Origin of the sequence: Brevibacterium zhoupengii (genome assembly GCF_021117425.1) — a bacterium.
In the GTDB taxonomy this organism is placed as follows: Bacteria; Actinomycetota; Actinomycetes; order Actinomycetales; family Brevibacteriaceae; genus Brevibacterium; species Brevibacterium zhoupengii.
The window spans coordinates 920,778-978,448 of record NZ_CP088298.1; the positions used below are offsets into that span (position 1 = coordinate 920,778).

Sequence of the window (57,671 nt, forward strand, 5' to 3'; positions counted from 1 at the left end):
GATTTTGGGCGAGCGTTCAGAAGAAGTCGACGAGGCCCACGACTATTTTGGCCAACGAGGAATTCGAACCCTATTTATCGGCGGTCACGGCCTTCAAGATTCGCTGCTGGCGTGGAGTGTGCTACTTGGCTGGTCTGCCGTCGAGACGACGACTGGTCGGTACACTGACGCTGAGGGACGCTGAAGAAGTGCCTTTGCGTCTCGCCGTGGCGAATCGATTTGTGCAAAGCTACATTAGCGAAGGTGGTCGTGTCGAAAATGAAACGTAAAAGCGCGACCATCAAGGATGTAGCGCAAGCGGCAGGAGTGTCGCGCGCCTCGGCCGCTAGAGTACTGGGGGGCTACGGATACACGAGCGGTTCAGTTCGGGACGTAGTCATGAAAGCCGCTGCGGATTTAAACTACGCTCCAAGCCGCATGGCCAAAGCAATGCGAAATGGCCGCTCGCAACTTATCGGATTCGTCTGCGCAGACATCACTGATGGTTTGTTCTCGGAAGCACTCGGTGGAATCTGCAGAGTTGCAGATCCTGCAGGTTACCAGGTTGTCGTGTTTAACAGCACTGACTGTTTGAGTAACGAAATTGAGGGAATTGCAACCCTCTTGTCACATGGCGTTGAGGGCTTGATCGTGTCCCCCGTGATCGTCTCTCACTCAGACCATCTCAACGAGGCTGTCCAGTCGGTGCCAACAGTCTGCTTAGATCGAGTTCCCGCTGGAATTTCTGGTGTTGTGTCCGACAATGAAGAAGCAGGAAGGCAGGCCGCGGCACGGCTTTTGCAGAAGGGTCATCAACAGATCGGCCTCGTGGCTTCGGTACAGTCGGAAGAGCCGATCGAATTTTCGACCGAGGATGCGAGGATTGAAGTTCTTGGAGCAAACCGTCCTTCAGTCCTCCGCGTGCGCGGTTTTGTGGAATACATGCAGGAGTTCGGGCAGGACATTGACCTCAATCAAATCTGTCTGAATCCACATCGAGCTGAAAATACATTGGAACTTGTTACCAGCTGGCTGGATGAACATTCCGAATTCACCGCGATACTTGCAGCGGACTCGTACCAAGCGAGACACGTCTATAGGGCGCTGCTAGAAAGAAACAAGAAGATTCCCGATGAAGTGTCTGTCTTGGTATTCAGCGATGACGAGTGGACTGAATTCGTCGCTCCTGAAATCGACACAGTCAGTCTTGATGGATCAGAAATGGGAGTACGAGCGGCCGAGATGCTTCTCGAAAGTATCGCGGGGCACAGTGGTAGTGCGCGGCAAGAAACGATTCCGACAACTTATCGGAAGGGTGCCAGCATTGCATCTTTGGTACGACCCACGGTGAAATGAATGCAACCGAAGGAGTTCCGGTCCCGGCGTGTACCGGCCGTCGTTCAACTGTAGATGAGTCGATTGTTATGCGGCGTCTCGTTCGCCCTCGCAGCCCGTCATTATTAAGCAAAAATTTCGACGTATCAACGGATCGACCGTCGGAAGAGGAATCTAAGTTGTACCTGATTTTGGAAGGTGAGAGCAGGGGCGTTCTAGGTAGCGTTGCCTAATCGAATTCGCGGGCATACGGTCAGCATATGACCGTCAAACCCAGGGTCGCTCCAGCGCCGGAGGCACCCACAGCACTCGCCGCTTCGGCGGTGCTCGCGGGTGCGCTGTGCCTGTCGATCTCAGCGATCCTGGTCAAGCTCGCGGGCGTGGATGCGGCGACGACCGCCGTGCTGAGGTGCGCGATCGCCGTCATCGCACTCATCCCGTTGGCGCTTCTTGAACGTCGGCGTCACGGCGGTCTTTCGCGATCGGGCATCCTCTGGGCGATTGCGGCCGGCGTTGCGCTGGGCATCGACTACATTGCGTGGACGGCGTCGATCTACCTCGTGGGTGCCGGCGTTGCGACCGTGCTCGTCAACGTCCAGGTCATCGTGCTCCCGCTGCTGGCTCTCATCATCGACCGTGAGCGTGTGAGTGTTCGGTTCCTCATCTCCCTGCCGCTGATGCTCATCGGCGTCGGCCTGGTGGGCGGGATCGTGACCCTGGCCGAGGTGGGGGACAACGCCGTACTCGGCACAGTTCTCGCCCTCATCGCCGGGATCGGATACGGCGTGTACATGTTCCTCACCAGACGAGGGACGAGGCGCAAGGCCGAGGGAACGATTCAGCCGCTAGCCTGGGCGACAGCCTCGGCGGCGGTGACATCGGCGGTCATCGCCCAGTTCACCGGCGGCATCCATCTCACCGGGATCGGCCCAAGCGCGTGGATGTACCTCATCGCTCTGGCACTGCTGGGGCAGGTGGTGGCCTGGCTGCTCATCAACCGGGGAAGCGTCCGGCTGGTGCCGTCGATGACGGCGAGCCTGCTGCTCATCCAACCCGTGCTCGCCCTCGTCCTCGCGGCACTGATCCTCGGCGAGCAGCTCACCGTGGGCCAGGCACTTGGTGCCAGCCTCGTCGTCGTGGCGGTCGCTGTGGCCAATGGTGTGTGGCGGAGGCATTCGCGCCGCCGACGGCAGATCCTCAGGGAGCCAGGCTCGGGGCCTCGGTGATGCCGAACTGCGTCTTCAGCGCTCGCTGAGCCGCGAACCAGCCGTTCATTCCGTGCACGCCGGGTGCCGGTGGGGTCGCGGCCGAACACAGGTAGGCACCGGGTACGCCGAGGCTGTAGTTGTCCCAGCTGGTGCGCGGGCGGGCCATCATCCGGTAGAAGGAGACAAGCCCGGTGGCGATGTCCCCGCCGATGTAGTTCTGGTTATGCCCGGCCATCTCTGATGCGGGGATCGAGTTGTAGGTGACGATGGTGTCGCGGAAGCCGGGGGCGAAGCGTTCCATCTGCCTGATGATGTACTCGGCCGGATCGAGGGGGCAGTCGAAGGGGACATGAGCATAAGTCCACAACGGGCGCAGGCCGTCCACCTCACGCGACGGGTCGAACACGGTCGGGTCGGAGACCAAGCAGACCGGGTGGGTCGGCATGCGCCCGGCGATCACATCCGCCTCGGCGGCGGCCATCTGCGCTCGGGCTCCGCCGACGTGGATGGTGCCGGCTCGCGCGGTCTCCGGATCGGCCCAGGGCACAGGCCCGTTGAGCACGAAGTCGACCTTGGCCGCGGCATTGCCCTGCTTGAAGCTGCGCAGTGATTTGTCGACACGGGCGGGGAGGAAGCCGGAGAAGATCTGAGCCGCATTCAGCGCCGAAGTGTCGAGGAGGTACGCGCGAGCCGCCGGCATATCGGTGACGTGATCGATGCGCGCGTTTGTCGCCACCGAACCGCCATGGGCTTCGAGGTCGGCGACCATGGCATCGATGATCGCCTGCGAACCGCCGACGGGGGAGGGCCAGCCACCGGCGTGGGCAATGGTCGAGAGCATGGTGGCCGTAGCGGCCGTGCCCATGGCAGGCAGCCCACCGATGGCGTGCGAGGCAACGCCGGTGAACAGGGACTGAGTGGATTCGTGGGAAAGCGGAATGTTCCAGGCCGGGCTGGCCTGGGACAGCAGCCGCAGCCCGAACTTCACCACATTGGCGATGCCGGGAACATCGCGCAGCGTCTCCGGGATGGAGCGCTTATCGCCCAGCGACAGCCAGATCGCATCATCGACGCGTTCGAGCAGCGGGGCGAAGAATCGCCGCCATTCGGGTCCGGCCGCGCCGAGGTGGTCGACCGTTGTCTCGAGATCGTGAAAGGCCAGCGCGGTCGGCTGATTGTCGAGAGGCTGAGCGTAGGAGACTTCCGGGGTGGTGAACTCGAGGCCTCGGGAACGCAGGTCGAAGTCAACGAAGAACGGACTCGAGATCGCCAAGGGGTGCACGGCCGAGCAGATGTCATGGGTGATGCCCGGAGCCAGGCCCAGGTCGAGGGTGCGGGCGCCGCCGCCGATGGTCGACTGGGCCTCATAGACCTGCACGGACAGGCCCGCCCGAGCCATAGTGACCGCAGCGGCCATGCCATTGGGTCCGGAACCGACGACAACGGCATCTACCTCAGCATTGCTCATGAGCTCAGTCTAGGGGAGAGGACTGACACGCTCGGGGCGGAGTGCGCCGTCGTTCGTTCATCGAACATGCCCGTGGCCCTCATGGCACCCCAAGCTTTCAGGCGTAGCCTCAGAGCACATCGCAGATGGCGCAGACAGCGTCGACAATGATCGGGATCGAAGGTGATCGGCGATGAACACATTGAGCGAGCGTGACCGTCGGGGGACACTGCCGGTGCGCCTGGTGAAGACAGCCGGTTTCTTTTTCCTCGTCAGCATGGTGGCATTCGCAGCGGTGAACATCCTGGCGAACATGTTCCAACATACATTCATCATGATCGTCGAAACAGTCATTGTCGGAGTGCCGTTCCTCATTGCGGTCGGCTGCGCAGTCGGTGCCGTCGTCGCAGCGATCGTGAGGCACAATCGACATGCACCTGTGTGAGATCGGGCTGTGACAGCGGCAGTCTCCTAGCCCTCAGTGGCGGGGCTCCCTGCTGAACCCTCAGTGAGACGCCGCAGGGTGGGGTGCTCCAGATCTTCATTGTCGAAGATCCATGTCGCCGACCTCCACGGCGAGCATTCTGCGAAATAGAGGCGCTGGCCGCCGACATAACGATGGTTGGACTGCGCCTCGGGATCAGAATCGAACTGCCCAGAGCAGCGTTCGTTTCCCCGAGGGACCGAGACCTCAAACGGAACCTACACCCACACACTCGCATCCCACACAACGCGAAGTTCTGGCCGATGGAGAAAGATACCGTCCACAAGGAGGACACAGTCCTGCGGCAGGTCGCGCTGTGCCGGTAAAACGGATGCATCGGCATCAACATCCCAGACCGCGGGGACGATGGGCAGCCCATGTCTGAACGGAGTGACGACGGACCGGAAGAAGGCCTCGTAGTCATAGGAATCCCGGTAGAAGGAATCGGGGCCTTGGCCGTTGCCATACCGAATCGAGCGAGGATGATGGAACCCGTCGATGCTCAGTGACGCAACGGGGCGCAAGCCGTCCTGGTTCGCCAGCTCAACGAGCTCCTGGACTAAGACGGTTTTGCCCGCACCGTCGAGCCCATCAACAGCAACAAGAGCTCGCCCACCGATGTCGACTTCGCGCAGCAGTGAAAGCAGTTGGCGGAGGACTAAGCGGCGGGCAAGCATCAAGCGTGGGGCACCGGCGACGCGGCAACCCCAGCAGAGATGTACTCACCGGCAATGAACTCAGCGATCCGGTCCGCGGCAGCTGTACGCCCAGCCGTGCGCTCGCCGTCTTCGACGTTCGGGTTGTAGTTCGTGTTGGTGTTGATGTCGTAGACGACCTGGCGACCATCGGCGGTCTCGATGAACTCAATGCCTGCGATGTCGATGCGCAGTTCGCTCAGAAGCGCCTCCAACCGGCCGATGAGGGGCGTCTGCGCGGTGATGTCCTCACGCAGGGCGAACGGGTCGACCGGTGCGGCAGAAGCGCCAGGGATCTCGCACGCTTCGGCGGGGCACAATTCGAAGGACCCATCGGAGACGTCGACTCGAACCGCATAGTGGAACCGGCCGCCGATGAACTCGGCACGAGTGACAAACGGCTGCGCCGGCTGCACATACTCCTGGACCAGTGTGATCCCGTCGATCGGCTCGTTCGCACCACCGGGAGCGAAGTCGCTCGCAGCCTCGTCAAGCTCGGCATGGGACTGAAAAAGGCGCACGCCGAGACCCTTGCCGCCCTGGTTGTGTTTGGTGATGAAGGGCGGGTTGAAGTCGCGTGCAGCAGTGGACAATGCTGCGCTGCCGAAGACCGCAGAGGTGCGGGGCGTGTCGAAGCCGCGAGCGGCAAGCTCACGGTGCTGGCGAATTTTGCTCACCTCAAGCTCGTAGACGTCGGCGCCGTTGATGACGGTGCGCCCAGCGACCTGGAGCCAAGCGAGCACCGCACGTCCGTAGTCCTTGACATGCGGATCCGTGCGAGTGTGCGCCGAGGCAGACAGCCGCGACCAGAACAGGCCCTGCGGCGGCTCCGTCGTGAGATCGATCGAGACATCAGGCAGCAGCCACTCAACGAAATTGACACCTGATCGCTCGAGGGCCTGGGCAAAGGGAGCGATCCATTCCGGATTGTCATGGATGATGTAGACTGCCGGATCGTCCGTTACGGGAAGCAGCTGTGTGCTCATCTGTATTACCTCGCATCCTCCAGCGACGGCGAAGGGTGACTGGATGCACCCGCACACCTGTTCTGCTCAACAATCCTAATCCGAGCGACCTCGTTTATGCGAGGGACGCAGAATGTGAACCGAGCGCTCCAGCTTCACCGGGTTTCGTTCTTAGCGTACGCCTCGTCGAAGAAGGCCAGTTCGAGGTCGACCGCACGGTGCCAGATGTGAGCCAGTCGGCATCGCGCCGCGCTGGATTCTGTGTCCTCGCCAGTTGGGAAGACTCGCTCGAGTTCGTCGATGAGGAACTGCACCCAGGCCCGGAAATCCTCACCACGGTGCAGGTCGATCCACCCGGAATGCACCCGGCGTGGAGGCATAGGATCCGAGCGCTCGCCCCAATCGAGGTAGAGCCATTCGGCGATGACGAGCACGACCAGCAGTTCTGCGTAGGAGGCCGAGTCGACGGCTTCGTCCATGAGGTCACGGAAGCCCTCAGTCGGCTCAGCCAGCTGGGGGTCAGCGTAGTCGGTCGCAGGGACACCCACCTCGGTGAAGGCCATGAGGAAGTACGAATCCTCGTCGGCTTCAAGGAACCCGAGCTGTTTGGCGAACCGCAGCTTCGGCCCTACGGCATCGCCGTGAGCGACACATGCGCCGAGCATCGAGAGAAATGATTCGAAGAACTGGTAGTCCTGGATCAGGTACTTTCTCATCACGGAATCGTCGACCGTGCCGGCAATCAGTTCGGTGATGAATCTGTGCCCGACTGCAGCCTCCCAAGCGGAAGACGCCTCCGCTCTCAGCGCCGCAACCGGCCCTCCTGGGGTCAGCCGAATGCTGCTGATCGTGTGTTTCGTGTCGATATCGCTCATCGGTGTCACACCTCACTTCCTCCGCCGGTGTTTACCGGATCAGGTTCGAAGGGTCTGCTTGCGCACTCTCAGCGCCTGTCTCCTGGCGCTCCCCTGTGGTGTTTCGAGCCTAGCATCGGTGTGTCTGCGGGCACTTCGGACCGGGCGTAGCGAACAGCAAGCCTTCCTGCCTGCTCTATTCACCGTGTCACCGGCGACGCGTAGACTTCGACCATGGCTATCGCAAAGCAGCCCGTCATCGTCATCGATGCTCCCGACGCCGGTGAACTCGCGGAATTCTATGGAAAACTCCTCGACTGGCAGGTCAGAGTCGATGACGACGGCACCTGGGCAGAGATCACATCCGAATCCTGGCCCCCGATCTGCTTCCAACAGGTCGAGGATTATCACGCACCCAGCTGGCCGGGGCAGTCCCACCCGCAGCAGATGCACATCGACGTCGTCGTCGATGACCTTGATGTCTCCGAGACCGCCGTGGTCGAACTCGGTGCAGGGAAGGCTGTCGACCAGCCGGGTGAGACCTTCCGCGTCTTCCTCGATCCAGCAGGTCACCCGTTCTGCCTCGTCCTGAACTGACGTTCTCACCAGCAGCCACGAGCTGAGTCGAGACTAGAGTGATCACATGCGCGTGATCACCTCTTTCGACGACCTCGATCCGGTTCCGTGGGCCAATGGGGCAGGGGAGACGACTGAGCTCGTCTCACTCATCAAGTCCCAGAAACTGACCCCGGATCTTCGACGCTGGCGCCTGAGCATCGCGCGACTGGACCGTGAGGCCGAGTTCTCGCCGCTGCCGGGCTTGGCGCGCACCTTCCTTCCCATAGGCGCCGAGGTGACCCTTGAAATAGACGGACAGATGCACTCGGTGACGCCGGCAGCACCGGTGAGATTCCGTGGGGCGCAGAACGTCTCCCTCGTCGGATTGGACGAGCCGTGCTTCGCGCTCAATCTCATGGTCGAGACAGTTGGCCGAGCCGGCTCGGAACAAAATGCCCTACAGGTGTCGACGCAATTCACCGGTTCAGGGCTATTCGCAGTCACCTTGGAACCGGGCCCCGGATACCCGAGATTCCAGCTGCTGGAACTCGAGACGATGGACGTGTTTCCGGACCACCTCGGCGTGGCCATTCTGCACTGAGAAATAAGGTGTCGCAGACACCGATTCCGGACCTGCGAATATCCTGCAAAGCGCCTGTCCCGTGCGTCACACAGGTCGGTATCATCGCAGGTCAGCGACCATAGAGTTGCCGTCTTCTCACAGTGTTGTCCCAGCCTTCGTAGGGAAGGGTCAGGAACCCCGAAAACAGCCAGCCGATACTGGACTCAGAGGCCAGTCATCGGAGGTAATTTGGTGTCGAATCAGCATGAGTCAGGCAGACCGAATGAGCAAGAAGGCACAGCAGCCGCGCAGGCGTCTCAGACCCTGCCTCTGATCACCGAAGAACTCGCCGCCGCACACGCCAGAAGCACCCAGTCGTCACCGACGGCGCCCTCACAGGTGACCACGCCCGTGATGCCGCCGAATCCGATCCGACGCGAAGAAGCGCCGGTGTCGGCAGCGTCAACGGGGTCGCCTACGTCAGCAGAGTTGCCGGCGTCGGCGACTCGGATGATGCAGGAGAGCACCACAGCCGTCGACGAACCGCCTGCCAAGGACGAGGTCCTTGAGAAGAAGGAGAAGAGCGAGAACAGGGTCTCCGCGACTCAGCTCCTCGCCGGCGCTGCCGCCGCGGCCACCTCCTCGGTGATCGGCGGACAGCTGGGTGTCGCCGGAACGGTCGTCGGCGCAGGCGTTGCCAGTATCATCACCGGCCTCGCGGTGACTCTCTATACGAGCAGCCTCGACAAGGGCAAAGAGAAGATCAAAGAAGTCGGCACGAAGTTCGCTCCTGCCGTCAAAGCAAAGTCACACGGCACCAAGACGCAGCGAGCGACCGCGGTCGCAGAGACCCAGGCGGGCCCATCACCGAATGCCACCAGCACGTTCGGGAACCTGAGTGACCCGGAAGCCGGAGATGCGAGCGCCGACACCAAAGACGAGGAACCGAAATCGTGGTGGCAGAAGCTGCGCCGCAAACGAGTGCTCTACCCGGTGACCATCGGGGTGGCGACCTTCGGAATCGGACTGGGGGCCGTGGTCATGGCCGAATCATTCACCGAGGCCGACATCTCGCCCGGAACCTCACAGATCTCACGGTCCGTATCCGGAGACTCCAATACCGGGGACGAAACCGGCACCTCACAGGACAGCGGAGCCGACTCCGAATCCGGTGCAGACGGGGCGGCGAGCCAGCCCCATCAGAATTCGAACCCGGGCAGCACCAACGACGGTTCGACCACGAGCCAGGGACAGTCCACCTCGGCGAACGAGGGCAGCTCCACCACCTCCTCGGCGTCCGATCAGGCCTCCGATCAGACAGGGACCGACCAGGGCACCGAATCCACCTCCTCCACGGCCACCGGCGACGAGAGCAGCGGAGCAGGAAGCGATTCGAGCTCATCCAACACCGGGGCAGATACCTCCGGCGGCTCGGCAGGCTCCTCTGACTCAGGCGCCAGCTCCGGTTCCCAGGATGGAGCGGGAAGCTCCGGATCCGGCAGCGCAGGATCGAGTGGTTCTGGATCGAGCGGTGCGGGAAGTGGGTCCGCATCGGGCTCGGCCGGAAGTGGAAGCGGCGCGACGGCCGAAGGCTGAGGACCAGGAATACTTCCAGGGGCCGTCTTGGTTGAACCAGAGAGGGAACCTGGATAGTGTGAAAATTGGCTGCGACAGTCTTCTGCACGTTGCCAGGAACTCGATATCAGGGGAGTCACGGTTGACCCTTCGCTTCAGCACATGTTGAGGCGTTCTGCTCGTCCTATGATGGATGTAGTGGGCCGGGAAGATGGCTCCCTGTCGCTCAATCGGTTGAAGGAGAAGCTATGACAAAACACGCTGATCATGAACATCCAGGATTCGATGGCACGAAGCCCTCGACGACCGAATCGGGTGCCACTCGAGAGTCCGACGCGCATTCGCTGAGCGTCGGAGCCGATGGTCCTCTCCTTCTCCACGACGTCGCACTCGTCGAGAAACTGGCGCGGTTCGACCGCGAACGCGTTCCCGAGCGCAGCCCCCATGCGAAGGGCTCCGGTGCCTTCGGTGAACTCGAGATCACCGCAGACGTCTCCAAGTACACTCGGGCGAAGTTCCTGCAGCAGGGCACGAAGACCCCGATGCTGGCACGGTTCTCCACGGTCGCCGGTGAGCTCGGTTCGCCCGACTCCTGGCGCGATGTGCGTGGATTCGCACTCAAGTTCTACACCGAAGACGGCAACTTCGACATGGTGGGAAACAACACCCCTGTCTTCTTCGTCCGCGATCCGATGAAGTTCCCCGACTTCATCCACTCCCAGAAGCGCACACCCGATTCGGGACTGCGCAGCAACAACATGCAGTGGGACTTCTGGTCGCTCTCGCCTGAATCGGCACACCAGGTCACCTACCTCATGGGACCGCGTGGTCTGCCCAAGACCTGGCGGAACATGAACGGCTACTCCTCGCACACCTACATGTGGGCCAACGAAGCCGGAGAACGGTTCTGGGTTCAGTACCACTTCCACACCGACCAAGGCGTGGAGAACATGAGCAACGAAGAAGCCGGCAAGCTCGCCGGTGAGGACGCGGACATCCATCGCCGCGATCTGTTCGATGCGATCGAGCGCGGCGACTACCCGTCCTGGACCGTCAGCGTCCAGATCATGCCCTACGAAGAGGCCAAGACCTACCGCTTCAACCCCTTCGACCTCACCAAGACCTGGTCGAAGAAGGACTACCCGCTCATGGAGATCGGCAAGTTCACGCTCAACAAGAACCCGTCGAACCACTTCGCCCAGATCGAGCAGGCTGCATTCAGCCCCTCGAACACCGTGCCGGGCACCGGAATCTCGCCCGACAAGATGCTCATGGGCCGTGTCTTCTCCTACCCGGACGCGCAGCGCAACCGCATCGGCACGAACTTCAACCAGCTGCCGGTCAACGCTCCCGTCACGAAGAACAATTCCTATGACAAGGAAGGTCAGATGGAGTACCACCATTCAGGTGATGCTCCCGTCTACGCCCCCAACTCCTACGGCCGGTCATACCAGGCCGAGGAGACCCAGGTCGAAGCGCGGTGGGAATCCGATGGTGAGCTGGTCCGCAGCGCCGCCACTCTGCACGCAGAGGACGACGACTTCGGTCAGGCACACACACTGATCCGCGAGGTCTACTCCGAAGAGGAGCGTCAGGGTCTCATCGAGACCGTCGTCGGTGCACTCAAGGACGGCGTGGAAGAGCCCGTGCTCTCCAACGTCTTCCAGTACTGGCGCAATATCGATGAAGAGGTCGGCCGCGCTATCGAGGACAAATACAAGTCCGAGACTGCGTGAGTCGGTAGGCGGGGTGAACTCCGCCGTCTGAGCACACAGCAACCCTCCGGGAGCTGAGCCACTTCGCTACACGTGGCTCAGCTCCCGGAGGGTTGCTGGCGTCTGTGCGAGCTCAGTCGTCGATCTCGTCGAGCAGCTTCTTCTCGTCGATGGCCAGCTGCTCCTTGTCGAGGTGCTGCATGAAGTGCTTCTTCCCCCTGGCGTACCAGAGCACCACGCTGATGATGAGCACCGCAAGAACCGCGATAGGGGAGTAGTTGAACGTCGAGATTGTGATCGGCAACGTGGGCGGCAGGACGAACAGGATGCAGATCAGGATCACCCAGACGACAGCGACCCACCCGATGATCGCGCTCCAGTGGCCCAGATTCCACGGACCCGGCTTGAACGAGTCGCCCTTGAGCCTGCGCAGCAGCACGGGGGCAACATAGGCGATGTAGAGCCCGATCACCGCCACACTCGTCACCGCCAGGTAAGCGGTCTCATTGAACAGCGCAGGCACCGTCAGCACCGAGGACAGCACGATGCACAGCCAGATCGAGTTCGTGGGAGTACCCGTGCGTGGGTTGACCTTCTTCCAGTACTTGGACCCGGGAATCGCATCATCGCGGGAGAACGCGTAGCTCATCCGCGAGTTCGCCGTCACCGATGCCATGCCGCAGAAGAACTGTGCGCCGCAGACGATGAAGAGCAGGAACTTCGCCATCGTCGGATTGTTCAGGGCATCGAGGAACACCTGCGCCGGCGGCAGTCCCGTCGCCGTGGCATTGAGGGCGGTCAGCCCTGCCTCCGAACCGTCCTGGATGGCGGCAGTGATCGAATACAGCAGGATCCAACCGCCGATGATTGAGATCAGCACGCTCATGACGATGCCCTTAGGTGCTGCGATCGAGGCGTTCTTCGTCTCCTCGGCCACGTGCGCCGAAGCGTCATAGCCGGTGTACGTGTACTGAGCCATCAGCAGGCCCATGAGGAAGACGAAGGGCATGAACGTGAACCCGGTTTCGTTGTGCCAGGCTGTCATGGTCCAACTGAACGACTGGTGCTTCGTGGGCATGATCCACAGGGCAGCGACGATGATGAGCACACCGACGATATGCCACCAGGCAGAGACGCCCGAGAGCAGATTGACCAGGTTGACCCCGAAGGTGTTGAGCAGGCCGTGCAGGGTGATGATGACGAGGAACAGGATGAAGGTGTTGAGTGCTGTGGGCACGACACCGAAGGTCAGCGCCGCGAAGGCCATCATGGTCGTGGCTGCTCCGTAGTCGATGGCCGCAGTCACGGCCACCTCGCCGAGGAAGTTGAACCATCCGACGTACCAGGCCCAATGCCGTTTGTTGCGTTTGGCGAGGCGACCGGCCCAGAAGTACAGCCCACCGGCCGTTGGGTACTTCGAACACACCTCGGCCATGGCCAACGCCACGCAGAGGACGAAGACGCCGACCAGGGGCCAGCCGATCGTGATCGCAGCCGGTCCGCCCGACCCCAGCGCGATGCTGTAGGAGGTGATGCAGCCGGCGAGGATCGAGATGATGGAGAAGGAGACGGCGAAATTGCCGAAGCCCGACATTCCACGTTTGAGTTCCTGTTTGTACCCGAGCTCGGCAAGGCTGGCCTCATCGGCGCTGAGTGCCGGGCCTGGTGTCGGGTCGTCGGGTGGTGCGGCTTCATTGCTCATGGAGAACACCGTTCTTCTCGAAATGATTGCTTCCAGAGGGCTCGGTCCACGGTCCCGAAGCGGTCGTCGCTGACCGATCGGCATCGTCGGGATCAGGCCCCTCGTCGGGCGCAGGCCCCGAGACCGGCGCATGCGGAAGGCACGAAAATAGTGCGTGACGCAGTTCACAACTCTGTTCTGTCGTTGAGCTTCTCACCGCGGAAATGGTTTGTCAATAGGTGTTTGTGTAGACCTCAAAGCCGCATTGTCCCCAATTTCATGTGGACTGTTGCGCATCAATGGTTCGGTGACATACCTTAAATATGAGAGTCTTCCTGAACCCCTGCAAGCCACCGATGTCTCAGACAACCGACTTCCCACGCCACCACTGCAGCGAAGCGTGATCACCGCAGGAATGCAGACCGTCGCAAAGATGCGCACGCGTCACCTGGGCGTGCTACCGAAAAGAGGAACCATGAGCGTGACTTCATCAGACCTGACCCTGGAGCAGCTGCAGGCAGAGATCGCCGCCGGCCGCGTCGATACCGTGCTCGTCGCCGCCACAGACATGCAGGGCAGGCTCCAGGGCAAAAGGATCACCGGACGGTTCTTCATCGACGAGGTGATGGACAACGGCACCGAAGGCTGCAACTACCTCATGGCCGCCGACGTGGAGATGAACACCGTCGACGGCTACGAACTCACCTCCTGGGAACGCGGCTACGGCGACCTCATGTTCGTCCCCGACTACTCGACCCTGCGCCGCATCCCCTGGCACCCGGCGACCGTGATGGTCCAATGCGACCTGGCCTTCCTCGACGGATCACCGCTGAGCGTGTCACCACGACAGGTGCTCAAGGCTCAGCTGGAGCGCCTCTCGACGCTCGGCTACGCACCCATCGGCGCCACGGAACTCGAATTCGCCCTCTACAACACCGGCTACCGCGAGGCGATGGGCAATGACTATCGGAACCTCGAAGCCGCCAGCACCTACAACATCGACTACTCGCTCTTCGGCACCGGCCAGGTCGAAGGCTACCTGCGACGCCTGCGCAATGAGATGGACGGCGCCGGCCTCTACACCGAAAGCGCGAAGGGCGAATGCAACCTCGGTCAGCTCGAGGTCGGCTTCCGATACACCGACATGCTCACCACGTGCGACAACCACGTCGTCTACAAACTCGGTGCCAAGGAGATCGCAGACCAGGAGGGTAAGTCGGTGACCTTCATGGCCAAGCCCAACGACCGCGAAGGCAGCTCCTGCCACATCCACATGAGCCTCAGCGACACCAACGGAACACCGGTCTTCCCTGCAGGCCACGGCACTGAGATGTCCGAGACGATGAAGCACTTCGTTGCCGGCGTCGTCTCCACTCAGCACGACTTCACCTATCTCTACGCCCCGAACATCAACTCCTACAAACGCTTCGCCGACGGCTCCTTCGCCCCCACCGCCGTCGGCTGGGGATGGGACAACCGAACCTGTGCCGTGCGCATCGTTGGCCACGGCCCGGCACTGCGCTTCGAACAGCGGGTCCCCGGCGCCGACGCCAACCCCTACATCGCGACCGCGGCTCTCATCGCCGCCGGAATCCACGGAATCGAGAACAAACTCGAACTGCCCGAGGCCCTTGAGGGCAATGCCTACACACAGGACGTGCGGAGCATTCCGCGACGCCTCCACGACTCCGTGGCCGCCTTCGGATCCTCCGACATCGCCCGCAGCGCCTTCGGCGACGAGGTCGTGGACCATTACACCCACGCGGGCAAAGTGGAGGTGGCGGCCTTCGACGCAGCGGTCACCGATTGGGAGGTCCGGCGTGGCTTCGAACGACTCTGACCAGAACCCAGCCGCTGACCCAGGAACCAGCCGACCGCTCATCGGCCTGCCCACCTACTACGGTCGCGGCCGATTCGGAGTCTGGGACCGTGATGCCGCGTTCCTGCCCAGCGTCTACGTCACCGCCGTCACGCGCGCCGGTGGCCGCGTCGTCCTCCTGCCACCGGAAGATCCGTGGACGCTTGCCGAGGTGGCTGAACTCGACGGCATCATCCTCACCGGCGGCGATGACGTCGACCCCGCCCTCTACGATGCTAAGGCCCATCCCCGCACCCAGGCGCCCAATGTGCGTCGCGATTCCTTCGAGACCACCCTGTACCGTCATGCCCGCACCGCGAATGTGCCGGTGTTCGCGATCTGCCGCGGCGCCCAGATCGTCAACACCGTCCACGGCGGAACCCTGCACCAGCACGTGCCCGACCTTGCGGGCTACGGCGCTCACGAGGCAGAGAAGAAGGACGAATTCGCCGAGGTGGCCGTGACGACTGCGCCCGACACCGCCGTAGCCAGCCTGCTCGGAACCGGTGCCACAGTCAGGTGCCATCATCACCAGGCCATCGACCGCCTCGGCGATGGCCTGATCGTCAGCGCACACGCCGCCGACGGGTGCATCGAGGCACTGGAAACCCCGGACGGGTCGATGCTCGCGGTGCAGTGGCACCCTGAGGAGACGCTCGAGGATCTGCGCCTGTTCACCGGACTCGTAGAGGCTGCCGCCCGGCGCGCAAAGAAGACGAAACCCGCACCACCACTGAACACCACGACACCACAGACGAAAGCGGAGGCCCACCGATGACCGAAGTGATCAACCCCGCGACCGAGGAGCTCATCACCTCGGTCGAATCGCACAGCGCCGAGGCGACGAAGGACGCGATCGGTCGGGCCGCCGACGCCTTCACCCGGTGGCGGACCACGGCACCAGCCGAGCGAGCCGAACTGCTGCGCGCCTTCGCCCGCGCCGTCGACGCCGATATCGACAACCTCGCACAGCTCGAAGTCGCCGAGGCCGGACACACCATCGGCAACGCCCGGGGCGAGGCCGGAAACGTCCGCGACGTCCTCAACTACTTCGCCGGGGGAGTCGAGCGCCACCTCGGCGATCAGATACCAGTGGCCGGGGGAGTCAACGTCACCTTCAACGAACCACTCGGAGTCGTCGGCATCATCGTGCCGTGGAACTTCCCGATGCCGATCGCCGGCTGGGGCTTCGCGCCGGCACTCGCCGCGGGCAACACCGTGGTCCTCAAACCCGCCGAGCTGACCCCGCTGACGGCGATCCGCCTCGGCGAACTGGCCCTGCAGGCCGGGATCCCCGACGGAGTCTTCCAGGTCATCCCCGGCAAGGGCTCGGTCGTCGGACAGACGTTCACCGATGATTCCAGGGTCGCGAAGATCGTGTTCACCGGATCGAGCGCGGTGGGCGAGAAGATCATGGCCGACGCGGCCAAGACGATGAAGCGCACGACACTGGAACTCGGCGGCAAGTCCGCGAACATCGTCTTCGACGACGCCGACCTCGAACTCGCCGCAGCCACTGCACCCTACGGAGTCTTCGACAACGCCGGCCAGGACTGCTGCGCGCGCTCGCGCATCCTCGTCCACGACTCCGTCTTCGACCGTTTCATGGAACTCCTCGAACCCGCAGTCTCCGGAGTCGTCGTCACCGACCCCAGCAGCGAAGAGGCAGAGATGGGTCCACTCATTTCCGCCGGCCACCACGAGAGCGTGGCCAGCTTCCTCGACGGCGTCGACATCGCCTTCACCGGCAGCGCCCCCAGTGGCGCCGGCTATTGGATGGCACCGACGGTCGTGCTTCCGAAGTCACCGCTCGATCGCATCGTCACCGAGGAGGTGTTCGGTCCCGTCGTCACCGTCCAGCGCTTTCGTGACGAAGCCGAGGCGATCACCATGGCCAACGATTCGCCCTACGGCCTCTCGGGCTCGATCTGGACCCGCGATGTGGGCCGCGGACTGCGGGTCGCCCGGGGCGTCGACTCCGGAGCCCTGTCACTGAACTCCCATTCCGCGGTGCGCTACTCGACCCCGTTCGGCGGGTTCAAACGCTCCGGCATCGGCCGCGAACTCGGCCCCCACGCGATGGACTCATTCACGGAGACGAAGAACCTCTTCATCGCCACCGACTGAGCAGCCTCAACCTCCCCACGAACACCACCACCAGGCAAAGGACACACCATGAACGACACAGCAGTCGGGGACAACCAGATCATCTGCCAGCGCCTTCCGGGACGCACAGCCGTCGTCACCGGAGGCGCCAGCGGCATCGGGCTGGCCACCGCGAAACGCCTCGCCTCTGAAGGCGCGAACATCGTCATCGCCGACACCAACGCAGACTCAGGAACAGCCGCCGCCGAGGCGGTCGGGGGCCTCTTCGTGCCCACCGACGTCACCGACGCGGACCAGGTGGAGAACCTGTTCCAGACGGCCTTCGACACCTACGGCAGCGTGGACGTCGCCTTCAACAATGCGGGAGTCTCCCCACCGGCGGACGCCTCGATCACGGAGACAGACCTCGACGTGTGGCGCAAGGTCCAGGACATCAACCTCACCTCGGTCTACCTGTGCTCGAAGGCAGCGCTCAAACACATGCGCAGACAGGGCCGCGGATCGATCATCAACACGGCCTCGTTCGTCGCACTCATGGGCTCGGCGACCTCCCAGATCTCCTACACCGCGTCGAAGGGCGGGGTGCTGGCCATGTCACGGGAACTCGGCGTGGAGTTCGCGAAGGAAGGCATCCGCGTCAACGCACTGTGCCCGGGACCGGTGAACACCGAGCTGCTGCGCGAACTCTTCGCCAAGGACCCGGAGATGGCGGCCAGACGTCTGGTGCATGTGCCGATGGGACGCTTCGCCGAGGCGTCCGAGATGGCCGCCGCCGTGGCCTTCCTGGCCAGCGACGATGCCTCATTCGTCACCGCCCAGTCGTTCACCGTCGACGGAGGGCTGACCAACGCCTACACGACCCCGCTGTGAGCAGGGATAGCATGATGTCGAGTGACACAGCATTGACATGAGACGACGGGAACGCGAGTGACTCAGGCAGATGAAGCGCAGGCCTCCGGCAGCCAGGTGACGGCGCTGCGTGCCATCGCCCCTGCCCGCTCGGGCAACATCTTCGAGGAGACGATCGAGTGTCTGCTCCAGATCATCCGCCTCGGGATCATCCCGCCGGGTCAGCGCTTCCCACCCGAACGCGAACTCGCCGAGCAGCTGAGGGTCTCCCGCGCGACCCTGCGTGAGGCGATCTCGGAGCTGCAGACCGCCGGCTGGGTCAATGTTCGTCGAGGTCGTGGCGGCGGAACGTTCGTCTCCAGCACTCCCGCAGGCGGCTGGGCTCCTGCCTCTGGCTCCGATGCGGGTGCACACCTCGGTGCCGAATTCTCCGCGGTGGAGGTCGAGGACACCCTGACCTGGCGTCGTGTCATCGAGATGGGCGTCGCCGAGGTGGCCGCGGGGCAGGATCTCACCGCACCCCAACGGGGCCAGCTGGCTGCCGCCATGGACGCGAGCCGGCAGTCGAGTCTGGCCGAATACCGTCGCTTGGACTCTCAGCTGCATCTGACTTGGGCACAGGTCACCGGGTCGCCGAGCCTGGTGCGCTCCATGGTCGAGAGCAGGACCCGGGCGAACAAACTGCTTGAGCGGATCCCGATGATCGAACCCAACCTCGTCCATTCCCACGACCAGCATCAGCGCATCCACAATGCGATCCTCGGCGGAGACGCAGCCGCGGCCCGCGCAGCCATGGCCGAGCATCTTGACGGCACCGCCGCACTGCTGCGCGGCTTCCTCGTAGAACCCTGACCACGAGAGGGCCCCTGACCACGGGCAGCCTCGAGGCGAGCTCAGCTCTTCCGGTCTGCCTCCTGTTGGGCACGCTGGGCGATGCGACCTCCGGCCAGGACCATGTCGACCTGCCGGGGTGAGAGCGTATGGCGGAATTCGAACGACCGTCCACCCACCTCGGCGCTGATCGTCTTCCCGGCGCCGAGCTGATCGCGCAGGCCACGGAACTCCAGGACATCACCCTGGGACAGAGCCTCGTAGTCGTCCTCGCTCGCGAATTCGAGTGCCAGGACACCGAAGTTCGCGAGGTTCTGCCAGTGGATACGCGCCAGAGATTTGGCGACGACGATGCGCAGCCCCAGGTAGCGCGGGGCGATCACGGCGTGCTCACGAGAGGATCCCTGGCCGTAGTTCTCCCCGCCGACGATCGCATGGCCGCCGGCATGACCCGCGGCCCGTTCGGCGTAGCTGGGATCGACCTGGATGTAGACGAACTCGGAGATCTTGGGAATGTTGCTGCGATAGGGCAGTACCCGGGAGCCGGCGGGCATGATCTCATCGGTGGAGACGTTGTCGCCGACCTTGAGCAGGATCTCGAGATCGATGTCCTCGGGCAGCGGTTCGAAGTCCGGCAGGGAGGAGATGTTCGAGCCCTTGACCAGCTCGACCTCGCGGGCCTCCTCCACGGGAAGCGGCGGCACCAGCATGGACCGGTTGGCGGAGAATTTCTCCGGCAGCCGCACCTGCGGGTAGTCCATGTCGAGGTCCCGGGGGTCGGTGATGCGCCCGGTCAGAGCCGCAGCCGCCGCTGTCTCCGGCGAGCACAGCCAGACCGCGTCCTCGTCGGTGCCGGAGCGTCCGGGGAAGTTCCGGGGCATGGTCCGCAGACTGTTGCGGCCCACAGCCGGGGCCTGGCCCATGCCGATGCAGCCCATGCAGCCGGACTGGTGGATGCGCGCACCCGAACCGACGAGAGACGTCAGCCAGCCGCCGGCGATGAGATCGGCGAGGATCTCCCGCGAGGTCGGGTTGACGTCGAGGGACACCTGCCCGTGGACTTGGCGGCCCTCGAGGATCTGGGAGACGACGGCGAAGTCACGCAGTCCCGGATTCGCCGAGGAGCCGATGACGACCTGGAAGACCTCCTCATCGGTGCACTCGCGCACGGGACGGACATTGCCCGGCGAGGACGGTGCTGCGATGAGGGGTTCGAGCGCTGAGAGGTCGATCGAGTCGGTGAGATCGTATTCGGCGCCCTCATCGGCGACGATGCGGGTGAAGTCCTCACCTCGATCGCTGGCTTCGAGGAACTCCATGACCGCGTCATCGGCAGGAAAGACGGTTGCGGTGGCGCCGAGTTCGGCACCCATATTGGCGATGACATGGCGGTCCATGGCACTCAGACCCCGCAGCCCCTCGCCGTGGTATTCGATGATCTTGCCGGCCCCGCCCTTGACCCCATGGCGGCGCAGCATCTCCAAGATCACGTCCTTGGCCGAGACCCAGGGTGGAAGCTCGCCGGTGAGTTCGACGCCCATGACCTGCGGTGCCGCGATATAGAGAGGATCGCCGGCCATGGCCATGGCGACTTCGAGCCCGCCGACGCCGATGGCGAGCATCCCCAAGGCACCGGCGGCGCAGGTATGGGAGTCGGAGCCGATGAGAGTGGCACCCGGTTTGCCGAACCGTGACTGGTGCACGGGGTGGGAGACGCCGTTGCCGGCAGGGGAGAACCAGAGGCCGAAGCGCTGCGCGGCAGAGCGGAGGAACATGTGGTCCTCCGGGTTCTTCTCATCGGTCTGCAGCAGGTTGTGATCGACGTACTGCACAGAGGTGTCCGTGCGGATCCGGTCCAGCCCCAGGGCTTCGAGCTCGAGAGCGACAAGAGTTCCCGTCGCGTCCTGTGTCAGCGTCTGATCGATACGGACTCCGATCTCGTTTCCAGGCGTCATCGTCCCGGATTCCAGATGCGAACTGATGAGCTTCTGGGCGACATTTTCAGCCATCGTCAACCTCCTTGCGGTGGTGGCAGTGCACGCACTCACGTGGTCTGTCCACGTTAGCCCCCGGACTGCGGCCCGACAAGAGTAGTGTGCCGCCGGTGCCAAGAAGCGCATACTGGTCCTATGCCGGAACTGCCCGAGGTCGACGCACTGGTGACATTTCTGCGCCCACGCGTCGTCGGTGACTTCGTCACCCGAACCGACATCGGTGAGCTCAGCATCCTCAAGACCGCAGATCCGCCGCTCGAGGCCCTCAACGGTCTCGAGATCACCGGAGTCTCCAGGGTCGGCGAGTCCCTCATCGTCGCCTTCGACGGGCTCGAGCTGGTGTGCCGCTTCGCCCGTGCCGGGTGGCTGGTCTGGCATGAAATGGTGCCCACGGGCCCGGTGAGGATGGGCAAGGGGCCCTTGGCTCTGCGCCTCCACCTGGCTTCCGGTGCCGGGTTCGACATCACCGAAGCGGGCACGAAGAAAAACGCCGCGGCCTCCCTCGTGGTCGATCGCAGCGAGGTGCCGGCCATCGCGAACGCGGGACCCGATGCGCTGTCCATCGACGCCGCTGAGTTCACAGCGACGCTGGCCGGATCGACTGCACGGATCAAGACCGTGCTCGAAGACCAGTCGCTCATCTCAGGCATCGGCAATGCCTACTCCGACGAGATCCTCCACACCGCCCAGCTCTCGCCCTTCGCCACGGCCAACAGCGTCGATGCGCCGAGCCTTCTCGACACGATCCGCGAGGTACTCGGCCACGCCCGCGAGGCTCTCATCGATCTGCCGCCGGCGAAGGTCAAAGCGGCGAAGAAGCGCGGCTTCCGCGTTCATGGACGCACAGGGAAGACCTGCCCGGTGTGCGGTTCGACCATCGCCGAGGTCTCCTATGCCGATAAGTCGCTGCAGTACTGCCCCGGCTGTCAGACCGGCGGAAGGAAGCTCAGCGATCGCCGCATGGACCGGCTCCTCAAATAGCCAGTTCCGTGCTTGACCGAGTGTGCTGACAAGGGAATTTATGCGCCCGGGGCCGTCGTTGCACGAGGTGAGTGAGAACGCGCGGTACAGCGCGTGAATTGCCCACCGACACCTCGAGGACACAGGAGCATCATGACGCAGCAGATTCAGATCCCGGGCACAGACCTGAGCATCTTCCCCATCAACCTGGGCACCAACACCTTCGGCTGGACCGCCGACGAGGCCACATCCCATGCCGTCCTCGATGCGTTCGTCGCCGCTGGCGGCAACTTCCTCGATACCGCCGAGTCCTACCCGGCGTGGGTGCCCGGCAACACCGGCCGCGAATCAGAGACGATCATCGGCACCTGGCTCGCTGCCCGCGGCAACCGCGACAAGGTCGTGATCGCCACAAAGGTCGGCGACCACCCCGAGCACCAGACGCAGGACCCCGCCTATATCCGCTCCGCCATCGACGCCTCCCTGCAGCGTCTCCAGACCGACTACGTCGACCTCTACTATGCCCACCGCGATGATGAGGTGACCCCCATCGCCGAGGTGGCCCGGGTCTTCGATGAGATCGTGCGTGCCGGTAAGGCCAAGCACATCGCCGTGTCCAACTATTCGAAGGACCGTCTGGCCGAGTGGTTGGCTGTGGCAGAGGCGGAGAACCTGGCCAAGCCGGTGGCGATCCAGCCCCAGTACAGCCTCGTCTTCCGTTGTGACTACGAGACGGAACTGGCTCCGCTGGCACGCGAGCACAACCTCGGCGTCTTCACCTACTTCAGCCTTGCCGCAGGATTCCTCACCGGAAAGTACCGCACCGAGGCCGATCTTGAGGGGGCCAGCCGTGGAGGTATGGTGCAGGGCTACTTCAACGCCGATGGGCTCGCGGTCGTCGACGAGGTGGTCTCCATCGCCGAAGCCCACGACGTGGCACCGGCGACTGTGGCGCTCGCCTGGCTGCTGGCCAAGGGAATGACCGCTCCGATCGTCTCTGCCCGCAGTCCTGAACAGCTCGATGACCTGATGGCAGCCCCGAAGCTGAGCCTCAGTGAGGACGAGGTCACTCGTCTGGATCGGTCCTCGGCGCCCTTCGCCTGATCAGCAGCGGCCGCATCGCGATCAGACCGAGGACCGGCCCCGGCAACAGCAGCCATACGGCGCTCACTCCGATCGCTGCGATGAGGCTCTGCAGAATGACGATGCTGATGACACTGACGGCGAAACCGAGGGAATTCATCACCGTCAGCCCCGTTCCCGTCAGTTCTGCGGGAGCATGGCGGGCGGCGAGGTCCGAGAATTGGGGAGAGTCGGCGATGACGAGCAGCCCCCAGAGCGCGAGAGCCGCGATGAGGAGCGGGCCGACCTCGGGCAGCAGCGGGTAGATCAGACACATCAGTCCGGATCCGGCGAGTGCTGTTGCGGCGACCTTGGCACTGCCGGTTCGGCGACTGATGATTCCACCGGCCACACATCCGAGGACGCCGGAGGCGATGACGAAGAAGCTCGTCGTCGCCAGGGCGGTGGGGCTGCCCGGGTGAGTCAGGGCCGTGATGACAAGTGTGGGCACAACTGCCCAGAAGGCGTAGAGCTCCCACATGTGGCCCACGTATCCGAAGACGGCGGCGCGAAACATCCGGTCCCTGAACAGTCGGCGCAGAGCCGGGTCTTCGGTGACAGCTGGCTGGCTTTCGATGACATCTGGCGGCGCAGTCGCGTCCGCTGGCTTCTCCTCGCGACCCGAGATCGCTGTTCCGCGTTGAGAGATCACTGCGATGAGTCCGGCTCCCAGGACGGCCAGAGCAGATGAACCCCACATGATCGACTGCCAGGGGAGGGCTGCGCCGGCTGCCGACAGGAACTGCGGCATCGCGGTGCCCAGGGTGAGCATGGCCACGAGCCAGGCCAGTGCCTGCGCGGATTTCGCCTGGGCCCGCTTGACGATCATCTTCATCCCCATCGGATAGATGCCTGCGAGGCTCATTCCGACGGCGAAGCGGGAGATCCAGACGAGAACGAGGTCCGAGGGGCCGAGCGTCCACACGAAGTTCAGTGCAGCACCGACGAGGCTGGAGACGATGAAGATGCGTTCGGGCGGGAAGCGGTCGGCGATCCCGGTCGCCGCGCTCAGCAGCGTTCCGGCGATGAATCCGATCTGAGTTGCCGCGATCAGCCACCCGAACTGTGCCGGTGTCGAACCGAGCCAGGCAGAGAGGCCGTCGACGGCACCACTGGGGCTGAACCACAGGGACGTTCCGAACCACTGTGCCACGACGATGGCCAGGACGGCAGCTCCTGTGCCCCGCCCCGCCCACGACTGTCCGACAGCCATTGTCTCTCCTGCGCGACTCTGTGTCTCCAGTTCGCTGACGAGCGAAATTCGCGCGTCAGCTCATGATCCGATCACAGGCCAATCGTGTCATGCGCCAGCGTTGGGGGACACCCCATGGGCGCGCATGGCCACCTTGGCGATGCCGGTGAGGAAGTCATCAGTCGACGAACGCTGAGTGACCGGGGTGTGCACGCGCTGGACCAGGGCCTCGGTGATCCCGCCGACGATGATGAGACTGGTCAGACCGCCGTCGTCCGGTCGCAGCGAGGATGTGGATCCGGGCAGGTCGAAGACGGACAGTACGCTTTCGAATGCCGAGTCGACCGCTGCGGCGAGCATGCGCATCGTCGCTCTGCGTCTGGCTTCGAGGGACTCACTGACTCCGACGGCCTCAACCTCGAGGACACGGGCCTTGCGCTCGTCGCTGAGCATCGGCATCAGGGCGGTGGAGACGATGTGGAACGTAGCCTCGAGCAGGCTGGCCCCGGAAGGAATCGTCAGCGTCGTCAGGGCCTGCCCGATCTCCTCGTTGAGGATGATGTAGAGCTCTTCGAGCAGCGATTCCTGCGCCGTGAGCGTCTCCTGTCCGGCATCCGATCTGTGGGCGGGGAAGAGGTCGTAGAAGGAACGGCTCGAGACCCCTGATTCCTGACACAGTGCCTGGATCGACGTCGCACGGAAGCCGCGCGTTCCATACAGTTCGAGGGCTGCGGCGAGGAGCCTATCGCGACGGGCCCCATCACGGTCCGTCTGGGACGTCCCACGCCACAATCCCGCCGAGTCGGTGTCGGAGGAATTGTCGGGAGCAGGAATATTCATTCCCTCAGTATAGTGAAAATTTTGATTTTCAATGGCAGTATTGTGACATGCCTTACAACGTCAGACAGAAACATCGAGCCCCAGCGATCACCGAGGAGATCCGACCAGACCCCGCACTGCCGCGGGTCTGCGTCATCGGCGCCGGAGCCTCGGGCCTCGCCGCCGCCAAAGCCCTCTACATTGCCGGTGTCCCCTTCGACTGCTTCGAAAAGGGCACCGAATTCGGCGGCAACTGGCTCTACGACAACCCCAACGGCGTCAGCGCCTGCTACGAGACCCTGCAGATCAACACCTCGTGCCCCCGTATGGCCTTCTCCGATTTCCCGATGCCCGCGGACTATCCGCACTACGCCAGCCATGATCAGGTCTATGCCTACTTCCGGGACTACGTCGACCACTTCGGCTTCGGCCACACGATCACCTTCAACACCGAAGTCACCCAGGTTCGCCGAGCTGAGCGCGACGGTTGGGATGTCGATATCCGTTCTACCACCGGCTCGTCCCACGATCAGGCTGGGCGCCAGACAGCAGCGACCGAGACTCGCCATTACGACGCCGTGATGGTCGCCAACGGCCACCACTGGGATGCGCGCTGGCCCGACCCCGGCTACCCGGGCCACTTCGACGGCGAGCAGATCCACGCCCACGACTATCGCAGCGGGGACCAGCTTGAGGGCCGCGACGTTGTGGTCGTCGGTGCCGGCAACTCCGCGATGGACATCGCCGTCGAGGGCTCTCATCGGGCACGCAGCGTCAACCTCTCGATCCGTCGGGGCCAATGGGTGCTGAAGAAGACTCTGTTCGGACTGGCCGCCGATCAGATCGCCTTGCCCAGCTGGGCGCCCTGGTGGGCGACGGCGGCACGGCTGCGCATCGCCGCGATGCTCTCCGGGGGCCTGCGAAAATACGGCCTGCCCACTCCGCCCCATACACCCGGTCAATCGCATCCGGTGCAGTCGGACGCAATCAGGGACCGCCTCGGCGCCGGTGCGATCACGGTGAAGCCGGGCATCGAACGACTCGACGGTGATCGGGTGGTGTTCGCCGATGGGAGTCAGGCTCCGGCCGATCTCATCGTCTGGGCCACCGGCTATCGGGTGACGTTTCCGTTCTTCGATGCGGACCTGATCTCTGCCGAGGGCAACGATCTGCCGCTGTTCAAGCGCATGGTCCACCCCGACCGTCCCGGCCTGTTCTTCATCGGGCTCCTGCAGCCCGTCGGAGCAGTGATGCCGTTGGCCGAAGCCCAATCTAGGCTGGCCGTCAAGTCGCTCACCGGGGAATACGCGCTGCCGGGCCGGCAGGAGATGGTGCGGCGGATGCATGAGGATGATCGTCGCAACAAGCGACAGTTCTACGATTCGCCCCGGCACACGATGCAGGTCGACTTCGACCACTATCTGCGAGAACTTGATCGTGAGACGCGATCGGGGCAGCAACGCGCCCCTCGCAAGGGAAAGGTGGCGGCATGAGTGAGAAGCGTTCCCTGAACGGACAGGTTGTAGCCATCACCGGCGGTGCCCGAGGCATCGGTCGGGAGATCGCCGCTGAATTCACGGCCGCCGGAGCAAAGGTGGCCATCGGCGACATCCACCTCGACGCAGCCCAGGAGACTGCTGCTGAACTGGGCGTGAGCGCCTACCGGCTCGACGTCTCGGACCCGGAATGCCTCAACGCGTTCCTCACCGAGGTGGCCCACGAGCTCGGGCCCATTGACATCTTCATCGGCAATGCAGGCCTGATGTGGGTCGGCCCCTTCGCCGAGGAACCGGACTCCGCAGCCCGGGCACAGATCGAGGTCAACCTGCTCGGCGTGATCAATGGGATCAAGTCCGCAGCACCGGCCATGGTCGCCCGCGGTCGTGGCCACCTCATCACCGTGGCCTCGGCGGGATCCATCCTGCCCACCCCGGGCGAGGCGACCTATGCTGCCACGAAGCACGGCGTGCTCGGCTACCTCAAGGCCATCCGCGCGGAACTGCGCGGCACCGGTGTTGTGGTCACCACGATCATGCCCGGAGTCGTCGATACGGCGCTGGCGGCAGGCACCTCGAGTGGTGCGGCGAAACTGCTCACCCCCGCCGAGGTGGCCCGCAGCGTGGTCAAGTCCGCACTCAGACCCCGGTTCGAGATTACTGTGCCCGGCTTCATCGGCCCGGCCGTCAAGGTGGCCAATCTGCTGCCGCTGGCGATCCGCGACCGACTCTTCGGGGCGATGGTGCCCAACCAGCTGTTGGCGCGCAAGAATCAGCGGCAGGACTATGAGGCTTCGTTCACCGCCTCTCAGCGGTGAGGCGTCTCAGGCGACGATCTCGTCCTTGGGTTCGACGGTGTGGGCGACGGCTGCGCCGATGACCGTGCCGATGGCGATCGAGAAGAACGTTGCGCCCGCGGCGAGCATGCTGCCAGCGACTCCGCTGCCGTCGCCGAACTCGAGCTGAGAGGCGTTGAGCAGGCCGAATGAACCGGGGGCGACGATGAGGAAGGCGGGGACGTAGCTGATGCGCCAGATCGGTCCGCGCGGCAGGCGGGAGAGGATGACGGCCACGAGCGAGGCGGCCAGTGCTCCGGCGAGACCGCCCACGGCGGCGCCGAACTCGGCGCCGATTCCCAGTTGCGCCGTTGCGGCGGCCGCGATGGTGACGAGGATCGGCACCGTGTGCTCGAGCGGGGTGTAGAGGTAGAGCATCAGCCCGATCGTGGCGCAGAGGACTCCGAGGGCCGAAAGTTGCCAGACCGAGTCGGCGAGCTGGGAGTTCTGCAGCGCCTCGGCGCCGGTGCCGGTGATCGCGGCCGCACCGGCGACTCCGGCGATGAACATCGCCAGCTGCACCGAGGCGGAGACGAGCCGTGAGCTGCCTGCCGAGAGCGCTCCTGCGGAGATCTCCGTCAGCCCGGTGACCACGGCGCTGCCCGGAAGCAGCAGCGCCAGTGTCGCGACGATCGTGCGCAGGGGACTGTCGAGCCAGTCGAGCCGGTAGCCGACGAGCACGATGACGGAGACGATGAACGCCGAGCTCACCGGCAGCAGCGGATTGAGGTTGGGCCAGCGGCCGTTGATGGCGAGGACGCCGGCGACGATGAGTGATCCGAAGGCCGCGAAGGCCAGGTTGACCAGGCCGGGTTCGAGCAGCAGGCACAGTCCGATGCCGATTGGGACGGCGCCGAGGTGGGAGAGCCATCCGGGCCAGCGCGGCGGTGCCGCGTGGACCTCGGTTTCGATCTTTAGTGTGGCGGTTTCGATCGTGAGTCGCCGGGCTCGCAGCGCGTCGACGATGTCGAGCAGCTTCGCGGTCTGGTCGAAGCGCAGGTCGGGGCCGATGCGTTCGAACTTCGTCGAGTCCCCGGACCCGGAGGTGAGGAACAGGCCGCGGGGGAGGGCGGCGACGCGGAGTTTTCTGATGCCCATCGTGCGGGCGAGACCGGTCAGGGCGTCCTCGACGTCGATGGAGGAGATCCCACCTGCGAGCAGTCCGGCCCCGATGGTGACCAGCAGCTCCTGGGCGGCGGCAGGTGAATCGGTGTTCTCGGTCACTGACACACCCTTCTCGTTCGCAGTCTGGCCGACGAGATCGAAGACTACCAGCAGGCGGCCCAGTGGTGAGCTGGCGTCACTGTCCCGGAGGGGTGATCCCCTCGACCATGGACCCGACGAGCGCTGCTGCCGCGCGTTCGGCGATCATGATCGTCGGCGCATTCGTGTTGCCCGTGGGCACCTGCGGCATGATCGAGGCGTCAGCGATGCGCAGGCCCTCCAATCCGTGGACCTTGAACGACTGCGGGTCGACGACTGCGGTGTCATCCTGTCCCATCCGGCAGGTGCCGACCTGGTGGTGATAGGTCACGACAGATCCCCGGACATAGTCCTCGAGATCCTCGTCGGCCACCTCGGCGCCGGGGAAGATCTCCGTGGGCTGCCACGATGCCAGAGCATCGGCGCGACCGATCTCCCGGCACTGCTTCACCGAGGCCACGAGAGCGTCGACATCGGCCTGTTCGGACAGGACGTTCGGGTTGACCAGCGTCGGATCCTGCGGATTCGGTCCGCTGAGAGTGACCTCGCCACGGGACTCGGGACGCACGATTCCGCCTTGGAGGGTGAAGCCGTTGTCGGGCCCCGTCTGCACGTTCGGTGCGGAGTCCTGGGCGTACATCGGCACGGAGAAGAACAGGGGTTGGGTGTCGGGCACGGGAAGGTCGGGGTTCGATTTCCAAAACAGATGCACCTCGGCAGGCGCCACCTCACCCATCGGCACAGGCTTGGATCCGGTGGTGAAGATGACGGGGGAGAGCCAATGATCTTGGAGGTTCTTGCCCACCCCGGGCAGGTCGTGGATGGGATCGACTTCGACCTCGCGCAGCTCCTCTGCGGGTCCGATGCCCGAACGCAGGAGCAGCTCCGGTGAGGCCAGCGCACCCGTGGTGAGGATGACCTCGTCGGCGGTGACCGTACCCACGCGACCGCGGAAGTCCACTTCAAGACCGGTGACGGTCTTGTCCTCGATGAGGAGGCGACGAGCATGCGTCGAGGTGAGGATCGTGAGATTCCCATCGCCGAGGCGGGGCTTGAGGTAGGCGCGCCAGGTGTTCAATCGTTTGCCGTCGCGGACATTGAGTTGGATCCGGGAGATGCCTTCGACGTTGCCGGAGTTGTAGTCCGAGTTGTAGTCCAAGCCGGTCTGCTGCCCGGCGGCGACCATGTCCTCCTGGATGGGGTTGCGTGGATAGTCGATACGCACGTCCATGGGGCCGCCGCTTCCGCGGGTCTCGGTGCTCTCGCCGTCATAGTTCTCGATGGCCTTGAACACGGGCAGCACCTCGTCCCAGGACCAGCCGGGGCAGCCGGATTCGACCCACTGCTCGTAGTCCCAGGCATCGCCGCGAACCCAGATCACGGCGTTGAGTGCGTTCGAGCCGCCGAGGACCTTGCCACGGGGCAGGTGGATCTTGCGGTTCATCGCGCCCGGCTGTGGAGTCGTGTAGTAATCCCAGTCCTGCTTCGAATGCCAGATCAGGCCAAGGGTGTTGAGATGATCGATGTTCGGGTTCGTCTCGTCCCCGCCGGCCTCGATAAGGCACACCTTCTTACCTGCGTCGATGAGCCTGCGGGTGATCACACACCCGGCAGATCCGGCTCCGACGACGACATAGTCGAAGTGTTCATCGGGAAGGTCGGTCGGGCTGACTGCGCTGTCTGCGGTGGTGGCGTTCATGACGCTAGATTAGTGACCGGCTTCAGGCGGCAACAGGGGAAGAGCGGAACTCTGCACGAACAGACAATTTTGGACACTGCCGGTGCGTGGAGTGTCAATGATGAGTAGTCGCATACAAAGTTGAATGGCTCTCCCATTGAGATCAAGGCCGAAGGGTGCTTCTATGCAGGTTCTCTGCCGCCTGCCGGGCCAATTGCGCGAAAGAAGTCAACAGAAGAGGCGGCGTCGCGGTGGTTCCCAGCGTGGAAGTTCGCCACGCGACGCCAAGCCCGATTGTGACCTGTTCAGTCAGAGCGCGAACTGCAATGGTGTCATGCAGAGGCAACGCTGCCGAAGCTGGGGCCAGTGCCACTCCGAGGCCAGCGCCAGCCATGGCGATCAGTGTCGACGTTTCAGTAGCCTCCTGGACAATACGCGGTCGGAATCCAGCCTGTCGACACAGTTCCCAGACCGCTGAAGCGACCGAGGAAGTGCGGGGATAACTGACTAAATCAACACCCGCCAGTGAGGTTATTGGCAGCGACTCGTCTGGGTTCGTGCTCAATGCCAGGCGATGGTTGAGCGGAAGGACAACGGCGAGTGGAGTCTGTTCGATCTCGTCGATTGCAACTTCTGTCGACTGCACAGGTGGTCTGAGGATCGCGACGTCGAGCCGGTTCTCCAGCAACGCGGTCTCCATCTGCGGGGTCAGCATTTCGCCGGAGATCTGCAGCCGCACATTGGGCAGTTCGGACTGTGCGAGGCGGAGAATCTCCGGCATGAGTCGATAAGTGGCGGTGCCTGAGAAGCCGACGCGGAGCACTCCCGCAGCGCCTCGACCCACTTCTGCTACGTCGAACTCGGCGGCCTCGAGGTCGGCAAGGATTTGGCGGGCACGCTCCATCAGCAGCCTGCCGGCGTCAGTGAGCTCGACCTTGCGGGTCGTGCGTTCGAACAGTTTGGTGCCCAGAGCGGACTCGAGTTGTTTGATTTGGCTGGACAATGGGGGCTGGGCCATATGCAGCCGCGCGGCGGCCCGGCCGAAGTGCTTCTCCTCAGCGACGGCGAGGAAGTAGCGCAGGTGCCTCAGCTCGATGTTCATGATGATCACTCCCGATTCATACTTCAATCATATTAAACACTGAGAAATACGTACTTCTGTATCTTGATACGCCCCTCTACAGTGAATGAGGTCGTGCTCACCTTCTGTGGTGTGCGCACATCTTGATTCGAAGGGGAAGCAATGGCGGCACACGAAGCCCAGCAGATGGAGACGGATTCTGAGGCTGTGGCCGGCACCTCTGGCGATTCCCTGGACGAAGGCGGCAATCGCAACTGGTGGCTGGTCGCTCTTGGCCCTGTGGCCGGGGCTCTGCTGACATGGGTGCTGCCGGAGTCACTGGCTTTTGAAGGTAGAGCCGTCGCAGGCTGTGCCCTGTGGATGGCGATCTGGTGGATGACAGAGGCCGCGCCGATCCCAGTCACCTCGCTGCTGCCATTGGTGCTGTTCCCGCTGTTCGGCATGGGCACAATGCAGGAAGTCGCAGCACCTTACGCGGGTTCGGTGATCTTCTTGGTGATGGGCGGTGTCATCCTCGGGTTGGCGACCGAGAAGTCCAACCTTCATCTGCGTATCGCTCTGCTGACGATTCGTCTGGTCGGCACCAAGCCGTCTCAGATCGTGCTGGGGCTGATGATTGCGTCGGCGTTCATCTCTGCCTGGGTGTCGAATACCGCAACTGCTGTCATCATGGTTCCCATTGCCGTCTCGATTCTCAATCTGGTCAGGTCCATCGACAAGGCCGCTGCAGGTAAGAAGTTCGCAGCCTCCTTGCTGCTGGGAGTGGCATACGGTGTGACGATCGGGTCGACGGCGACCCTCATCGGTCAGCCACCGATGGCCCTGATGAAGGGGTACCTCAAAGAGTCTCAGGGCTTCGATATGCAGTTCGGCACGTGGATGCTTATCGGTGTTCCATGGGCTGTCGTCATGCTTGTCATCGCCTGGGTGGTGCTGACCAAGATCGTCTACCGTCCAGAGGTCAACCAGCTGCCCGGCGGTGAAGAGCTGATCCGTGATGAGTTGGCCAAACTGGGGAAGATGACCACACCCGAGCGCAGAGTCGCGTGGATCTTCGCTGCAGCGATCTTCTTCTGGGTTTTCGTTCCATTCATCGCCATGATCCCGTGGCTGGCCGAAACCGCTCCGTTCCTTGGCACCATTGACGATGCCCAAGTCGCGATGGCCGCGGCGATCGCCTGCTTCTTGGTACCTGCCCGCTGTCGTCGGGAAGATCCCACCAGTACCCCACTTCTGCGCTGGTCTGCAGCAAAGGAAATTCCCTGGGGCCTGCTGCTGCTCTTCGGCGGCGGTCTGTCACTGTCAGCGATGTTCACTGCCACCGGATTCTCGGAGTGGATCGGCAACCAAGTATCAGGCCTCTCCGGCATGCCGTCTTGGGTGATCATCGTGGCCGTCATCGTTGTCGGGCTTGTACTCACCGAGATGACGTCGAACACAGCGACTGCGGCGGCGTTCCTGCCGATCTTCGGTGCAGTCGCCATCGGAGTCGGCATCGACCCGCTCTTTATGACTATTGCGGTCACTTTGGCAGTCTGCTCGGCTTATATGCTTCCGGTGGCCACACCCTCCAACGCGGTGGCCTTCGGATCCGGCGAGATCACCATCAAACAGATGACTCGTGCCGGACTATGGCTGAACCTGATCTCCTTGGGGCTGATCATGCTCGTCATGTACACGCTGGTTCCGCTGGTGTTCGGAGTCTCACTCTGAGCAGCTGACATTTGCCCATGGTCGGAATGGGCCTAAGGTGACAATCCAAAGAAACTCTCACCCACTACAGGAGGCGAAATGCTGTTCGTTGCACGCATGGATGTCGTATTTCCAGAATCGATGACCGATGAGACCAAGGCCGAGTTCCAGGTCAAGGAGAAGGCCTATTCCGCCGATCTCCAGGAGCGGGGAATCATGAAGGGCATCTGGCGCATCGTGGGCGAGTACTCCAATATCTCGATCTACGATGTCGACGACCTCGACTTCCTGCACGCGACCTTCCAGGGCTTCCCTATGTTCGCCTACATGAACGTCAAGGTCACGCCCCTGGCCAAGCACCCCAACGCGACGACCGACGACTTCTTCCGCCAGCTCTGAGGCTGACTCTGAATCCGCCTCTGAGGCTGCATTCCCGCAGAATTCTCAGGCTCAGACTTAGGGTCGGCGTCGAGCCCGCGCATCGATATAGCTGAGCACCAGGACGACAAGGCTCAGTCCAGTCAGTGCTGCTGCGGCGGCGCCGACCGCTGTTCCCAGTGTGCGGGCGGTGGCAAGTGCGCCCATGCCGATTGCGATGGCGGCCTGCAGGATATAGGCGATGAGGTAGAGCAGGGACAGAGTCGAACCACGATGGCGCACCGGCGCGGCCTGGTTGATCACGCCCAACCCGCCCGTGAAGGCGAATGAGTAGGCGGCTCCACCGACGAGGCACCAGGCAAAGAACATGCCGAGTGAGCCGTATGCCGCCGCCGCGGCCATCAGTGCCAGGCCGACGAGTGTCAGGAGTGTCCCGACCAGCAGGGCTACGTGCGGTCGAACCCGGGCGAGGAACAGTCCGGTGAGTCCGATCGTTGCCGATGAGCATCCCAGCAGCGCTCCCACCAGTGCTGTGTCCGAAGTTCCGGCGAACTGTCCGATCATGTGTGCACCCAGCGAGAGGAAGATCGCCCCCGCGCAGTAGGCCAGTGACACCGACAGGGTCGCCAGGGAGAAGCTCAGGCGCAGTTCGGGGAGAAGGCGCATCGCTCGGGGCCGCCACTTGTGCGTCTGGGTGGGGCGATCGTTCGGGGTGAGGACGAGTGCGATCACGGCACAGACGGTCAGCGCCAGGAGGAGAATGTAGCTCCAGAACAGAGGCATGGGCGCGAAGCGGGCGAATACTCCGCTGAGCACGAGTGCCATGGTGAGCCCGGCCGCGGTGGAGACAGTCGCCAGTGAACTGGCGAATCTGGCATTGCCCGTCGTGTTGTTCTCAACCAGGGACGCTGTGGCGGCACCCATCGCCAATCCTGAACCGGCACCCTGGAGCACACGTCCCAGGAATAGGAACGAGACGTTCGGGGCGACCGCGAAGGCGATGGCCGATGCCGCGATCAGTCCCACACCCCAGATCATCACGAGACGGCGACCGAACTGATCGGAGAGGTTGCCGAACAGGGGGAGGACGACGATCAGCGCAAGCTGGTAGGAGGCGAACACCAGCGTGACGATCGCTGAGCTCAGCCCCCACTTCTGTGCGTAGATCGGGTAGAGGACGCTCGGCGCCCCACTCGACCACAGCACCAGAGCCAGCACCGAGGCGGAGGCCCAGAACGCACCCCTCCTGATCAGGCTGGGTGATTGCAGTCTGCTCCCAGTTGTATCAGGCCTCCCGCCGCAGCCCGGATGGTGCTCACGCTTCGTAGACCAGATTTCCCTCGAAATAGGTCTTGAGCACCGTGGTCTCATGCAGCTGGGTGGGATCGGCGGACAACAGGTCCCGGTCGAGGATGATGAAGTCGGCAGACATTCCTGCACGCAGCATTCCGGTGACTTCGCCCAACCCCATCGCTTGGGCTGGGTTGGAGGTGAACGTCGTGATCGCCTGCTCGACGGTAAGCGCTTCGGTCACGTTGAGCTCTCCGGTGACTGCCGGGTCCGGGTTCGCTCGGGTGATCAGAGTCGCCAGACCCGTCCACGGGTCCGGGGTGGGCGCGGCACAGGGCCAGTCGGAGCCGCAGGAGACCAGCGCTCCGGACTCGAGGAGTCGCCGCAGTGGCCAGGACCGTGCGAAGGTCTCGGCCGACACCTGCTTGGCCATCGACTCCTGCATCACCGAAGGGAACCACAGATACGGTGAGGCATCTGGAACAACCTGCAGCTGCGCAAATCGAGCCAGATCATCGTCATGGACGTATTCGACGTGGGCAATATGGAACCTCGAATCCCAGCCCTGCTCGCGTCGCACCGTTTCTACAGCGTCAAGGATCATCCTCACCGCGCCGTCGCCGGTGGCATGCAGCTTCGCATTGAGCCCGCGATCAGCCAGAGTAAGCAGTGACGTTTCGAGCTCATCACTGTCCCACAATGCCTCACCCAAAAAGTTCGGATCATCGTCGAGGTGGTGGCACTGGTACGGCGTGAGCAGCGCCGAGGTCCTCGTCATCGGGACTCCATCGAGCACGTATTTGGCGAAGGTCGGATGCAGATGAGTCGAATGGTTCTCGTCTCCAACCCGGTACAGCTCTTCACCGGTGGTGCCCTCTTCGAGGAATGGCTGCGCGGGCATCGACGCGACCACGTGGGCGGTCAACTCTCCGGCCTCATCGAGGTCGTGCAGCGTCCGCACGGCGTAGTCCATCGTTGCGGATTCCTGGACAGCAGTGACTCCGTAGGAGTTCAATGTCTGCACTGCGGTGCCGATGGCCTTGGCGTGGAAGCCAGCGACATCGTCGATCGATTCCAGCACTGCGGCCTCGGCTGCACTGCAGGCCAGCTCGGTGAGGACACCATTGTGCAGACCGTTCCCATCTCGGACGAACGTTCCGCCCTCCGGGTCGGGGGATTCCTCGCTGATGCCGAGGATCTCGAACGCGGCAGAGTTCACCCACCGGTTATGCATCGTGTCATCGCGCAGCAGCACGGGATGACCTGCTGCCGCATCGTCGAGTGTCCGCAGATCGTCATGGGTGAGATCATCCATCACGGTTGAGCCGACGATTCCGCCGACGACCCATTGGCCAGGCTCCAATCCCGCCTGCCACTGACTGACCTTCGCCGCGATCGCGGCGACATCATCAGTGGGCAGGACCGGGAGTTCGAAGGCGAGCTGACGCCCTCCGAGACCGAGATGCGCATGCACATCGACCAGCCCGGGCATGGCGAACCGACCTTCGAGGTCGACCACCTCGGCGTCGGCGGACACAGCAGCCCGGACTTCTTCGAGACTGCCGACCGCGGAGATCTTGCCGTCCGTCACAGCAAAGGAATCGGCCCATGGACGCTCGGGGTCGCTCGTGAAGATACGCCCGTTGGTGACAATCAGTTCGCTCATCACTCACCCCTCGCAGCAGTCGCCGTCGGAGTCACCGCAGTGTCCGCCCGATGTCGGCGCGGGAACATCGAGAACGGGGGAGCGGTCGAAGAAGCCTTCGGGACGCAGTTTGAAGCCGACCGTGTCCACGGGCATGATCGGCCAGTCCTCGATTCGGGGGAAGTGGGTGAGGCCGAAGCTGTGCCACAGCACGATGTCCTCGCCGTCGACGTTGCGATCCGCAGTGGTCCATCCGGGCAGGCCCGAATGCCCGGGATGCTGATTCGGGAAATCGCCCGTCGGGTAGCGCTCGTCCTCGTGATACTGCGAGACCCACAGCGCCTTCGACGCAAACGTCGCCCGCCGGTGGATCGAGGAGTCCTCGGCCGCGAGCAGGGTCGGCAGGCCTGTGGGGTGGAGCTTGTAGCCGACGGGTTCGCCGAGGCGGTTGGTCGACTCCGGGTTCGTCACCACCCAGGTCCGAGCCTTCGACTGGTCCGCATCCCGCTGAGCGGCCAATTCTGTACTGAGCACGGTGCGTTTGCGGCTGAAGGCATTGCCGCGCGGGTTCGTCTCCGAGGTCGGCAGACGCACGACGTCCTCCTCCTCGACCCGGCACTTGCCACCATCGAGAGCGAAGTCGAGACGTGCCCCGAAGAGGTGCTGGTGGAACGGGGCGCCCAAGCCGGGTGCGATTTCGGAGGCGAAGTCCGTTGATCCGTTCGGCAGGGCCGAAGTGAAGACAACACCGGTGGCCTTGGCCTCGAACTCGATCGTGCCGTCGAGGTAGAGGTACCAGTAGAACCCGTAGTCGTAGTTGCCGACCGTGGTGAAGAAGGAGACGACGAATCGACGGTTGCGCCTGGTGTAGTCCACGCCCGACCACAGATCCGAGTGCTTGGCCAGGATCGAGGCGTCCTCCTCGTGCATGCAGATGCCGTTCTTGATCTGCCGCGGTTCGCCGAGGTTGTTCACCACCCACGGAGACAGGTACGTGATGTCGCCCAGACAGTCACACCCCAACTCGAGCGAGTTCGCCCACTGGCCGACGAGGTATTCGCCCGTGTCGAAGTAGTTCTGCCACGACCGCACCGGTGAGGGATCGCCGTAGGGCACGACCATCTCAGCGATCGCGGCCCTATCGAGGATCGTGCGGGTGGCCTCGCCGTCGGTGAAGGCGATGTTGTGCAGGATGAGACCTTCGCGCATGTCGAATCCGACGTCGAAGGACCACTTCTCCCACTCGATGTGGTTGCCCTCGGTCAGCGTGAAGCTCGGCCCTTCCGGCTGCGTGATCTCGATGGGCTTCTGGGTGGTGCGCAGCGGACCGGTGAGCTCGGGATCGGTGTAGTTGCCGTGCTCGGTGGGCACCGGAACGTCCTCGAGGTCGAGGATCTGATCGACGCTCCGATTGGTCACATCGACATACGCGACGAGGCCGTCGATCGGGTGCGCCCAGGCCGAATCGGTCTCGTTCGGCTGGAGGAAGGCCAGGCCACGCAGGATGCGTCGGCCCGATTCCTCCGGGTATTCGAAGACACCGGCCGACAGCGGAGCGACACGGACCTGCTCGACTGGCAGGCCACGTCGGGCGAGGATGGACTGCCACGTCGGATCTGCGGCGAGGACCTCCTCGACGATCTCGAACTCCTCTTCCATGACCGGGAACTCACCCTCGGACGTCGAGTCGACCTCGGCGACTGAGTCGACCCGGGCATGCGTTGCGGACACGATGATGTCGCGGGATGTGCCGGCGGACTTGTCGATGACGAGGGCACGGAAACGACGGTCCACCTCGGCGGTGGTGCGCTTCGAACCGCGCACGGGATCGAGCAGGCCGACGTAGGTCAGGCGCGCCTCGGCGGGGAAGTGCCCGGCCTCGCGCAGCACCGAGGTCACGCTCGCGATCTCATCCTGACTCGGCAGTGAGAACGGGGTGAGTTCGGTCGGGGAGGATGGTTCAGCGGGAGTGGAATGGCAGGACATGTGTGCACCTTTGCAACGTGGTATATGTGTGCTGACTCACTTAATAATCTACACTTGTAGAAATTAAAGTCAAGAGTGGTGCAACGGAGGAAGCATGCCCAAGATCGTCGATCACGACCAGCGTCGGCGCGACCTCGTCGAGGCGACCCTGCGGATCATTCTCAGGCAGGGGCTGGCCGGAGCGACGATGCGCGATATCGCCACCGAGGCGGGATTCGCCAACGGTGCGATGAAGTCGTATTTCGCCTCCAAATCCGACCTGCTCGCGGCCACCTACCTCTTCGTCTTCGAGGCCACGAACCGCCGCGTCGAGTTCTCGACCTCGCACCTGCGCGGCATCGCCGCACTGCGCGCCTTCGCCTCCGAGGTCCTGCCGGTCACGCCCGAGCTCCACGACGAGGCCCGGATCGTTTTGTCCTTCTTCGCCGAGGTGGCCCAGAGTCCCGATCATGCCCGGACCACGCGCGAGACCATGGCACGGTGGCGGGCGTGGATCGTGGAGTGGCTCGACCAGGCGCGCGCGGATGGAGAATTGGCCGCCGAGGTGGTCCTTGAGCCTGCGACCGATGTCCTCCTGACCTATCTGCTCGGTGCGCAGACGACCGCGATGATCGGCGCCGAGAACACCGATTTCGCAGGCTTCCGAGCCCAGCTCGACTATGTCATCGACCGCATGACGGTCAATGTTCCGAACTCATGACCAATTGGTCGGTAATTCCAGGCCGGCTCGTGACTCGCCGCGCCGTTGGGGATAGAGTGAGCGCCAAGTGATCGCCGACGCAGAGGTCGACGATCGGTCGTTTCTGCAGAGGACGAAGATGTTACTAGAGAGCACAGCGTCTGATTTCGACGGGTGGAAGTCCCTCGTCTCGGACTCGTTCGTGCCGCTGGACACGGAACCCCAGCGCCGAGGCGGTTTCCAAGGGACCATCAGCGCCCGCGACTACGATTCCGTCGTCATGTCCCACATCAGTGCGAACCCCCACGCCGTGCTGCGCACACCGAGTCTCATCTCCCGCGAGACGGCAGGACCGGCCGACGGCGCTGCCGCGGCGCCCAATAACCACTACAAGGTCTCCCTCCAGCTCAAGGGCCACGGACTGCTCATCCAGGACGGGCGGGAAGTGTCCCTGGCACCGGGCTCGCTGGCCATCTACGACACCTCAAGGCCCTACACGCTGAGCTTCGACTGCGACTTCTCCTCCTACGTCATGATGTTCCCGCAGTCGCGGGTCAACCTGCCCGCCGACACCGTCGGTGAGCTCACGGCCACCTCGATCGGCGCCGAGCATCAACTGGGGGCCGTGGCCACGCAGATCATCACCCAGGCCGGTGCCATGCTGCCCACACTCAGCCGGTCCGTCGGCATTCGCTTGGCCGGCAATGTCGTCGATCTGCTCACCACGGTCATGGCCGATGAACTCGCCGAGGCGGAGGTGCCGGGGGAGCGGCAGCGCCTGTGGTCGCAGATCACCGCCTATATCGATGCGAATCTGGCCGATCCGCAGCTCTCACCGTCGACGATTGCCGCCGCGCATTTCATGTCCGTGCGCGCCCTCCACCAGGTCTTTGAGGGCAGCGGTGAGACGGTGTCGGGTGAGATTCGTCGTCGCCGGATCGCTCGCTGTCGGCAGGATCTGGCCGATCCGGCACAGGTGCAGGTGCCGGTCGCGGCCATCGGTGCCCGTTGGGGCTTGGGCGATCCGGCCCATTTCTCACGGCTCTTCCGCAGCGTCGTCGGCCGGCCGCCGGCCCAGTACCGTCGCAGCTCGCTGACCTGACTGCGCCGAAAGTCAAGAGTCCTGCCCCCAGAGCCAAGACGCGACCGCCCTCGATGCGAGAACCTGACGATACAGCCACTATCGCAAGGGGGATCACATGGGCGTGAATCTCAGCACGGGAAGCGAACCTGACAGCGCATCCGACCAGCCAGCCACCACGGGTCTCGACTCCCGCCGCATCGGCACCGTCGCTCTCGTCTTCATGATCATTGCCGCCTCGGCGCCGCTGACCGTTGTTGCCGGCGGCGTCCCGAGCAACTTCGCGGTCACCGGTCTCCTTGGAATCCCACTGTCGTTTGTCGTTCTCGGCATCATTCTCGTGCTCTTCGCCATCGGCTATGCGGCGATGAGCCGGCACGTGCACAATGCCGGTGCCTTCTTCGCATACATCTCCAAGGGCCTGGGCAAGCCAGTCGGGATGGGCGCTGCTGTCACCGCACTCGTCGCCTACAACTCGATGCAGATCGGCATCGCCGGAATGTTCGGATTTGTCTTCTCCTCCTTCCTCGACTCCATCTTCGGCCTGCAGGTCTCCTGGTGGGTCTGCGCGCTCATCGCCTGGGTCATCGTCGGGATCATGGGTGTCCTGCGGGTCGACTTCTCCGCAAAGGTCCTCGGGATCATCGTCGGCACCGAATTCCTCGTCGTCATCATCTACGACATCATCGGTCTCAGCCACAGCCTCGAAGGCGTCACGGCTGGTGGCATGCTTCCCGACCAGCTCTTCGCCCCCGGAGTCGGCGCGGCGCTGGCGTTCTCGATCGCGGCGTTCATGGGCTTCGAATCGGGTGCGATCTACAACGAAGAGTTCAAGGACCCCAAGCGCACAGCAGGGCGGGCGACGATCATCGCGGTCAGCATCATCGCCGTCTTCTACGCATTCTCCGCCTGGGCGATGACCGTGGCCGAAGGAACCTCGAACGTCGTCGGGCGATCGCAGGAGTTCGGCCCCGACCTCATGTTCGTCTTCCTCGGCGAACATGCCCCGGTCTGGTTCGTCGACCTCGCGAACCTGCTCTTCCTCACCTCGCTTCTGGCCGCACTCGTGGCCTTCCACAACATCGTGGCCCGGTATTTCTTCGCCCTCGGGCGTGATCGGGTGCTGCCGAGCGTTCTGGCCAGGACCTCGCGTCGTTCGGGTGCCCCGATTGCCGGGTCTCTGGCCCAGTCAGGGCTGGCACTCGTCGTCATCCTCGTCTTCGCCATCGCCGGTGCCGGCAGCGAGGATCCGCTGTTTCCCGTCGTCACCCTTTTCACCTGGCTGACGAACATGGGTGCCTTCGGGCTTGTCCTGCTCATGGCTCTGACCGCGCTGGCCGTCGTCGGATTCCTGCGCTCTCACTCGCAGGAGTATTCGCGGTGGACCAGAGCAATCGCACCGGGACTCTCAGCGATCGGTCTGCTCATCCTCTTCATCTCCATCGTCGTGAACTTCAACGTCCTCATCGGCCTTGAAGGCACCTCGGTGCTGTCCTGGCTGCTGCCCGCCATCGTGCTCGTGCCCGGCATCATCGGGACCATCTGGGCCCTCGTCCTCCGGTCGATTCGCCCACAGGTCTATGCAGGCATCGGCACAGGTGGAAGCCTGGGATGAGGCCCCGACCCGACCATCCCGCAATCACTCAATCAACCCCCGATAAAGGAGAATCATGAGCACCGACCTCACCACCTTCGCCGGACTGCTGTCATCCGTCGACGATCCCAATGGCCGCGACCTGCTCGACCCTGCCACCGGCGAAGTTGTCGGTCGCACCCGTGAGGGCAGTCCTGCCGACATCGACACCGCTGTCGCTGCCGCCCGCAAGGTCCAGTCCGACTGGGCAGCGCGGACCTCTGCCGAACGCAGCGACCTGCTGAACAAGGCCGCCGACGCGGTCGAAGCCTCCGCCGAAGCACTGGCCGAGCTGCTCTCACGCGAACAGGGGAAGCCGCTCAACGGACCCAACGCCCGCTTCGAGGTCGGTGCCTGCGCCGCCTGGCTGCGGGCCAACGCCGCCTTCGAGCTCGAACCCGAGATCCTCGTCGACGATGAGGAGACCCACGCCGAACTCCACTACGCACCTGTCGGCGTCGTCGGTGCCGTGGGTCCCTGGAACTGGCCGATGATGATCTCTGTGTGGCAGTTCGCGCCCTCATTGAAGATGGGCAACACCGTCGTCCTCAAGCCCTCCGAGTACACGCCTCTGTCGGTGCAGGCGCTCGTCGCAGTCATCAACCAGGTTCTGCCCGCCGACGTGCTCACCGTCGTCCCCGGCAGCGGCGAGGTCGGTGCCGCACTGACCTCCCACTCAGACGTCGACAAGATCATGTTCACCGGTTCGACGAAGACCGGTCAGGCCATCATGCGCTCGGCCGCAGACACCCTGGCACGGCTGACCTTGGAGCTGGGTGGCAACGATGCAGGAATCGTGCTTGAGAACGCCGATCCTGCCGCCATTGCCGGCGACCTGTTCTGGGGTGCGTTCATCAACACCGGTCAGACCTGCGCGGCGATGAAGCGCCTCTACGTTCCCGATTCCCTCTACGACCAGGTCTGCGAAGCCCTCGTCGAGGTGGCCAAGCAGTCACCGATGGGTGTGGGCCTGGAAGAGGAGAACGTACTCGGACCGCTGCAGAACAAACAGCAGTACGACATCGTCGCCAAACTCGTGCAGGCTGCCAAAGATGGTGGGGCTCGTGTCCTCACCGGCGGAGACCCCGCTGCAGACCAGCCGGGCTACTTTTACCCGACCACGCTGGTGGCCGACATCGACAACGACAACCCGCTGGTCGCCGAGGAGCAGTTCGGTCCGGCTCTGCCCATCATCAAGTACACCGACCTCGAACAGGCCATCGGCTGGGCCAATGAGCTCGAGGTCGGCCTGGGCTCCTCGGTCTGGGGCAGTGATCTCGAGGAATGCAAGAAGGTTGCAGCTCGTCTCCAGGCAGGATCGACCTGGATCAACAAGCACGGCGCAGTGGATCCGCGCATCCCCTTCGGCGGCGTGAAGAAGTCCGGCTTCGGACTCGAGTTCGGGCTCGAAGGACTCAAGCACGTCAGCGTTCCGCACGTGATCAGCTGGTAATACCTGCGCCCCCGGCGCGGCCGCTCGCGAGTCCGCAGCCGGCCCGTTCCCCTAATACTCCTCGACGTCACTATTTTCGCGTGGCGCCGGGGAGTTTTAGTGACGTCGGGGCGAGAATTAGGTCTCACTCGCCTCAGGCAGGATCTCTCGGACGATCTCGACGACCCGAGCCAGAGCCTCCGAGGGATTGTTGCGGCGCCAACCGAGCGCCAATGTGAACGCATCCCCACCCTCGGCGAGGCGAACATAGGTGACCCCGTCGATGCGGATGTGATTCGAGGACTCGACGACGATCGCGATCCCGACCTGCGCGCCGACGAGCGCGAGCAGACTGTAGGGATCCGGTGCCTCCTGCGCGATGTGCGGAAGATAGCCGGCCTGATCGGCCAGGCGCATCATCGCCTCCCGCACCTGCGAACCATGCGACGGCGCATAGGTGATGAACGGCTGCTCCCGCAGGTCGGCCATGGACACGCTCTCCGCGTCAGCGAGTTCGTGGCTGGTGGGGACTGCGACCATGACCCGCTCCTGCCGGATGACGTGGACGGCAATGCCCGCAGGTGCAGGCGGGGAGATGATTCCCATGTCCATGGTCCCGTCGCGAACGGCCAGGGCCGACTCACCGGAATACGTCTGAGGGTGCATCTCCAGGCTGATACCCGGCTGCCGGTCCGCAACCTCCCGGGCGAGCAGGGACAGGATCGAATAGCCACTCGTGCCGCCGAAGCCGATCCGCACCCGGCCGACCACGCCCTCCTTCGCAGCCCGAGCGATGCGTCGTGCGCCTTCGACCTGTGCCTGGATCGCTCGAGCGGGTTCGAGCAGGGCCTCACCGGAGGAGGTCAGTCGCACCCGACGTGTGGTCCGCTCGAACAGCTGCACATCGAGGTCCTTCTCGAGTGAGCGGATCATCTGGCTCAATGCCGGTTGGGCGATGTGCAGAGTCTCCGCGGCCCGCCCGAAATGCAGCTCCTGCGCGACGGCGAGGAATGCCGAGAAGTGCCGCAGCTCCATGGTTCCCGCTTTCGTCGTTGACCGGCTGTATCCACTGTCAGCCAAACATTGATAAAGAATTACAAATAATAGCCATGAGATTACGTCTTGGACACCGTGTAATACAAATGGAACAGTAATGAACCATGAACTACGTCGACCTCGACCCCGCCCTGCATCCCCTCATCGAGTCCTACCTCGGCACGAGCGATCAGGAGCTGCTCGCCCCGGTGCTCACCGCACTCGGCGCCGACGCCGCACAGCGCCTCGCCCCACTGGCCGACATCGCCGACAAGAACCCGCCGACCCTGGCCCAGTTCAACCGCGAAGGCGACCGGGTCGATGCCATCGACTATCACCACAGCTACCAGCAGCTGCAGAAGGCCGCCTACGAGGAATACGGCCTCTCGGCACTCTCCCACCGCGGTCTGCATGGTTGGGACGACGTGCCGCCGCACCTGGTGAAGTACATCCTCTCCTACGTCTTCGTCCAGGCCGAGTTCGGCCTGGCCTGCCCGGTGTCGATGACAGATGCAGCCGCGAGGACCTTGCGGAAGTTCGGCGAAGGCGAGCAGATCACCGAGGCGATCGACCGTCTGATCTCGACCGATCCCGATCTTCGGTTCACCGGAGCGATGTTCATGACCGAGATCCACGCCGGCACCGACATCGCCCAGACCTCGACCGTGGCCGAACGTGATGGTGAGAACTGGGCACTGTCCGGGCGCAAATGGTTCGCCTCGAACCCGGACGCCGACATCATCCTCACCCTCGCCCGCTATCCCGGCGGCGATGACACCACGCGCGGCGTCGGACTGTTCATGCTGCCCAAGCACCGCCCGGACGGGACGAAGAACTCCTATGTCATCGACCGGCTCAAGGACAAGCTCGGGACCAGGTCCATGCCCAGCGGCGAGGTTACCCTCAACGGAGCCTATGCGGTCCAGGTCGGGGCGCTCGAGCGCGGATTCCGGCAGATGGCGGAGATGGTCAACACCTCCCGGCTGTCGAACGCGATGCGCGCCACCGCCCTCATGCGCCGGTCCATCAATGAGGCGCTCGCCCACACCCGCGAACGCGTCGTCTTCGACAAGAAACTCATCGACGCACCCCTGATGCGCATGACACTCCTGCCGCTGCAGGCCGAAGCCGAAGCCGCACTCGGCCTCGTCTTCTACGCAGGCGATACCCTCCAGAAAGCCGACGCCGGGGATGCTTCCGCGGCCGCGCAGATCCGCGTCCTCACCCCGCTGGCCAAGCATTACATCTGCAAACGCGCCCGCTTCGTCGCCGGCGAGGCGATGGAGATCCGTGGCGGTCGCGGCTACATCGAAGAATTCCCCGACGCCCGCCTCGTCCGCGACTCCCACCTCGGCTCAATCTGGGAGGGCTCAAGCAACGTCATCGCCCTCGACGTCCTGCGCTGCATGCGCAAACAGAACACGCACCAGCTCCTGGCCGAGACGATGACGCAGAAACTGAACACCATCACCCTCGCCGAGGCGGGCCCTGAGATCCGTGAGCTCCTGACCAGGTGGACGGCGATCGTCGACCGCGGTGACGTGGTCTTGAACGCCGAGTCGGATGCTGCCGAGGCTCTTATCGGCGGCTATGCCGACGATCTGGCGCAGCTGATCATGGCCACCCTGCTGCTCGAACAGGCCGCTGCCGAGGTCACCCGTGACGACAACTTCCGCAAGCTGCTCGTCGCCAGGACCTTCATCGGCAGCAACATCACTGCCGATGAGAATGCCGTAGTCGACACACTCACCCATTTCGAGGACATCGTCGACGGCGAGACGGTGCCCCGCGATGCTGTCTCAACCGACATCGTCCCCGCACCCGCACCCGTGGCCTGAAGCCACAGAACACCGGAGCAAGTCGTGAGAACCACAGATTCAGAATCCACACCCGATACGAGCACCGCGGCAAGTGGGGCCTTCACCGGCCCGCTCGCCGGCGTGCGCGTCATCGACCTCTCGAAGATCCTCGCCGGACCCTACGCCACGATGTCACTGGCCGATCTCGGGGCCGAGGTCATCAAGGTCGAACACCCCGAGGGGGGAGACCCAACCCGTGCCTGGGGCCCACCCATGGTCGGCGCCGACGCCACGTACTTCCACGCCGCGAACCACAGCAAGAAGTCCGTGACGATCGATCTCAAATCCGATCGTGGACAGGCACAGGTCCACGAACTGTTGGCAGATGCCGATGTCCTCGTCGAGAACTTCAGGCCCGGCAGCTCACTGCAGACGATCTTCGACTACAAGGAGCTGGCAGCGAAGTTCCCGCACCTCGTCATCCTCCACATATCCGCCTACGGTGACCACGGCCCGATGCGCGATGAACCAGGTTATGACATGGTCGCTCAGGCGCGCGGTGGGCTCATGTCCCTGACCGGTGAGGCAGGAGGACCGCCGTTGAAGGCCGGGTTCGCCATGGGTGACCTGGGTGCGGGGCTGTTCGGCATCATCGGCATCGTCTCCGCACTCTTCGAGCGCAGCCGCACCGGCAAGGGCCAATACCTGACGACCTCTCTCTACGAGGGCCAGCTGGCGCTGCACGTGAACTGGGCGACGAACTACTTCGCCGACGGCAAGCGCCCGCATGCGCTGGGCTCTGGGCACCCCAACCTCGTGCCCTACCAGGCCTATCCGGCCGCCGATGACTACTTCGTCATCGCCATCGGCAACGACTCACTGTGGCAGCGCCTGTGCTCCGCTATCGACCGGTCTGACCTGGGCGCGGACGAGCGCATCATGACCAACACCGGCAGACTCGCACACCGTGACTTTGTCAACGAGGAACTCTCGGCGACGCTGCGGACGAAGACGGTCGACGAATGGTGCGAACTCTTCTCTGCCGCCGGAATCCCCGCTGCACCGATCAAACACCTCGACGAGGTCTATGCCGATCCGCAGACCGAAGCCCTCGGGATGGTCCAGACGGTCGACCATCCCACCGCCGGACCGATGCGGCAGGTGGCGTTCCCCGTCAACTTCAACGGAGTCCGCCCACCCGTGCGTTCCGCGCCGCCCGAGCTCGGAGCCGATACGGAGGATATCCTCGGCGCCACCGACCACTCATACCCAGCCACCACAGGAGCCTGAAATGACTACGACCGCCACTGCACAGGACGCCGCCGACCTCGACAAATCCGACCTCCTCAACCTCGAAGGGCTCTTCAGCGAGGCCGAGATCGAACTGCGTGACAAGGTGCAGGCCTTCGTCGATGAACGGTTCCGTCCAAACATCGCCGACTGGTACGAAAACGCCATCTTCCCCCGCGAGATCGTGGCCGAGATGGGCGAACTCGGGCTGCTGGGTATGCACCTGCACGGCTACGGCTGCCCCGGGCGCTCGGCCGTCGAATACGGCCTCGCCGCCATGGAGCTCGAAGCCGGCGATTCCGGACTGCGCACCTTCGTCTCCGTCCAGGGCTCGCTGGCGATGTCCGCGATCCACAAGTTCGGTTCCGAAGAGCAGAAGAACCGATACCTGCCGGGCATGGCCAAGGGCGAGATCATCGGCTGCTTCGGCCTGACCGAACCCACCGCCGGATCCGACCCAGGATCGATGGCGACCACGGCAACACGCAACGACGACGGTTCGTGGAGCCTGAATGGCGCTAAGCGCTGGATCGGCCTGGCCTCCATCGCCGATATCGCCGTCATCTGGGCCGCGACCGACGAAGGCATCCGCGGGTTCCTCGTCCCCACCGACACCACAGGATACACCGCGACCCCGATCGAACAGAAGCTGTCGATGCGGGCCTCCATCCAGTGCGATATCGACATCGTCGATGTCCAATTGCCCGCCGAGGCGGTCCTGCCCGATGTCACCGGACTCAAGGGACCGTTCTCCTGCCTCAACGAGGCCCGCTACGGAATCATGTGGGGCGCGATGGGTGCCGCCCGAGACTCCTACGAGGTGGCTCTGAAATATGCGCAGGAGAGGATGCAGTTCGACAAACCGTTGGCCGGTTACCAGATCACCCAGCAGAAGCTGGTGAATATGGTCCTCGAGATCCAGAAGGGAATTCTTGTGGCCGTGCAGACCGGTCGCCTCAAGGATGCAGGGACACTCGACCCTGTCCAGATTTCGGTCGGCAAGCTCAACAACTGCCGCGAGGCCATCGCTATCTGCCGGGAGGCTCGGACGATGCTCGGCGGCAATGGCATCACCCTCGAATACTCACCGCTGCGGCATGCAAACAATCTCGAATCGGTGCGCACCTACGAAGGCACCGACGAGGTTCACACGCTCATTCTGGGCCGCCACATCACGGGCGAGCAGGCGTTCCGGTAGGGCGAGCTTGCCACGCGCGGCTGAGTCGTATCAGGCGGATCTGCGGATGAGGCTTCGGAAACGCGACCACCAGTAGTCGAAAGCCTCATGCCTGCGCTGTGCTCGCTCGTCACGCAGCTCCGTCTGCATACGAGCCTCGTCCATGAACAGCTGTGCGCTCTCCATGCTGCGGATCGAACTCCATTGGCACCCGCTGACCATGATCATCGCTCCCCTCGCGCCTACTTCCAGTGTACTGCGCGGGGTATTGCCCTGCCCGCCTCAGAGTTCGGGGAACTCCACCCCTGTCAGCTCCTCGGACACGGTCCACAGGCGCCGTGCCACCTCGGCGTCTTGAGCCTCGCGGGAACGCCCGACGAGCTTCGGCTGTCCGAAGGTCTCCTTGAAGCGGCGCGGGCCGACATAGCTGTTGCCGGGGATGTCGGCTGTGGCGGCGCACAGTGTCGGCACGGCACCCTGCTGCTCGTCCTGCGAGATCAGACCGATCACAGCCTCGGTGACAGATGCGAGCAGGCGGTTGCCCTGCAGCCGGTAGAGGTTCGTCGCCGCCAGTCCCGGATGGGCCGCGGTCGCGATGACGGGCGAGCCCACTTCGGTGAGGCGTCGCTGGAGTTCGGAGGTGAAGAGGAGGTTCGCAAGCTTTGACTGCCCGTAGGCCGGCATCGGCTTATACGGTCTGCGTTCCCAATTGAGGTCATCGAAATCGATGGTCCCCATTCGGTGCCCGATCGAGGAGACGGTGACCACCCGATCTCGGATCTGGGGAAGCAACAGATTGGTCAGGGCAAAATGGCCCAGATGGTTCGTGCCGAACTGGGATTCGAACCCGTCCGCGGTGCGACCCAGCGGTGGGGCCATGATCCCCGCATTGTTGATGAGGATGTCGATCGGGTCGGTGAATTCCTCTGCGAAGGCACGCACCGAAGCGAGATCGGCGAGGTCGAGTTGTCGCACATCGACAGGTCCGCGCATCGTCTTCGCCGCGGCCCGTCCCTTGTCCAGGTTGCGCACCGCAAGCACGACATGCGCATCCATGCCCGCAAGCATGGACGCTGCCGCTCGGCCGATTCCGCTGTTGCCACCGGTGATGACGATGGTGCGGTCAGCCGCTGATGAGATTCTGTCATCGAGCCTATTGCCCATAAAGCCATCGTAAGCCCAAGTGAGGCGTTCAAGACTCCTCGCAAAATGTTAGGGTAGCCTTCGTGCCGCAGACTCCCTCATCAGGTTCGATGCTTCTCCGCAGAGCCGTCCGCCGGCGGCTCGGTATCCTGCTTCCTGGCGTCATCACGATGTCGCTGTGGCAGGTCTGTGAGGCATTCGTTCCCGTCGCCATCGGCATCGTCGTCGATGTCGCGATCATCCCGCTCTCCCTCCCGATGCTCCTCGTCTCCGTCCTCGGCATCGCCCTGCTCTTCACCGTGCTCAGCCTCGGGTACAGATTCGGTGCACGATTGTGCAACTCTGCCCGCGAACACGAGGCGCACGCCCTGCGCGTGGAGATCACCCACGCGGCTCTCACCTCGGCGAACCTTCCACCCGACCGTGCCTCCGGTGAGGTCCTCTCGATCGCATCGGCGGACGCGGACACGGCGGCACAGTCCTTCGCCCAGCTGGGACGGGGAATCGCCTCCGTGCTGGGCATGATCACGGCCGCCGTATTCCTCCTCATCGCTGACCCAGTGACCGGACTCGTCGTCCTCGTCGCAGTACCCATCGGGCTGCTCATCGTGGCTCTGCCCGGACGATCCGTGTCCGCCAAAGCCAACGCACAGCTCGAGGCCGTGGCACGAGCCGGCCGTTCGGCCTCCGACCTCATGCACGGGCTGCGCGTGATCAAGGCCATGGGCGGTGAAACCTGGGCCGTGGACCGCTACCGTCACACCTCGGACGAGGCCGCGACCGCCGGCATCGCCACAGGTGAGAGGACCGGCCGCCTCGCCGGTCTCGGAGCACTCGTCATGTCGGTCGTGCTCGCCATCGTCCTCATCGTCGCCGGCCTGCGCCTCATCGACGGACAGATGAGCGTCGGCGCACTCATCGGCATCCTCGGCATGACCGCATTCCTCACCGAGCCGATGCGCGCCCTGGCCGAGATCGTCGGCCTCTTCGCCCAATCCCACGGAGCCGCCCAACGGATCACTCGTCTGCTCACCGACATCGACGATGCCGAGTCGCCGATAGCACAGAACGACGCTGCTGCGCCGACGACGCCCGCAACCGCTCCTGCAACCGCAGCCGCACCGACCATCGACATCGACGGCGAAGCGATCAGCATCCGCGATTGGGCCGTGGGGGAGGACCGCACGGTCGACTTCACCACCATCTTCGGCACCCTGACCTGCATCGTCGCCGAAGCACCCGAGTCGGAGACCGCGCTGATCACCGCCTTAAGTGCCCACGCCCGCGGCACCACGGTGGACCAGATGCTCGTCTCACCGCACACAGTTGACCTGTTCGAAGGCACCATCCGCTCCAACATCACCATGTTCCTCGGTGCCGGCGAGGCCCCTGTGAGCGCCGAGGTGCTGGCCGCTTCGGGTGCCGACGAACTCCTCGATCTCGTCGAGAATGGACTCGACCACCGCATCCAGGAACTCGGAGGGAACCTCTCCGGTGGGCAGCGCCAGCGGGTGGCCCTGGCCAGAGCCCTGCACGCCGACCCCAAGGTCCTGGTCCTCCACGAACCCACGACCGCGGTCGACGCCGTCACCGAGGCACGCATAGCCTTCGGGCTCCAGGACCTGCGCAGCTCACGCGGTGGTGCCGCCACGATCATCTTCACCAGCTCACCGGCTTTCCTCGCCGCCGCCGACTCAGTCGTGTTCGTGCCCACCACCGGCCCGAGCCTCGTGGGCAAGCACGCCGAACTCCTCGCCGCCGCGGACGACACAGACGGCGCAGCCGCAGCCTACCGAAACGCGGTGAGCCGATGAGCGCGCCCTCGGAGCAGACACCGCAGACGACACTGGCGATCGCCTCCCGGCGTCGCTCATTCGCCCACCTGGCTCCGCTGCTGCGGGCCCGCTGGAACTGGCTCATCGTCCTCATCCTCGCCGGCATCGCCAACGCCGGTGCCGGGCTCGTGGGACCGTGGGCGATCGGCCGCCTCGTCGACGAACTTCCTGCCAGAGCCGGATCAGATGTCGTCATCACGTGTGCGACCGCTGTAGCCGTCGCCGGCGTGGTCATGGCCTTGGGTACCTGGATCGGCGCGTGGGCGCTGGCCCGTATCGCGATGCCCGTCGTCGCGGACCTGCGTACCCAGGTCGTCGACTCCGCACTCACCCTCGAATCACAGCGCATCGAATCGACGGGGACCGGTGACCTGGTCTCGAGGGTCGCCGACGATTCCCGCAAGATCAGTGAGGCCGCAGCACAGGTGCTGCCGCTCGTCGTCGAATCGCTCCTCATCGTCATCGTCTCCGCTGTCGGTCTGGCCGCGATCGACTGGCGCCTGGGCATCGTCGGTCTCGTCGCCCTGCCGATGTACTGGCTCACCCTGCGCTGGTACCTGCCCAGGTCGGAGCCGCTCTACAAGGAAGAGCGCGCTGCCTTCGGGCGCCGTGCCGGTCGTCTCCTCGGCGGGCTCACCGGCGCCCGAACCCTGCGTGCCTACCGTGCGGAGTCCGGGGAGCTTACCCGCATCGACTCCGCCTCCGGGCAGGCCCGGGACCTCTCGATCGGCGTGTTCAGCTTCCTCACCCGCGCCTTCTCACGCAACAACCGCGCCGAGGCTGTCGTGCTCTCCCTGCTTCTCATCGCCGGGTTCGCCCTCGTCTACTTCGGGGAGACGACCGCTGGTGCCGTGACCACCGCGGCCTTGGTCTTCCACCGCCTGTTCAACCCGATCGGTGCCCTGGTCGGCCTCTTTGACCAGGTCCAATCTGCAGGAGCCTCACTGACCCGCATGGTCGGCGTCATCGATGAGGCAGCAAGCTCGCCGAGGCGGACGACCGAGATCAGCATCGACCGTCCCGCCCTGGTGTTGGAGGACCTGTGGTTTTCCTACGATGAGGATCCCGAATCGAGCAATCATGTCCTCAAGGGTGTGAGTCTGCGCCTGAATCCCGGTGAGATCGTCGCTGTCGTCGGCACCACAGGGGCTGGGAAATCGACGCTGGCACGGATCGCTGCGGGACTCTCCGCACCCACCCGAGGCCGAGCCGAACTTGCCAGGGACACAGCCACCTCGGCGGGGGAGGTGGGACGGTCGGTGTCGCTGACCGAGCTGCCTGACGACAAGCTGCGCGGGCACATCACGATGGTCGCCCAAGAGGTGCACACGTTCACCGGGACCCTGCGTGAGAACGTGGCGTTGCCGGTACCGGAGGCCACGGATGAGCAGATCATCACAGCATTGGACACCATCGGTGCCGGCTGGGCGAGGGCTCTGCCGCACGGGCTGGACACTGAGGTCGGTGACGGCGGCACACGCCTCAGCGCCGTTGAGGACCAGTCGATCGCCCTGGCCAGGCTGGTGCTTGCCGACCCCGACTTCGCGATCCTCGACGAGGCGACCGCCGAGGCCGGGTCCGCCGGTGCCCACGTGCTTGAACGCTCTGCGCAGGCCGCCCTCGCCGGACGTGGTGCCCTCGTCGTCGCCCATCGCCTCAGCCAAGCAGAGACCGCTGATCGGGTTCTCGTCATGGACCACGGGCGGGTCGTCGAGGAGGGCCCGCACGAGGAGTTGGTCGCGGCGGGTGGCCGTTACGCCCAGCTGTGGTCGGCGTGGTCGGCGTGATGTTACGGCCGGGGCGCGTGGACGCTCAGCGCCAGCGCTGCCAGGCTGCCTGACGGCTGACGTCGGCCATTTCGGCCACCCGGGCCCAGGAATTGTGCTCGGCCATCGTGCGAGCACTGGCCCCCAGTGCCTCACCGACCTCGGCAGAGAGACTGAGCAACGCCGAAAACGCCTCGGGGTCCGGCGAATGGGACAGATCGTGGACGGCCTGCCGTGCTGTGCCGAGCAGATCGGCCACAGCGGAGCCCGCGAATTCCCTGACCGGCTCCGCGATCGGCTGGCTATCGGGCTGCCCGTCGACAGGTATCGGTTCGGGACTGTCTTCATCGAGGGTCACGATGATCATCTCCTCGGTAGAGTTCAGGCTGCGGGTCCAGGTGCGGTCGTGCCAATGATATTCGACCTCGCCGCGCAGCGGCAGATAGACGGCAGTGTACAGGGTGCCGAAGGCGTTGTCGTAGTCGTCGCTGAAGACTCCGGGGGTGAGCATTCTCTCGGCCATCTCCTGCACATCGCACCCCTGCTCCACCGCCGCGGTGAGCAGCTCCTGTCGCTCGAGGCTGCGGAATCGTCGTGCATGCTCGGGGAACTCCGGGTGGCGACCGCGATGGTTCGTCGCCACCGGATCATCGATGACCTCCGGTCTCATCCCGGGACCGACGTAGGCCGTCACTGCTGTGCCATCGGCATCGATCATGGTCAGGTTGTAGAACATGGACACCGGTATCGTCTCGAGCCGGCGCAGGGCCTCCGGCACGGAGCCGGCAACCTCCAGCAGGAAGCGCACTACCAGCGGAGCGGCGAAGCCATCACCGTCGCCTGGACGCCCGCCGAATGCCAAGGAGACCGCGAGCCCGTCCTCGTTCATCCCATCGAGCAGACCCCACAGGCAGTCCGAGGTCCCGATCACCCGGCGGGAGCCGAAGCGAGTCGAGGCATGGACCTGCTCGAACAGCTCCAACCCGTAGTCGTAGTTGCGCACCAGCGCCGGCTCAGGAGACTGCAGGGCAACCTGTGAACACCCGGGGAGGAAACGCGGCGGGTTCCACAGCGTGAGCATGCGTGCCGCGGTCTCGTCCCCGCGTGCGAGTTCGACCAGGCGCTGCCAGGTGGGGACGAGTTCGGGCATGTGTTCACGCAGTTTGGCCTCGGCCGTGGCCAGACTGGGACGGGCTGCGTCCCCGTCGCGGAGGTACCAGGACCGATAGCCGGGCCAGACGGCATCGAACAGTGACTGCCAGCGGGTCGAGGGGCGGTCTTCGGTGATTGCAAAGAAATTGAATGAGGTCATGCGTCAAGATTAGGTTGACACTCCTGGAGTGTCAACAAAACCTTGACAAGACTTGGTGGTTGGATCTTTCACCGGCCGAGACGAACTGCGATCAGCTCAGCCCCAGAATCGTCGTCGCAATGGTGAAGTAGATGATCAGGCCGGTGGCGTCGCAGAACGTGGAGATGAATGGATTGGAGAACACCGCCGGATCCGCCCCGACGCGCTTGGCGATGATCGGCATCAGCCCGCCCACGGTCGCGGCCATCATGCACACCGACAGCAGAGTCAGTCCGATGACCAGCCCGATCGCCCACCCATAGACCAAGCCGGCGACGATGAAGCCCAAAGTGCCGAGCACAGCTCCCAGCAGTGCACCGACTCGCAGCTCGCGCCAGATGACCTTCCCGAGGTCGCGAATCCGCACCTCGCCCACGGCCAGCGCCCTGGTCACGGTCGTCGCGGCCTGGTTGCCGGTGTTACCGCCCGTGCCGGTGAGCAACGGGATGAAGAGGGCGAGGATGACGACCTGGTCGAGTCGATCCTCGTAGACCTCGAGGACCTGGACGGTGAGGATCGCGGAAACGGCGAGGACCAGCAGCCACACGATGCGGCTCTTGACCAAACGGAAGATCGTGCTCGATAGGTAGGACCGGTCGAGGGGTTCGGAGCCGCTGGAGCGGGCGATGTCCTCGGCATCTTCCTCATCGACGATGTCGAGGACGTCGTCCATGGTCAGGATCCCGACGAGGCGGTCCTCCTGGTCCACGACCGGCATCGCGATGAGCCGGTGGGAGAGGAACTCACGGGAGGCGACCTCACGATCGGTCAGCGCCTGCGTGCTGATGGATTCGCGCACCATGTCCCCGACAAGGTCCTCGGATTCGGCTGCGATGAGGTTACGTAGGGACACCACGCCCAAGAGGACACGACCGACCCCGACGACGGGCAGGAGGTAGACGGTCTCAGGACCGTCGATGCGGGCGCGGACGACCTCCATCGCTTCGGCGGCGGTCCAGTCCCTGTGGAGGCTGAGCACCTCGGGTGACATGTACCGGCCGATCGCCTTCTTCGGGTAGCCGAGGACCGCGGTGGTCATCTCCCGTTCTTCGGCATCGAGACCGCTCATCAGCCTGCGGGCGACGTTGGCGGGAAGTTCGCCGAAGAGTTCGGCACGGTCGTCGGGGTCGAGTCCCTCGACGATGTGGGCGACCTCCGGTTCCCGCAGGCTCTGGATCAGTTCCGCCTGGTAGCCCGGTGGAAGGTTCTCGAAGACTGCGAGTGCGTCATCCTTGTCCAGGATGCGGAAGAGGACCGCCGACTGCAGAGGAGTGCTCGTGTGGACGAGGCGGGTCAGTTCGGGGAGCGGAACCTGGTGGGCAAGATCGGCGATCTCGTCCATCGCGGACCGGTCGATGCGTCCCGTCAGCGCGGATTCGAGGCGGTCGGCCGCCGAGTTCTCCACCGTCATATCAGTCATGACTGCTCCTTACCGTCCGCGGCCTAGGTGATCGCAGTCCACCCTATGTCACCATGAGACACCAGGCCCAAAGCGGCCCGCTGGTGACGGGTGCGATCGTCATATGGTGGGGCACGACAACTACGCGGCGAACTATGCGACCGGGACTCTCACTAAGTGGATCCGACGCTCGACGCTGCTTGCCACTGGAGTGCTCTCCGCAGCCCTGCTGGCCGGCTACCCGTTTATGCCCGATCTGATCCCCACCCACTTCGACCTTTCGGGCAGGGCCGACAGCTACGGTCCGAGCTGGACGCTGTTCGTCCTCGTCGGTCTGCTCTGTGTGCTCATCGCCGCAACCTCATGGCTGTCCACGCGGCCGCAGATGCTCAATTTCCCGGTCGTCGTGACCGCAGGGAACGCGCAGTCCATCTTCCGGGAGTCAGAACGAATGATGGTGTGGGTCTCGGCAGCCCTATTCATCGTCTACCTCGGCAGCGGCATCTCTGTCTGGGGCGGCTACGGCGCCCCCTTCCTCCTCGCCGGAATCCTCGGCCTGGCAATCGCGACGATCCTCGGGGTCAAACGAACACTTTCGGTCGGCTGAGCCGTCACCTTCACAGTTCGGCCGAGCCCGAACAGTCAGGGGCATACCATCGAAGCTATGAACAGGAGCCACCCGGAATCGGCACCGAACATCGCCGCACTGGCCTCGGCGATCGCCGACCCCACCCGCGTCATGATCTGCACGAGCCTCCTCGACGGCAGAGCATGGACGCTCACGGAGCTCTCACGTGCCCTGCAGACGCCGATGTCATCGACGTCCGAACATGTCAGCATCCTCATCGCTCGCGGCGTTCTGGCCGAACGGCGGCAGGGCAGGCACCGCTATGTGCAGCTGGCCTCGAGGGACATCGCCGACTGGCTCGAACACACCGGTGCGCTTGCGGGGGAGCGGATCGAATCGGCTCCGAGCCTGGCGGCCAAGACCCGCGACGGGCACCTCCTTGAGGCACGAACCTGCTACCGGCACATCGCCGGACGTCTGGGAGTCCAGATCTGGGCGGCAGTCACCGCGAGAGGGTGGGCCGATGGCACGGCGTCCGTGACCGAATCGGGAATTGCCGGCCTGGCAGTTGAATGGGGAATCGATGTCCCCACCGCGGCCTCAATCTCTCGCCCGCTGACACGAGCCTGCCTCGATTGGACGGAACGACGCACCCACCTCGGCGGGTGGCTCGGCGACGCCATCTGCGCACAATTCCTCGACCGGGAATGGATCGTCCGCCGCCGCAGCTCTCGCGCACTCACACTCACACCAACCGGTCGGGACGAACTCGGCTGGATTCTCACCACCGAGGTGACACAGCTATGACCAGCACAACTTCCGACCCGCGCCCGTCCTTCCACCGGCTGCACATACCTGGGGACCCGTTCATCCTGCCCTGCGCCTGGGATGTGGCGAGTGCGCGACTGTTCGCCGAGGCGGGTCACCCTGCCGTAGGCACCACCAGTCTGGGTGTGGCCGCCGGAATCGGCGCCGCCGATGAAGACCGGGCAACGCTGACCGCCATGGTCGCTGTGTTGAGGAGCATCAGACGGGCATTGCCCGAAGCCCTGCTCACCTGCGATTTCGAAGACGGCTACGGTGACGACCCGGCTGCCGTCACCGACATTCTCCGCGAGGCCTTCTCTGCAGATGGGGCAGGCTCACCACGAGAGGGCGCCGGCCTGAGGATCGAGGGAATCAACATCGAGGATTCCGCTCGTGGTCGCCTCGTCGAACCACGCGCACTCGCCGCCAAAATCGTTGCGATCAAAGAGACCTTCCCAGGACTCTTCGTCAATGCCCGGATCGACACTTATTGGACCGGTGAGGATAACCTCGGCGATACTCTCGAGCGGATGCGTTGCTATGCCGATGCCGGGGCAGACGGGATCTTCGTTCCCGGTGACCTTGATCTGGCCGTCGTCGCA

50 protein-coding genes and 1 riboswitch (2 of these 51 cut by a window edge) are annotated in these 57,671 nt (G+C 64.0%); of the genes, 31 read left to right on the forward strand and 19 right to left on the reverse strand.

All coding sequences use genetic code 11. The features are described from left to right. The 3 genes from LQ788_RS04085 to LQ788_RS04095 all read left to right on the forward strand — a co-directional run. On the forward strand, positions 1–184 hold the 3' end of the coding sequence (locus LQ788_RS04085; RefSeq protein ID WP_231445464.1) for a hypothetical protein. The gene continues 893 nt to the left of window position 1, outside the view; the window shows 184 of its 1,077 coding nt (coding positions 894–1,077); its start codon lies beyond the left edge, outside the window; it ends in the stop codon at positions 182–184. Between the two features lie 74 nt (positions 185–258). Further along, positions 259–1,335, forward strand: a complete 1,077-nt coding sequence (locus LQ788_RS04090) for a LacI family DNA-binding transcriptional regulator (RefSeq protein ID WP_231447310.1) — start codon at positions 259–261, stop codon at positions 1,333–1,335. Between the two features lie 239 nt (positions 1,336–1,574). Further along, a complete protein-coding gene (locus LQ788_RS04095; RefSeq protein WP_231445465.1) occupies positions 1,575–2,540 on the forward strand; it encodes a DMT family transporter in 966 nt (321 codons plus the stop codon). Here LQ788_RS04095 and LQ788_RS04100 read toward each other — a convergent pair. Further along, positions 2,512–3,990, reverse strand: a complete 1,479-nt coding sequence (locus LQ788_RS04100; protein ID WP_231445466.1) for a phytoene desaturase family protein — start codon at positions 3,988–3,990, stop codon at positions 2,512–2,514. The two genes, LQ788_RS04095 and LQ788_RS04100, sit on opposite strands and share 29 nt — an antisense overlap. A 172-nt stretch (positions 3,991–4,162) precedes the next feature. On the opposite strand from LQ788_RS04100, the gene LQ788_RS04105 reads away from it, so the two are divergent. After that, a complete protein-coding gene (locus LQ788_RS04105) occupies positions 4,163–4,414 on the forward strand; it encodes a hypothetical protein (protein WP_231445467.1) in 252 nt (83 codons plus the stop codon). Positions 4,415–4,671: 257 nt separating this feature from the next. On the opposite strand, the gene LQ788_RS04110 is transcribed toward LQ788_RS04105, so the two are convergent. From LQ788_RS04110 to LQ788_RS04120, 3 genes are all read right to left on the reverse strand, one after another. After that, positions 4,672–5,130 (reverse strand): nucleoside/nucleotide kinase family protein, encoded by a 459-nt coding sequence (locus tag LQ788_RS04110; protein WP_231445468.1) that lies wholly within the window; start codon positions 5,128–5,130, stop codon positions 4,672–4,674. Then, positions 5,130–6,134 carry an ATP-grasp domain-containing protein gene (locus LQ788_RS04115; RefSeq protein ID WP_231445470.1) on the reverse strand — a complete coding sequence of 335 codons (1,005 nt, stop codon included), beginning with the start codon at positions 6,132–6,134 and terminating at the stop codon, positions 5,130–5,132. The genes LQ788_RS04110 and LQ788_RS04115 overlap by 1 nt, the downstream gene beginning before the upstream one ends. Before the next feature lie 134 nt (positions 6,135–6,268). After that, positions 6,269–6,988 (reverse strand): TenA family protein, encoded by a 720-nt coding sequence (locus tag LQ788_RS04120; RefSeq protein ID WP_231445472.1) that lies wholly within the window; start codon positions 6,986–6,988, stop codon positions 6,269–6,271. Then, positions 6,988–7,093, reverse strand: a riboswitch (TPP riboswitch). (Overlaps the previous gene by 1 nt.) 108 nt (positions 7,094–7,201) lie before the next feature. Between LQ788_RS04120 and LQ788_RS04125 the strand changes: the two genes are divergently transcribed. The 4 genes from LQ788_RS04125 to LQ788_RS04140 all read left to right on the forward strand — a co-directional run bounded on the left by LQ788_RS04125 (position 7,202) and on the right by LQ788_RS04140 (position 11,398). Beyond that, on the forward strand, positions 7,202–7,564 hold the full coding sequence (locus LQ788_RS04125; protein ID WP_231445474.1) for a VOC family protein: 363 nt from the start codon (positions 7,202–7,204) through the stop codon (positions 7,562–7,564). 46 nt (positions 7,565–7,610) lie between these two features. After that, positions 7,611–8,126, forward strand: coding sequence for a HutD family protein (locus LQ788_RS04130; protein WP_231445476.1), 516 nt, complete (start codon positions 7,611–7,613; stop codon positions 8,124–8,126). A 213-nt stretch (positions 8,127–8,339) separates the two neighbouring features. Further along, on the forward strand, positions 8,340–9,683 hold the full coding sequence (locus LQ788_RS04135) for a hypothetical protein (RefSeq protein WP_231445477.1): 1,344 nt from the start codon (positions 8,340–8,342) through the stop codon (positions 9,681–9,683). A 227-nt stretch (positions 9,684–9,910) separates the two neighbouring features. Next, entirely contained in the window at positions 9,911–11,398 is a 1,488-nt protein-coding gene (locus tag LQ788_RS04140) for a catalase (protein WP_231445478.1), read from the forward strand. Positions 11,399–11,510: 112 nt separating this feature from the next. On the opposite strand, the gene LQ788_RS04145 is transcribed toward LQ788_RS04140, so the two are convergent. Next, positions 11,511–13,079, reverse strand: a complete 1,569-nt coding sequence (locus LQ788_RS04145; RefSeq protein ID WP_231445479.1) for an amino acid permease — start codon at positions 13,077–13,079, stop codon at positions 11,511–11,513. Positions 13,080–13,533: 454 nt separating this feature from the next. Here LQ788_RS04145 and LQ788_RS04150 point away from each other — a divergent pair, with 454 nt between their 5' ends. Genes LQ788_RS04150 through LQ788_RS04170 form a run of 5 tightly spaced genes read left to right on the forward strand, consistent with a single transcriptional unit; the run spans position 13,534 to position 18,723 of the window. Next, entirely contained in the window at positions 13,534–14,898 is a 1,365-nt protein-coding gene (locus LQ788_RS04150; RefSeq protein ID WP_231445480.1) for a glutamine synthetase family protein, read from the forward strand. Beyond that, positions 14,879–15,694 carry a gamma-glutamyl-gamma-aminobutyrate hydrolase family protein gene (locus LQ788_RS04155; protein WP_231445481.1) on the forward strand — a complete coding sequence of 272 codons (816 nt, stop codon included), beginning with the start codon at positions 14,879–14,881 and terminating at the stop codon, positions 15,692–15,694. The genes LQ788_RS04150 and LQ788_RS04155 overlap by 20 nt, the downstream gene beginning before the upstream one ends. Beyond that, positions 15,691–17,043, forward strand: a complete 1,353-nt coding sequence (locus LQ788_RS04160) for an aldehyde dehydrogenase family protein (RefSeq protein ID WP_231445482.1) — start codon at positions 15,691–15,693, stop codon at positions 17,041–17,043. Before LQ788_RS04155 ends, LQ788_RS04160 begins: the two co-directional genes overlap by 4 nt. 48 nt (positions 17,044–17,091) lie before the next feature. Further along, positions 17,092–17,892: a 3-oxoacyl-ACP reductase gene (locus LQ788_RS04165; RefSeq protein ID WP_231445484.1), complete on the forward strand. Its 801-nt coding sequence runs from the start codon at positions 17,092–17,094 to the stop codon at positions 17,890–17,892. Between the two features lie 57 nt (positions 17,893–17,949). Beyond that, positions 17,950–18,723 (forward strand): FadR/GntR family transcriptional regulator, encoded by a 774-nt coding sequence (locus LQ788_RS04170; RefSeq protein ID WP_231445485.1) that lies wholly within the window; start codon positions 17,950–17,952, stop codon positions 18,721–18,723. Positions 18,724–18,764: 41 nt separating this feature from the next. Here LQ788_RS04170 and LQ788_RS04175 read toward each other — a convergent pair whose 3' ends face one another. Then, on the reverse strand, positions 18,765–20,711 hold the full coding sequence (locus tag LQ788_RS04175; RefSeq protein ID WP_231445486.1) for an aconitate hydratase: 1,947 nt from the start codon (positions 20,709–20,711) through the stop codon (positions 18,765–18,767). 120 nt (positions 20,712–20,831) lie between these two features. On the opposite strand from LQ788_RS04175, the gene LQ788_RS04180 reads away from it, so the two are divergent. Together LQ788_RS04180 and LQ788_RS04185 are read left to right on the forward strand one after the other, a co-directional pair. Then, complete coding sequence (locus LQ788_RS04180; protein WP_231445487.1) at positions 20,832–21,677, forward strand: DNA-formamidopyrimidine glycosylase family protein; 846 nt, start codon at positions 20,832–20,834, stop codon at positions 21,675–21,677. Between the two features lie 132 nt (positions 21,678–21,809). Next, positions 21,810–22,760: an aldo/keto reductase gene (locus tag LQ788_RS04185; RefSeq protein WP_231445488.1), complete on the forward strand. Its 951-nt coding sequence runs from the start codon at positions 21,810–21,812 to the stop codon at positions 22,758–22,760. On the opposite strand, the gene LQ788_RS04190 is transcribed toward LQ788_RS04185, so the two are convergent. Both LQ788_RS04190 and LQ788_RS04195 read right to left on the reverse strand, forming a co-directional pair. Further along, on the reverse strand, positions 22,723–23,991 hold the full coding sequence (locus LQ788_RS04190) for an MFS transporter (protein ID WP_231445490.1): 1,269 nt from the start codon (positions 23,989–23,991) through the stop codon (positions 22,723–22,725). The genes LQ788_RS04185 and LQ788_RS04190 overlap by 38 nt on opposite strands. 87 nt (positions 23,992–24,078) lie before the next feature. Then, positions 24,079–24,810 (reverse strand): TetR/AcrR family transcriptional regulator, encoded by a 732-nt coding sequence (locus tag LQ788_RS04195; RefSeq protein ID WP_231445492.1) that lies wholly within the window; start codon positions 24,808–24,810, stop codon positions 24,079–24,081. 47 nt (positions 24,811–24,857) lie between these two features. Between LQ788_RS04195 and LQ788_RS04200 the strand changes: the two genes are divergently transcribed. Then, positions 24,858–26,282: a flavin-containing monooxygenase gene (locus LQ788_RS04200; RefSeq protein ID WP_231445494.1), complete on the forward strand. Its 1,425-nt coding sequence runs from the start codon at positions 24,858–24,860 to the stop codon at positions 26,280–26,282. Continuing rightward, positions 26,279–27,103, forward strand: a complete 825-nt coding sequence (locus tag LQ788_RS04205) for an SDR family oxidoreductase (RefSeq protein WP_231445496.1) — start codon at positions 26,279–26,281, stop codon at positions 27,101–27,103. The genes LQ788_RS04200 and LQ788_RS04205 overlap by 4 nt, the downstream gene beginning before the upstream one ends. A 6-nt stretch (positions 27,104–27,109) precedes the next feature. On the opposite strand, the gene LQ788_RS04210 is transcribed toward LQ788_RS04205, so the two are convergent. From LQ788_RS04210 to LQ788_RS04220, 3 genes are all read right to left on the reverse strand, one after another. Continuing rightward, positions 27,110–28,345 (reverse strand): threonine/serine exporter family protein, encoded by a 1,236-nt coding sequence (locus LQ788_RS04210; RefSeq protein WP_231445498.1) that lies wholly within the window; start codon positions 28,343–28,345, stop codon positions 27,110–27,112. Positions 28,346–28,421: 76 nt separating this feature from the next. Beyond that, positions 28,422–30,023 (reverse strand): GMC family oxidoreductase, encoded by a 1,602-nt coding sequence (locus tag LQ788_RS04215; protein ID WP_231445500.1) that lies wholly within the window; start codon positions 30,021–30,023, stop codon positions 28,422–28,424. A gap of 142 nt (positions 30,024–30,165) precedes the next feature. After that, on the reverse strand, positions 30,166–31,104 hold the full coding sequence (locus LQ788_RS04220; RefSeq protein WP_231445501.1) for a LysR substrate-binding domain-containing protein: 939 nt from the start codon (positions 31,102–31,104) through the stop codon (positions 30,166–30,168). Between the two features lie 141 nt (positions 31,105–31,245). On the opposite strand from LQ788_RS04220, the gene LQ788_RS04225 reads away from it, so the two are divergent. Together LQ788_RS04225 and LQ788_RS04230 are read left to right on the forward strand one after the other, a co-directional pair. Beyond that, positions 31,246–32,796, forward strand: a complete 1,551-nt coding sequence (locus LQ788_RS04225) for an SLC13 family permease (protein WP_231445502.1) — start codon at positions 31,246–31,248, stop codon at positions 32,794–32,796. A 78-nt stretch (positions 32,797–32,874) separates the two neighbouring features. Beyond that, positions 32,875–33,174: a muconolactone Delta-isomerase gene (locus LQ788_RS04230; protein WP_009881572.1), complete on the forward strand. Its 300-nt coding sequence runs from the start codon at positions 32,875–32,877 to the stop codon at positions 33,172–33,174. 57 nt (positions 33,175–33,231) lie between these two features. On the opposite strand, the gene LQ788_RS04235 is transcribed toward LQ788_RS04230, so the two are convergent. From LQ788_RS04235 to LQ788_RS04245, 3 genes are read right to left on the reverse strand one after another with little or no spacing between them, the layout of a single operon-like run. Further along, entirely contained in the window at positions 33,232–34,422 is a 1,191-nt protein-coding gene (locus tag LQ788_RS04235; RefSeq protein ID WP_394801335.1) for an MFS transporter, read from the reverse strand. Positions 34,423–34,468: 46 nt separating this feature from the next. Continuing rightward, positions 34,469–36,109 (reverse strand): amidohydrolase, encoded by a 1,641-nt coding sequence (locus LQ788_RS04240; protein ID WP_231445504.1) that lies wholly within the window; start codon positions 36,107–36,109, stop codon positions 34,469–34,471. 3 nt (positions 36,110–36,112) lie between these two features. After that, positions 36,113–38,074, reverse strand: a complete 1,962-nt coding sequence (locus tag LQ788_RS04245; protein ID WP_231445505.1) for a primary-amine oxidase — start codon at positions 38,072–38,074, stop codon at positions 36,113–36,115. A gap of 94 nt (positions 38,075–38,168) precedes the next feature. Between LQ788_RS04245 and LQ788_RS04250 the strand changes: the two genes are divergently transcribed. From LQ788_RS04250 to LQ788_RS04265, 4 genes are all read left to right on the forward strand, one after another. Further along, positions 38,169–38,774 carry a TetR/AcrR family transcriptional regulator gene (locus LQ788_RS04250; RefSeq protein ID WP_231445506.1) on the forward strand — a complete coding sequence of 202 codons (606 nt, stop codon included), beginning with the start codon at positions 38,169–38,171 and terminating at the stop codon, positions 38,772–38,774. Positions 38,775–38,892: 118 nt separating this feature from the next. Beyond that, positions 38,893–39,855, forward strand: coding sequence for an AraC-like ligand-binding domain-containing protein (locus tag LQ788_RS04255; RefSeq protein ID WP_231445507.1), 963 nt, complete (start codon positions 38,893–38,895; stop codon positions 39,853–39,855). 97 nt (positions 39,856–39,952) lie between these two features. Further along, positions 39,953–41,449 carry an APC family permease gene (locus tag LQ788_RS04260; RefSeq protein WP_231445509.1) on the forward strand — a complete coding sequence of 499 codons (1,497 nt, stop codon included), beginning with the start codon at positions 39,953–39,955 and terminating at the stop codon, positions 41,447–41,449. A gap of 55 nt (positions 41,450–41,504) precedes the next feature. Beyond that, positions 41,505–42,920: an aldehyde dehydrogenase family protein gene (locus LQ788_RS04265; protein ID WP_231445511.1), complete on the forward strand. Its 1,416-nt coding sequence runs from the start codon at positions 41,505–41,507 to the stop codon at positions 42,918–42,920. Positions 42,921–43,037: 117 nt separating this feature from the next. Here LQ788_RS04265 and LQ788_RS04270 read toward each other — a convergent pair whose 3' ends face one another. Continuing rightward, positions 43,038–43,934 carry a LysR family transcriptional regulator gene (locus tag LQ788_RS04270; RefSeq protein ID WP_231445513.1) on the reverse strand — a complete coding sequence of 299 codons (897 nt, stop codon included), beginning with the start codon at positions 43,932–43,934 and terminating at the stop codon, positions 43,038–43,040. Positions 43,935–44,059: 125 nt separating this feature from the next. Between LQ788_RS04270 and LQ788_RS04275 the strand changes: the two genes are divergently transcribed. The 3 genes from LQ788_RS04275 to LQ788_RS04285 are packed head-to-tail and all read left to right on the forward strand — an operon-like array spanning position 44,060 to position 48,221. Further along, complete coding sequence (locus LQ788_RS04275) at positions 44,060–45,772, forward strand: acyl-CoA dehydrogenase family protein (protein WP_231445515.1); 1,713 nt, start codon at positions 44,060–44,062, stop codon at positions 45,770–45,772. A gap of 24 nt (positions 45,773–45,796) precedes the next feature. Beyond that, positions 45,797–47,023, forward strand: a complete 1,227-nt coding sequence (locus LQ788_RS04280; RefSeq protein WP_231445517.1) for a CaiB/BaiF CoA transferase family protein — start codon at positions 45,797–45,799, stop codon at positions 47,021–47,023. Between the two features lies 1 nt (position 47,024). Further along, positions 47,025–48,221, forward strand: a complete 1,197-nt coding sequence (locus tag LQ788_RS04285; protein WP_231445518.1) for an acyl-CoA dehydrogenase family protein — start codon at positions 47,025–47,027, stop codon at positions 48,219–48,221. A 30-nt stretch (positions 48,222–48,251) separates the two neighbouring features. Here the strand turns inward: LQ788_RS04285 and LQ788_RS19835 are convergent, their stop codons facing one another. Together LQ788_RS19835 and LQ788_RS04290 are read right to left on the reverse strand one after the other, a co-directional pair. Then, entirely contained in the window at positions 48,252–48,386 is a 135-nt protein-coding gene (locus LQ788_RS19835; RefSeq protein ID WP_262908310.1) for a hypothetical protein, read from the reverse strand. A gap of 96 nt (positions 48,387–48,482) precedes the next feature. Beyond that, complete coding sequence (locus tag LQ788_RS04290; protein ID WP_231445519.1) at positions 48,483–49,364, reverse strand: oxidoreductase; 882 nt, start codon at positions 49,362–49,364, stop codon at positions 48,483–48,485. Between the two features lie 62 nt (positions 49,365–49,426). On the opposite strand from LQ788_RS04290, the gene LQ788_RS04295 reads away from it, so the two are divergent. Both LQ788_RS04295 and LQ788_RS04300 read left to right on the forward strand, forming a co-directional pair. Beyond that, positions 49,427–51,157 carry an ABC transporter transmembrane domain-containing protein gene (locus LQ788_RS04295; RefSeq protein WP_231445520.1) on the forward strand — a complete coding sequence of 577 codons (1,731 nt, stop codon included), beginning with the start codon at positions 49,427–49,429 and terminating at the stop codon, positions 51,155–51,157. Beyond that, positions 51,154–52,965 carry an ABC transporter ATP-binding protein gene (locus LQ788_RS04300; RefSeq protein ID WP_231445521.1) on the forward strand — a complete coding sequence of 604 codons (1,812 nt, stop codon included), beginning with the start codon at positions 51,154–51,156 and terminating at the stop codon, positions 52,963–52,965. Before LQ788_RS04295 ends, LQ788_RS04300 begins: the two co-directional genes overlap by 4 nt. 25 nt (positions 52,966–52,990) lie before the next feature. On the opposite strand, the gene LQ788_RS04305 is transcribed toward LQ788_RS04300, so the two are convergent. Then, positions 52,991–54,256 carry a C45 family autoproteolytic acyltransferase/hydolase gene (locus LQ788_RS04305; RefSeq protein ID WP_231445522.1) on the reverse strand — a complete coding sequence of 422 codons (1,266 nt, stop codon included), beginning with the start codon at positions 54,254–54,256 and terminating at the stop codon, positions 52,991–52,993. 91 nt (positions 54,257–54,347) lie between these two features. After that, positions 54,348–55,715, reverse strand: a complete 1,368-nt coding sequence (mgtE, locus tag LQ788_RS04310) for a magnesium transporter (protein ID WP_231445525.1) — start codon at positions 55,713–55,715, stop codon at positions 54,348–54,350. A gap of 103 nt (positions 55,716–55,818) precedes the next feature. On the opposite strand from mgtE, the gene LQ788_RS04315 reads away from it, so the two are divergent. The 3 genes in view from LQ788_RS04315 to LQ788_RS04325 are tightly spaced (at most 57 nt apart) and all read left to right on the forward strand, a layout consistent with a single transcriptional unit that may run on beyond the window. Then, positions 55,819–56,301, forward strand: a complete 483-nt coding sequence (locus LQ788_RS04315; RefSeq protein ID WP_231445526.1) for a DUF1648 domain-containing protein — start codon at positions 55,819–55,821, stop codon at positions 56,299–56,301. Positions 56,302–56,358: 57 nt separating this feature from the next. Further along, the gene (locus LQ788_RS04320; protein ID WP_231445527.1) at positions 56,359–57,069 is read left to right on the forward strand and encodes an ArsR/SmtB family transcription factor; all 711 of its coding nucleotides are present in this window, start codon (positions 56,359–56,361) and stop codon (positions 57,067–57,069) included. Then, a protein-coding gene (locus tag LQ788_RS04325; RefSeq protein ID WP_231445528.1) for an isocitrate lyase/PEP mutase family protein crosses the window boundary here: on the forward strand, positions 57,066–57,671 show its 5' portion. Its footprint extends 225 nt past the window's final position; 606 of the gene's 831 nt are visible here — the first part of the coding sequence; the start codon lies at positions 57,066–57,068; its stop codon lies beyond the right edge, outside the window. Before LQ788_RS04320 ends, LQ788_RS04325 begins: the two co-directional genes overlap by 4 nt.

Coding starts and splice junctions, on each gene's coding strand:
- LQ788_RS04140 (WP_231445478.1), top strand. CDS start 9,911: ATGACAAAACACGCTGATCATGAACATCCAGGATTCGATGGCACGAAG.
- LQ788_RS04195 (WP_231445492.1), bottom strand. CDS start 24,810: ATGAATATTCCTGCTCCCGACAATTCCTCCGACACCGACTCGGCGGGA.
- LQ788_RS04250 (WP_231445506.1), top strand. CDS start 38,169: ATGCCCAAGATCGTCGATCACGACCAGCGTCGGCGCGACCTCGTCGAG.
- LQ788_RS04225 (WP_231445502.1), top strand. CDS start 31,246: ATGGCGGCACACGAAGCCCAGCAGATGGAGACGGATTCTGAGGCTGTG.
- LQ788_RS04145 (WP_231445479.1), bottom strand. CDS start 13,079: ATGAGCAATGAAGCCGCACCACCCGACGACCCGACACCAGGCCCGGCA.
- LQ788_RS04320 (WP_231445527.1), top strand. CDS start 56,359: ATGAACAGGAGCCACCCGGAATCGGCACCGAACATCGCCGCACTGGCC.
- LQ788_RS04260 (WP_231445509.1), top strand. CDS start 39,953: ATGGGCGTGAATCTCAGCACGGGAAGCGAACCTGACAGCGCATCCGAC.
- LQ788_RS04305 (WP_231445522.1), bottom strand. CDS start 54,256: ATGACCTCATTCAATTTCTTTGCAATCACCGAAGACCGCCCCTCGACC.
- LQ788_RS04265 (WP_231445511.1), top strand. CDS start 41,505: ATGAGCACCGACCTCACCACCTTCGCCGGACTGCTGTCATCCGTCGAC.
- LQ788_RS04185 (WP_231445488.1), top strand. CDS start 21,810: ATGACGCAGCAGATTCAGATCCCGGGCACAGACCTGAGCATCTTCCCC.
- LQ788_RS04090 (WP_231447310.1), top strand. CDS start 259: ATGAAACGTAAAAGCGCGACCATCAAGGATGTAGCGCAAGCGGCAGGA.
- LQ788_RS04275 (WP_231445515.1), top strand. CDS start 44,060: ATGAACTACGTCGACCTCGACCCCGCCCTGCATCCCCTCATCGAGTCC.
- LQ788_RS04175 (WP_231445486.1), bottom strand. CDS start 20,711: ATGGCTGAAAATGTCGCCCAGAAGCTCATCAGTTCGCATCTGGAATCC.
- LQ788_RS04165 (WP_231445484.1), top strand. CDS start 17,092: ATGAACGACACAGCAGTCGGGGACAACCAGATCATCTGCCAGCGCCTT.
- LQ788_RS04120 (WP_231445472.1), bottom strand. CDS start 6,988: ATGAGCGATATCGACACGAAACACACGATCAGCAGCATTCGGCTGACC.
- LQ788_RS04270 (WP_231445513.1), bottom strand. CDS start 43,934: ATGGAGCTGCGGCACTTCTCGGCATTCCTCGCCGTCGCGCAGGAGCTG.
- LQ788_RS04245 (WP_231445505.1), bottom strand. CDS start 38,074: ATGTCCTGCCATTCCACTCCCGCTGAACCATCCTCCCCGACCGAACTC.
- mgtE (WP_231445525.1), bottom strand. CDS start 55,715: ATGACTGATATGACGGTGGAGAACTCGGCGGCCGACCGCCTCGAATCC.
- LQ788_RS04190 (WP_231445490.1), bottom strand. CDS start 23,991: ATGGCTGTCGGACAGTCGTGGGCGGGGCGGGGCACAGGAGCTGCCGTC.
- LQ788_RS04290 (WP_231445519.1), bottom strand. CDS start 49,364: ATGGGCAATAGGCTCGATGACAGAATCTCATCAGCGGCTGACCGCACC.
- LQ788_RS04200 (WP_231445494.1), top strand. CDS start 24,858: ATGCCTTACAACGTCAGACAGAAACATCGAGCCCCAGCGATCACCGAG.
- LQ788_RS04150 (WP_231445480.1), top strand. CDS start 13,534: ATGAGCGTGACTTCATCAGACCTGACCCTGGAGCAGCTGCAGGCAGAG.
- LQ788_RS04100 (WP_231445466.1), bottom strand. CDS start 3,990: ATGAGCAATGCTGAGGTAGATGCCGTTGTCGTCGGTTCCGGACCCAAT.
- LQ788_RS04315 (WP_231445526.1), top strand. CDS start 55,819: ATGGTGGGGCACGACAACTACGCGGCGAACTATGCGACCGGGACTCTC.
- LQ788_RS04110 (WP_231445468.1), bottom strand. CDS start 5,130: ATGCTTGCCCGCCGCTTAGTCCTCCGCCAACTGCTTTCACTGCTGCGC.
- LQ788_RS04230 (WP_009881572.1), top strand. CDS start 32,875: ATGCTGTTCGTTGCACGCATGGATGTCGTATTTCCAGAATCGATGACC.
- LQ788_RS04300 (WP_231445521.1), top strand. CDS start 51,154: ATGAGCGCGCCCTCGGAGCAGACACCGCAGACGACACTGGCGATCGCC.
- LQ788_RS04215 (WP_231445500.1), bottom strand. CDS start 30,023: ATGAACGCCACCACCGCAGACAGCGCAGTCAGCCCGACCGACCTTCCC.
- LQ788_RS04285 (WP_231445518.1), top strand. CDS start 47,025: ATGACTACGACCGCCACTGCACAGGACGCCGCCGACCTCGACAAATCC.
- LQ788_RS19835 (WP_262908310.1), bottom strand. CDS start 48,386: ATGGAGAGCGCACAGCTGTTCATGGACGAGGCTCGTATGCAGACGGAG.
- LQ788_RS04115 (WP_231445470.1), bottom strand. CDS start 6,134: ATGAGCACACAGCTGCTTCCCGTAACGGACGATCCGGCAGTCTACATC.
- LQ788_RS04220 (WP_231445501.1), bottom strand. CDS start 31,104: ATGAACATCGAGCTGAGGCACCTGCGCTACTTCCTCGCCGTCGCTGAG.
- LQ788_RS04180 (WP_231445487.1), top strand. CDS start 20,832: ATGCCGGAACTGCCCGAGGTCGACGCACTGGTGACATTTCTGCGCCCA.
- LQ788_RS04125 (WP_231445474.1), top strand. CDS start 7,202: ATGGCTATCGCAAAGCAGCCCGTCATCGTCATCGATGCTCCCGACGCC.
- LQ788_RS04130 (WP_231445476.1), top strand. CDS start 7,611: ATGCGCGTGATCACCTCTTTCGACGACCTCGATCCGGTTCCGTGGGCC.
- LQ788_RS04255 (WP_231445507.1), top strand. CDS start 38,893: ATGTTACTAGAGAGCACAGCGTCTGATTTCGACGGGTGGAAGTCCCTC.
- LQ788_RS04205 (WP_231445496.1), top strand. CDS start 26,279: ATGAGTGAGAAGCGTTCCCTGAACGGACAGGTTGTAGCCATCACCGGC.
- LQ788_RS04095 (WP_231445465.1), top strand. CDS start 1,575: ATGACCGTCAAACCCAGGGTCGCTCCAGCGCCGGAGGCACCCACAGCA.
- LQ788_RS04160 (WP_231445482.1), top strand. CDS start 15,691: ATGACCGAAGTGATCAACCCCGCGACCGAGGAGCTCATCACCTCGGTC.
- LQ788_RS04240 (WP_231445504.1), bottom strand. CDS start 36,109: ATGAGCGAACTGATTGTCACCAACGGGCGTATCTTCACGAGCGACCCC.
- LQ788_RS04105 (WP_231445467.1), top strand. CDS start 4,163: ATGAACACATTGAGCGAGCGTGACCGTCGGGGGACACTGCCGGTGCGC.